Source organism: Pseudoxanthomonas sp. SGNA-20, from assembly GCF_003931635.1.
In the GTDB taxonomy this organism is placed as follows: domain Bacteria; phylum Pseudomonadota; class Gammaproteobacteria; order Xanthomonadales; family Xanthomonadaceae; genus Pseudoxanthomonas.
In genome coordinates, this window is sequence record NZ_RRYK01000001.1 from 451,015 (window position 1) to 508,488 (window position 57,474).

43 protein-coding genes and 4 pseudogenes (2 of these 47 cut by a window edge) are annotated in these 57,474 nt (G+C 71.2%); 17 read left to right on the forward strand and 30 right to left on the reverse strand.

Annotated elements, in window-relative coordinates:
- Together ettA and EIM48_RS02020 are read left to right on the forward strand one after the other, a co-directional pair.
- A protein-coding gene (gene ettA / locus EIM48_RS02015) for an energy-dependent translational throttle protein EttA (protein WP_019398294.1) crosses the window boundary here: on the forward strand, window positions 1–270 show its end. 1,395 nt of this gene lie to the left of the window's left edge; the window shows 270 of its 1,665 coding nt (coding positions 1,396–1,665); its start codon lies beyond the left edge, outside the window; it ends in the stop codon at window positions 268–270.
- 64 nt (window positions 271–334) lie between these two features.
- Window positions 335–1,651, forward strand: coding sequence for an NCS2 family permease (locus EIM48_RS02020; RefSeq protein ID WP_019398293.1), 1,317 nt, complete (start codon window positions 335–337; stop codon window positions 1,649–1,651).
- A gap of 86 nt (window positions 1,652–1,737) precedes the next feature.
- Here EIM48_RS02020 and EIM48_RS15500 read toward each other — a convergent pair.
- From EIM48_RS15500 to EIM48_RS02060, 9 genes and pseudogenes are all read right to left on the reverse strand, one after another.
- Window positions 1,738–1,910 (reverse strand): annotated as a pseudogene (locus tag EIM48_RS15500) (SapC family protein); the annotation flags it as partial.
- A 50-nt stretch (window positions 1,911–1,960) separates the two neighbouring features.
- Window positions 1,961–2,704, reverse strand: a pseudogene (locus tag EIM48_RS02025) (SapC family protein).
- Window positions 2,705–2,828: 124 nt separating this feature from the next.
- A pseudogene (locus EIM48_RS02030) lies at window positions 2,829–5,972 on the reverse strand (TonB-dependent receptor).
- Between the two features lie 796 nt (window positions 5,973–6,768).
- The gene (locus tag EIM48_RS02035) at window positions 6,769–7,464 is read right to left on the reverse strand and encodes a DUF6445 family protein (RefSeq protein WP_028915960.1); all 696 of its coding nucleotides are present in this window, start codon (window positions 7,462–7,464) and stop codon (window positions 6,769–6,771) included.
- A gap of 8 nt (window positions 7,465–7,472) precedes the next feature.
- Window positions 7,473–9,056: a tryptophan halogenase family protein gene (locus tag EIM48_RS02040; RefSeq protein ID WP_125110982.1), complete on the reverse strand. Its 1,584-nt coding sequence runs from the start codon at window positions 9,054–9,056 to the stop codon at window positions 7,473–7,475.
- A gap of 92 nt (window positions 9,057–9,148) precedes the next feature.
- Window positions 9,149–10,171 (reverse strand): cupin-like domain-containing protein, encoded by a 1,023-nt coding sequence (locus tag EIM48_RS02045; RefSeq protein WP_019398287.1) that lies wholly within the window; start codon window positions 10,169–10,171, stop codon window positions 9,149–9,151.
- Between the two features lie 2 nt (window positions 10,172–10,173).
- Window positions 10,174–10,920 (reverse strand): SapC family protein, encoded by a 747-nt coding sequence (locus EIM48_RS02050; RefSeq protein ID WP_125110983.1) that lies wholly within the window; start codon window positions 10,918–10,920, stop codon window positions 10,174–10,176.
- A 194-nt stretch (window positions 10,921–11,114) separates the two neighbouring features.
- Window positions 11,115–14,291 carry a TonB-dependent receptor gene (locus EIM48_RS02055; RefSeq protein WP_125110984.1) on the reverse strand — a complete coding sequence of 1,059 codons (3,177 nt, stop codon included), beginning with the start codon at window positions 14,289–14,291 and terminating at the stop codon, window positions 11,115–11,117.
- 741 nt (window positions 14,292–15,032) lie between these two features.
- Window positions 15,033–15,752: a hypothetical protein gene (locus EIM48_RS02060; protein WP_019398284.1), complete on the reverse strand. Its 720-nt coding sequence runs from the start codon at window positions 15,750–15,752 to the stop codon at window positions 15,033–15,035.
- Window positions 15,753–15,964: 212 nt separating this feature from the next.
- Here EIM48_RS02060 and EIM48_RS02065 point away from each other — a divergent pair, with 212 nt between their 5' ends.
- Window positions 15,965–17,110 carry a Gfo/Idh/MocA family oxidoreductase gene (locus tag EIM48_RS02065; RefSeq protein ID WP_028915964.1) on the forward strand — a complete coding sequence of 382 codons (1,146 nt, stop codon included), beginning with the start codon at window positions 15,965–15,967 and terminating at the stop codon, window positions 17,108–17,110.
- 68 nt (window positions 17,111–17,178) lie between these two features.
- Window positions 17,179–17,553, forward strand: coding sequence for a hypothetical protein (locus tag EIM48_RS02070; RefSeq protein ID WP_019398282.1), 375 nt, complete (start codon window positions 17,179–17,181; stop codon window positions 17,551–17,553).
- 1 nt (window position 17,554) lies between these two features.
- On the opposite strand, the gene EIM48_RS02075 is transcribed toward EIM48_RS02070, so the two are convergent.
- A complete protein-coding gene (locus tag EIM48_RS02075; protein WP_019398281.1) occupies window positions 17,555–18,730 on the reverse strand; it encodes a UbiH/UbiF family hydroxylase in 1,176 nt (391 codons plus the stop codon).
- Entirely contained in the window at window positions 18,727–19,926 is a 1,200-nt protein-coding gene (ubiH, locus tag EIM48_RS02080; RefSeq protein ID WP_125110985.1) for a 2-octaprenyl-6-methoxyphenyl hydroxylase, read from the reverse strand. Before ubiH ends, EIM48_RS02075 begins: the two co-directional genes overlap by 4 nt.
- Window positions 19,927–20,029: 103 nt before the next feature.
- Here ubiH and EIM48_RS02085 point away from each other — a divergent pair, with 103 nt between their 5' ends.
- The 6 genes from EIM48_RS02085 (at window position 20,030) to pdxA (ending at window position 26,898) form a co-directional block, all read left to right on the forward strand.
- Window positions 20,030–20,623 (forward strand): hypothetical protein, encoded by a 594-nt coding sequence (locus EIM48_RS02085; RefSeq protein WP_019398279.1) that lies wholly within the window; start codon window positions 20,030–20,032, stop codon window positions 20,621–20,623.
- A 6-nt stretch (window positions 20,624–20,629) separates the two neighbouring features.
- Complete coding sequence (locus EIM48_RS02090) at window positions 20,630–21,193, forward strand: cob(I)yrinic acid a,c-diamide adenosyltransferase (RefSeq protein WP_019398278.1); 564 nt, start codon at window positions 20,630–20,632, stop codon at window positions 21,191–21,193.
- Window positions 21,194–21,245: 52 nt separating this feature from the next.
- The gene (locus tag EIM48_RS02095; protein ID WP_028915967.1) at window positions 21,246–22,157 is read left to right on the forward strand and encodes a histone deacetylase family protein; all 912 of its coding nucleotides are present in this window, start codon (window positions 21,246–21,248) and stop codon (window positions 22,155–22,157) included.
- 105 nt (window positions 22,158–22,262) lie between these two features.
- Window positions 22,263–24,575 (forward strand): LPS assembly protein LptD, encoded by a 2,313-nt coding sequence (gene lptD / locus EIM48_RS02100; RefSeq protein WP_083852408.1) that lies wholly within the window; start codon window positions 22,263–22,265, stop codon window positions 24,573–24,575.
- Between the two features lie 4 nt (window positions 24,576–24,579).
- Window positions 24,580–25,911 (forward strand): peptidylprolyl isomerase, encoded by a 1,332-nt coding sequence (locus EIM48_RS02105; protein WP_028915968.1) that lies wholly within the window; start codon window positions 24,580–24,582, stop codon window positions 25,909–25,911.
- Window positions 25,912–25,914: 3 nt separating this feature from the next.
- Complete coding sequence (gene pdxA / locus EIM48_RS02110) at window positions 25,915–26,898, forward strand: 4-hydroxythreonine-4-phosphate dehydrogenase PdxA (RefSeq protein ID WP_125108458.1); 984 nt, start codon at window positions 25,915–25,917, stop codon at window positions 26,896–26,898.
- 185 nt (window positions 26,899–27,083) lie between these two features.
- On the opposite strand, the gene ruvB is transcribed toward pdxA, so the two are convergent.
- The 7 genes from ruvB to EIM48_RS02145 all read right to left on the reverse strand — a co-directional run bounded on the left by ruvB (window position 27,084) and on the right by EIM48_RS02145 (window position 33,763).
- Entirely contained in the window at window positions 27,084–28,109 is a 1,026-nt protein-coding gene (ruvB, locus tag EIM48_RS02115) for a Holliday junction branch migration DNA helicase RuvB (protein ID WP_019398273.1), read from the reverse strand.
- Between the two features lie 66 nt (window positions 28,110–28,175).
- The gene (locus EIM48_RS02120; protein WP_233581611.1) at window positions 28,176–30,095 is read right to left on the reverse strand and encodes a potassium transporter Kup; all 1,920 of its coding nucleotides are present in this window, start codon (window positions 30,093–30,095) and stop codon (window positions 28,176–28,178) included.
- Window positions 30,096–30,145: 50 nt separating this feature from the next.
- A complete protein-coding gene (gene ruvA / locus EIM48_RS02125) occupies window positions 30,146–30,736 on the reverse strand; it encodes a Holliday junction branch migration protein RuvA (protein ID WP_026010450.1) in 591 nt (196 codons plus the stop codon).
- A 156-nt stretch (window positions 30,737–30,892) separates the two neighbouring features.
- A complete protein-coding gene (gene ruvC, locus EIM48_RS02130; protein ID WP_125110986.1) occupies window positions 30,893–31,438 on the reverse strand; it encodes a crossover junction endodeoxyribonuclease RuvC in 546 nt (181 codons plus the stop codon).
- A gap of 58 nt (window positions 31,439–31,496) precedes the next feature.
- Window positions 31,497–32,219 carry a YebC/PmpR family DNA-binding transcriptional regulator gene (locus EIM48_RS02135; RefSeq protein WP_019398269.1) on the reverse strand — a complete coding sequence of 241 codons (723 nt, stop codon included), beginning with the start codon at window positions 32,217–32,219 and terminating at the stop codon, window positions 31,497–31,499.
- Between the two features lie 33 nt (window positions 32,220–32,252).
- Window positions 32,253–32,933 carry an alpha/beta hydrolase gene (locus EIM48_RS02140; RefSeq protein WP_125075944.1) on the reverse strand — a complete coding sequence of 227 codons (681 nt, stop codon included), beginning with the start codon at window positions 32,931–32,933 and terminating at the stop codon, window positions 32,253–32,255.
- On the reverse strand, window positions 32,933–33,763 hold the full coding sequence (locus EIM48_RS02145; RefSeq protein WP_019398267.1) for an AraC family transcriptional regulator: 831 nt from the start codon (window positions 33,761–33,763) through the stop codon (window positions 32,933–32,935). Before EIM48_RS02145 ends, EIM48_RS02140 begins: the two co-directional genes overlap by 1 nt.
- Before the next feature lie 113 nt (window positions 33,764–33,876).
- Between EIM48_RS02145 and EIM48_RS02150 the strand changes: the two genes are divergently transcribed.
- Window positions 33,877–34,824 carry an alpha/beta hydrolase gene (locus tag EIM48_RS02150; protein ID WP_125110987.1) on the forward strand — a complete coding sequence of 316 codons (948 nt, stop codon included), beginning with the start codon at window positions 33,877–33,879 and terminating at the stop codon, window positions 34,822–34,824.
- A gap of 118 nt (window positions 34,825–34,942) precedes the next feature.
- On the opposite strand, the gene EIM48_RS02155 is transcribed toward EIM48_RS02150, so the two are convergent.
- From EIM48_RS02155 to aspS, 3 genes are all read right to left on the reverse strand, one after another.
- The gene (locus tag EIM48_RS02155) at window positions 34,943–35,458 is read right to left on the reverse strand and encodes a GNAT family N-acetyltransferase (protein WP_026010188.1); all 516 of its coding nucleotides are present in this window, start codon (window positions 35,456–35,458) and stop codon (window positions 34,943–34,945) included.
- Window positions 35,455–35,739, reverse strand: a complete 285-nt coding sequence (locus EIM48_RS02160; protein WP_028914639.1) for a hypothetical protein — start codon at window positions 35,737–35,739, stop codon at window positions 35,455–35,457. Before EIM48_RS02160 ends, EIM48_RS02155 begins: the two co-directional genes overlap by 4 nt.
- Before the next feature lie 99 nt (window positions 35,740–35,838).
- Window positions 35,839–37,596 carry an aspartate--tRNA ligase gene (aspS, locus tag EIM48_RS02165; protein WP_125110988.1) on the reverse strand — a complete coding sequence of 586 codons (1,758 nt, stop codon included), beginning with the start codon at window positions 37,594–37,596 and terminating at the stop codon, window positions 35,839–35,841.
- A gap of 250 nt (window positions 37,597–37,846) precedes the next feature.
- Between aspS and EIM48_RS02170 the strand changes: the two genes are divergently transcribed.
- Entirely contained in the window at window positions 37,847–39,961 is a 2,115-nt protein-coding gene (locus tag EIM48_RS02170; RefSeq protein ID WP_125108461.1) for a phosphoglycerol transferase I, read from the forward strand.
- Window positions 39,962–40,038: 77 nt separating this feature from the next.
- A pseudogene (locus EIM48_RS15400) lies at window positions 40,039–40,952 on the forward strand (DUF3011 domain-containing protein).
- A gap of 84 nt (window positions 40,953–41,036) precedes the next feature.
- Here the strand turns inward: EIM48_RS15400 and EIM48_RS02180 are convergent.
- The 3 genes from EIM48_RS02180 to bla form a co-directional block, all read right to left on the reverse strand.
- A complete protein-coding gene (locus EIM48_RS02180) occupies window positions 41,037–41,309 on the reverse strand; it encodes a hypothetical protein (RefSeq protein WP_019397110.1) in 273 nt (90 codons plus the stop codon).
- Between the two features lie 189 nt (window positions 41,310–41,498).
- The gene (locus tag EIM48_RS02185; protein WP_019397109.1) at window positions 41,499–41,783 is read right to left on the reverse strand and encodes a zinc ribbon domain-containing protein; all 285 of its coding nucleotides are present in this window, start codon (window positions 41,781–41,783) and stop codon (window positions 41,499–41,501) included.
- Window positions 41,784–42,084: 301 nt separating this feature from the next.
- Window positions 42,085–43,011, reverse strand: coding sequence for a class A beta-lactamase (bla, locus tag EIM48_RS02190; RefSeq protein WP_125110989.1), 927 nt, complete (start codon window positions 43,009–43,011; stop codon window positions 42,085–42,087).
- A 236-nt stretch (window positions 43,012–43,247) separates the two neighbouring features.
- Here bla and EIM48_RS02195 point away from each other — a divergent pair, with 236 nt between their 5' ends.
- Complete coding sequence (locus EIM48_RS02195) at window positions 43,248–44,123, forward strand: LysR substrate-binding domain-containing protein (RefSeq protein WP_125110990.1); 876 nt, start codon at window positions 43,248–43,250, stop codon at window positions 44,121–44,123.
- Between the two features lie 37 nt (window positions 44,124–44,160).
- Here EIM48_RS02195 and EIM48_RS02200 read toward each other — a convergent pair whose 3' ends face one another.
- Window positions 44,161–46,047 (reverse strand): ABC-F family ATP-binding cassette domain-containing protein, encoded by a 1,887-nt coding sequence (locus EIM48_RS02200; protein WP_019397106.1) that lies wholly within the window; start codon window positions 46,045–46,047, stop codon window positions 44,161–44,163.
- A gap of 160 nt (window positions 46,048–46,207) precedes the next feature.
- Here EIM48_RS02200 and EIM48_RS02205 point away from each other — a divergent pair, with 160 nt between their 5' ends.
- Window positions 46,208–48,607, forward strand: coding sequence for a TonB-dependent receptor (locus tag EIM48_RS02205; protein WP_125110991.1), 2,400 nt, complete (start codon window positions 46,208–46,210; stop codon window positions 48,605–48,607).
- Between the two features lie 387 nt (window positions 48,608–48,994).
- Window positions 48,995–50,701, forward strand: coding sequence for a YbaL family putative K(+) efflux transporter (gene ybaL, locus EIM48_RS02210; RefSeq protein WP_125110992.1), 1,707 nt, complete (start codon window positions 48,995–48,997; stop codon window positions 50,699–50,701).
- Window positions 50,702–50,788: 87 nt separating this feature from the next.
- On the opposite strand, the gene EIM48_RS02215 is transcribed toward ybaL, so the two are convergent.
- Both EIM48_RS02215 and clpB read right to left on the reverse strand, forming a co-directional pair.
- The gene (locus EIM48_RS02215; RefSeq protein WP_019397103.1) at window positions 50,789–52,075 is read right to left on the reverse strand and encodes an O-acetylhomoserine aminocarboxypropyltransferase/cysteine synthase family protein; all 1,287 of its coding nucleotides are present in this window, start codon (window positions 52,073–52,075) and stop codon (window positions 50,789–50,791) included.
- 185 nt (window positions 52,076–52,260) lie between these two features.
- On the reverse strand, window positions 52,261–54,846 hold the full coding sequence (clpB, locus tag EIM48_RS02220; protein WP_125110993.1) for an ATP-dependent chaperone ClpB: 2,586 nt from the start codon (window positions 54,844–54,846) through the stop codon (window positions 52,261–52,263).
- Between the two features lie 119 nt (window positions 54,847–54,965).
- Between clpB and EIM48_RS02225 the strand changes: the two genes are divergently transcribed.
- Window positions 54,966–55,247, forward strand: coding sequence for a GIY-YIG nuclease family protein (locus EIM48_RS02225; RefSeq protein WP_028914630.1), 282 nt, complete (start codon window positions 54,966–54,968; stop codon window positions 55,245–55,247).
- Between the two features lie 10 nt (window positions 55,248–55,257).
- Here EIM48_RS02225 and EIM48_RS02230 read toward each other — a convergent pair whose 3' ends face one another.
- From EIM48_RS02230 to EIM48_RS02240, 3 genes are all read right to left on the reverse strand, one after another.
- Complete coding sequence (locus EIM48_RS02230; protein ID WP_051403626.1) at window positions 55,258–55,845, reverse strand: DUF4166 domain-containing protein; 588 nt, start codon at window positions 55,843–55,845, stop codon at window positions 55,258–55,260.
- A 59-nt stretch (window positions 55,846–55,904) separates the two neighbouring features.
- On the reverse strand, window positions 55,905–56,732 hold the full coding sequence (locus EIM48_RS02235) for a DUF3014 domain-containing protein (RefSeq protein WP_028914628.1): 828 nt from the start codon (window positions 56,730–56,732) through the stop codon (window positions 55,905–55,907).
- Window positions 56,733–56,804: 72 nt separating this feature from the next.
- On the reverse strand, window positions 56,805–57,474 hold the final stretch of the coding sequence (locus EIM48_RS02240; protein WP_125110994.1) for a hypothetical protein. It continues 944 nt past the right edge of the window; only the last 670 of its 1,614 coding nucleotides appear in the window; the start codon falls outside the window, past its right edge — the gene reads right to left on this strand; its stop codon occupies window positions 56,805–56,807.

The window sequence follows — 57,474 nt, forward strand, 5'->3', positions numbered from 1 at the left end:
GTGCTGCTGCTGGACGAGCCGTCCAACGACCTGGACATCGAGACCCTGCGTGCGCTGGAAGACGCGCTGCTTGAGTTCCCGGGCAACGCCTTCGTGATCTCCCACGACCGCTGGTTCCTGGACCGCATCGCCACCCACATCCTCGCCTTCGAGGGCGACTCGCACGTGGAGTTCTTCCAGGGCAACTACCGCGAGTACGAGGAGGACAAGAAGCGCCGCCTCGGCGACGATGCCGGCCCCAAGCGCCTGCGCTTCAAGGCCCTGAAGTAAGCTTCCACCGGCCGCCCCGCGCGGCCGGTGCCTTTTCCAGCCCCCGCCAGGCCGGAGCCTGCCCATGTCCCTGCCCGAACGCCTGTTCAAGCTGAGCGAGCACGGCACCAGCACGCGCACCGAGGTGCTGGCCGGCCTGACCACCTTCCTGACGATGTCCTACATCGTCTTCGTCAACCCGGCGATCCTGGCCACCACGGGCATGGACCCGGGCGCGGTGTTCGTGGCCACCTGCCTGGCCGCGGCGCTGGGTTCGGCGGTGATGGCGCTGGCGGCCAATTTCCCGGTGGGCATGGCCCCGGGCATGGGCCTGAACGCGTTCTTCGCCTTCACCGTGGTCGGCGCCGCCGGCCTGCCCTGGGAGCAGGCGCTGGCGGCGGTGCTGCTGTCGGGCATCGTGTTCCTGCTGCTGACCGTGACCGGGGTGCGCCGCTGGCTGGTGGACGGCATCCCGGTGTCGCTGCGCAGCGCGATCGTGGCCGGCATCGGCCTGTTCCTGGCGATCATCGCCTTGCAGAAGTCCGACGTGGTGATCGGCGACGCCGACACCCTGGTGCGGCTGGGGCCGATGACCGAGCCGGAACCGCTGCTGGCACTCGGCGGCTTCCTGCTGATCGCCGTCCTCGAGGCACGTCGGGTCCGCGGCGCCATCCTCATCGGCATCCTCGCCGTCACCGCCACCGCATGGGCCATGGGCCTGGTGCAATGGAACGGCCTAGTCTCGCTGCCCCCGAGCCTGGAGCCGACCTTCCTCAAGCTCGACCTGCCCGGCCTGCTGCACTGGGAGGAAGGCGCCGGCTGGTCGGTGCTGCTGCAGGTGGTGCTGGTGTTCGTGCTGGTGGAGGTGTTCGACGCCACCGGCACCCTGTACGGCGTGACCAGCCGCGCCGGCCTGCTGAAGCTGGCGGACGGGCAGAAGCGCTTCGGCCGCGCACTGCTGGCCGACAGCACCGCGATCCTGGCCGGTTCGCTGCTGGGCACCAGTTCCACCACCGCCTACGCCGAGAGCGCCTCCGGCGTGCAGGTCGGCGGCCGCACCGGCCTGGTCGCCCTGGTGGTGGCGGCGCTGTTCCTGGCGGCACTGCTGTTCTCGCCGCTGGCGGCGATGGTGCCCCCCTACGCCACCGCGCCGGCGCTGCTGTACGTGGCCGGGCTGATGCTGCGCGAGCTGGTGGAGATCGAGTGGAGCGAGCTGACCGAGGCGGTGCCGGCGGCGCTGTGCGCGCTGGCCATGCCCTTCACCTACTCCATCGCCAACGGCCTGGCCTTCGGCTTCATCGCCTACGCGGTGCTGAAGGCCGGTACCGGCCGCTGGCGCGAGGTGCATCCGGCGGTGTGGCTGGTGGCCGGCTTGTTCGCGCTGCGCTACGCGCTGGCCTGAGCCGGGGCCCGTGCGCGGGATGGCCGGGGCTCCTTCGCGCCGGAGTCCGGTGCGCGCGCTTGCGCACCAGGCATCCCGCCCCGCCGTCACGCCTGTGCCGCCAGCCGTGCCCGCTTGCGCGCCACCAGGCGGCCGACGTTGTGCAGCGAGGCCAGCATCAGATAGGCGCCCTCCAGCCAGCCGCTGCGGTGCAGCGACGCCACCTCTGCGTCGGCAGCGTCGCCAGCCGCGCGCGGTCGATCGCGTGGAAGCCGGTCAGCCGCCCGGACGTGGTGGCGTCGAACTGCAGTTCCAGCTCCACCGGCTGGATCAGTCCGAGCACGCCTGTGCCGCCAGCCGTGCCCGCTTGCGCGCCACCAGGCGGCCGACGTTGTGCAGCGAGGCCAGCATCAGATAGGCGCCCTCCAGCCAGCCGCTGCGGTGCAGCGACGCCACCTCTGCGTCGGCAGCGTCGCCAGCCGCGCGCGGTCGAGCGCGTGGAAGCCGGTCAGCCGCCCGGACGTGGTGGCGTCGAACTGCAGGTCCAGCTCCACCGGCTGGATCAGTCCGAGCCGGTCGAACTCGGCGTACATCCGCCACGCCGCCTGCACCCCGTCGTGGATCCCGCGCAGCACCCGGATGACGTACTCCAGGTACGGGCTCTACCCGCCCTGCGGCAGGAACACGGGCACGCCATCCGGCGCGCCCACCCGCGGGTGGTCCAGGTCGACGTGGACCACCGGCTCGAGGATTTCCCGGCCGTGCTCGACCCGCGGCTGGAACCCGATCAGGAACGGGCCCTTGGCGACGTAACCGGGCAGGTAGGCCGCTTCCCAGCATCCATCCTGCAGCAACAGGTTCTCGTCCCGGTCGAATCCGAGCAGGGCGAACGCCTCCCACCCGGAGTCGTCGGCATTGCGCTTGAGCAGGATCGGGTAATCCCGCAGCAGTTCGGAGAACTCTGTGGGGAACGCCGGGACCGCGCCCACCGCATCACCGAACTGCGGGCCGTGCCCCAGCGCCACCCTGAGGTCGCGGTGGGCCTCGTTTGTCCAGCAGCTCGTAACGCGCCATTCCCCCTCCTGCCCTTCGTCCACGCCGGAACCGGCACGGGCGCCCCGCCCTCCGGTCCGCGCCCGTGCAGGGGGCCGCTGCCCGCGCAGCGGCCCCGCGCCAAACCGGCGCTCACCCGCCAGGATCAGAACTTGTAGCGCACGCCCAGCATGTAGCGCGGTGCCTGGTCGACCAGGCGCACGATCTGGCTGCCAGTACGGCCGTGCCAGCGCACGTCCTCGCCGGTCAGGTTGATCGCCTCCAGGCTGAAGGCCCACTGGTCGTCGAGCTGGTAGGTGACGCTCAGGTCGATCTGGTCGTACTCCTCCACGTAGTACGGGTTGTGCGAGGCGTCGTCCTGGTTGCTGAGGATCAGGTACTCGTCGCGCCAGTTCCACGCCAGGCGGGCCGACCACCCGTACTTCTCGTACATCAGCATCAGGTTGGCGGTGTCGCTGAGGCCCAGCAGGGCGAACTGCTCGGCGACGGACGCGTTGTTGAAGCCGACGTCGCCGTTGACGATGGTGTAGTTGGCGTAGATGCCGAAGCCGGTGTCGCCGAAGAAGTACTGGCCGGCCAGTTCCCAGCCGTTGAGCTTGGCGGTGTGCTGGTTGACCGGCCGGCTGATGTTGAACTCGTACAGCGGGTCGGTCGGCAGGCCCTCGATGTCGTAGCGGCTTTCCATCTCCAGCGCCTGGCTGCCGTTGTAGGCCGCCAGCCCCCCGGTCTCGGTGGCGTTGCGCAGCATGGCCAGGGCGGTGAACAGGTTGGTGTCGCTGGCCGCGCAGGCGCTGTCGGGATTGCCGCCGGCCGCCTGCACCTGGGCCACGCAGTCCGCGCTGTCCAGGAACGCCAGCGCCGCCAGCGCATCCGGGCCCGAGGTCGGGTCGGTCAGGTCGTACATCGTGCCCCTCTCGACCGCGGTACCCAGGAAGTTGTTGACCGACTTGTTCCAGTAGGTCGCGCTCAGGTAGCTGGCATCGGCGAAGTACCACTCCAGGGCCAGGTCGACGTTGTTGGACTCCAGCGGCCGCAGCTTGGTGTTCTGTGCGTCGGCCGAGCCACGGCTGGATTCGTTCAGCAGCACCGAGCCATTCGGGCGGTTCACGTTGCCGGGGCCGGCGGCCAGGCTGGTGAACGGCGCGCGGGCGATGGTGCGGCCGAAGGAGGCGCGGCCCTTCAGGGTATCGGTGAAGTCGATCGAGAAATCCAGGTTCGGCAGGATGTAGCTGTAGCTGTTCGTGTCCCTGTACACCGTCGCGTCGCCCGGAGCGCCGTCCTTGATCTGGAAGTCGTTGTTGGACTGCCAGTTGATGGCCGCGCGGTTGGCCACCACGTTGACCGCCTCCACGTCGGTGGTCTCGTAGCGCAGGCCGAGCCGGGTGTTCACCGGCCGGCCGGCAAGCTGGCCCTCCAGGTCCACCTGGAAATACGCCGCGTGGGTCTTCTCCTCAACCATGCTGTTGGTGTTGAGGATCGGGTTGAGCCCGATGTCCGAGCCGTAGACGTCCCGCGCCCACTCCGCCAGCGCGCCGGCATTCCCGCGGAAGCCGCTGCGGAACGCGCCCGGGGCGCTGAAGTCGTCGAACATGCCGACCACGTCGTACGGGGTCAGCAGGCCCATCAGCCCGTTCTGCACGTCGCTGGCGACGTTGTCCACGCTCCAGTTGCCGAGCGTGTTGAAGTTCTCGGAATTGTTCTGCTGGCGCAGGGTGACCGTGGAGCTGTCCACGCCGAACTGGAAGCGGCCGTCGTCGAACACCCATTCGCCGTCGATGCGGCCCTGCTTGATCTCCGACTCCTGGCGCTGGGCGTTGATGCGCAGGACCTGGGAGCCGACCTGGCCCTCCTGCCAGGGCGGGTTGACCTGGCCGTTGGTGCCGGCCTGGGCGTCGGCCAGGGTCGGGTACCAGGTACGCGTGCCGATCGGCAGGCCGTTGTTGAACCGCAACTCCTGGGCATAGTGGCCGCCGCAGTTGGGTGCACCGGTGCCGACGCAGTTGTTGGTGCCGGCCACGCTGACGTACAGCGCGCCGCCGCCGGTCAGCGGGTCGTTCGGCTTGCTCTCGGTCTTGGAGTTGTGGGCGTCGAAGCTCAGGCGCAGGCTGTCGTTGACCCGCCAGTCGACGTTGAGGCCGATCTGGTTGAACTCGTACTTCTGCGCGTTGCGCTGCTGCTCCATGCCGAAGTCCTTGAACGGCGAGGAGCCGGCGGTGGAGATCTCGCGGATGTAGACCGGGGTGGCGATCGCGCCGCTGCGGTCGAACTCGACGTGCGTGTAGGCGTCGTTCTGCAGCCACATGCCCATCTCGCCGCGCTTTTCGGTGATCTCGTTGGTCGAGTGGGTGTAGTCCAGGGTGAACACGACGTCGTCGTTGGGCGCGAACTACAGCACGGCCTGCGCGTTGACGCGCTCGCGCTGGAAGTCCGAGAACGCGTAGCGGATGTCGTTCGGCCGCGCGTACAGCTCACCCACCTCCGGGGCGTTGACCACGGCGGGGTTGCCGGGCATCGAGCCGGTCCATTCCTGCACGTTCCATGCGTTCTCGGTGGCTTGGGTCGAGCCGGCGCGGCGCTTCTGCTGGCTGGCGCTCAGGCTGATGCCCCAGGTCCTGTCCGGATTGGCGTAGCTGAAGATGCCGGACACTTCCGGGGTGATGTCGGTGCCGAACGGCTGCGACTTGTCGTAGACGCCCTTGACGCCGGCGCTGGCGACCACCTCGCCGCCGCGGTTGTTGAACGGACGCGCGGTGAGGATGTTGATGGTGGCGCCGATGCCGCCGGAGGGAACATGCGCCTGGCCGGTCTTGTAGACCTCCAGGCCGCTGACCGCCTCCGACGCCAGCTGCGCGAAGTTGAACGCGCGGGTACCACCGTCCACGCCGCCCACTGCCACCTGCCCGGGCGATCCGAACGCGTCCGCGCCGGGGACCTGGCGGCCGTTGAGGGTGACCATGTTGAACTGCGGGCCGAAGCCGCGCGCGGTGACCTGGGCGCCTTCGCCGTCGCGGCGCTCGATCGAGATGCCGGTGATGCGTTGCAGGGACTCTGCAAGGTTGGTGTCGGGGAACTTGCCGATGTCCTCGGCGCTGACCGCGTCCACGATGCCCGCGGAATCTCGCTTGATGTTCATCGCCTGGTCGAGGCTGCTGCGCAGGCCGGTGACCTGCACGGCGTCGAGCTGGGTTGCATCCTGCGCGTCCTGCGCGAACGCCGGGTTGACCACGATCATGCCGCCGACGACGGTGAACATCGCCCGCGAGCGGAACTTCTTCAGCTTATGGTTCATTGGGGGGAGTCCTTGGCACTGGGGGTTGGCGGCTATCCGGCGTGCGCTGGCGCGTGCGGACCGGGGGTGGCCGCCGTTACGCCGATAGACAGCGCTGGACATCGGGAACGCATGTACATCCTGGTACCTCCATCTCTCGGGCTTGCGAACGGGTGGCGTCCTTCGACCTCCGGCTCCGGTCCGGACGGCGCGTGCCGGCCGTGCTGGCTCGCCAGCTGCGGGACGGACTGCCTGGTCGGCGATCGGGATGGGCGCATTCTTCCGCGCGCCACTGCGCTGACAGGTGCCTTTCGATCGACCTGCGCGGCGGGCGCCTGTCAACGCGGGGCGAAGGGATAACAGCTGTCCTGCAGTGTGTCCAAGCACGGCGCGGCGTTATTGACGCTTGCTATCGCGGCATCCGCACGGAAGCACGAGCCTGCGGTTCGGCGCTGCAAGCGATGCTTGCGAGCGCCCGCCATGCGGCCGCTTGCTGCCGGCGCCGCGGCATTTCAAAACGACATGGCAATCAGCGCATTTGCGGAATACGCATGTGTATGCACGCCGCTGCTGCCGCGCGTCATCATTGCTTGCAGTGCCACGCACGCGGATTTCCCGATCGATCCGTGACTCGGCGAACGCGATGCCGCTCGTTGTGCGCCGCAGCACGACTCTCCGCGGGTGGCGTCGCGGCGCAGTGCCATGCGCGCCGCCGATGTGGCCGCAACGCAGGGCATCCGCGTCGCGGTGGCCACGCGCGCACGCGGCCACCCCACCCGCGAAGCAACGCGGGCGGGGGGCAAGTGCGCCGCGGGGACTACTGGATCACGTCGATGAAGGTATTGATCGACAGCCGCCCGTTGAGCGGATCGGGCGGCGGCACGTTGTGGTTGTCGATCGTGGCCGAATGCAGCGAATTGCGCCGGTACATCACCAGGCGGTTGAACACGCCCTCGACCTGGCCGATGCGCTCGAACATCGGCGTGTCCTCGCCGATGTAGCCCGGGCCGGGCGCGTCCGGCCCCTGGGCTTCTTCGTCCAGCTTGCGGTAATAGGCCTCGTGCCGGGTCTCGTCCACGTACTCGAAGCCGGTGGCGCGGTGGCGGTAGAACGCGGTGCCGCCCCAGTTGCCACGGAACAGGTAGTGCACCGCGGCCAGGCCCTGGCGCGAGACCGCGTCGATGTGCGGGATGCGCTGCAGGAACATCAGCTGCTCCGGCGCCCGGGTGATCAGCGAGTAGTGCGAGGTCGCGCGCAGCCGGCCCGGCCCGATCCCGAAGAACTCCTCCAGCAGCGGCTGCGCCAGGCGCTCCAGCAGCACTTCGTAGGACGCCGGCGCGCGCGCGCGGATGCCCGGGAAGAACGCGCCCTGCGGCGTGAAGTCCAGGCGCGCGGCCTTGCGCACCAGCCGCTCCGGATCGGCCACCAGCTGGTCCACGACCAGCAGCGGCGCGCCTTCGCGGCCGATGGAAAGGCGCTGGACGCGCAGCTGCGGGCTGAGGTCGATGATCATGCCTTGGCTCAGCCCACGGTCGAACGGCGCCGGTTGTGCCACACCGACGGATCGGCCGGGCAATAGCGCTTGAGGAACTCGTGGTGCTGCGGCATCGCCTGCACCGCGCGCTCGATCGGGCGGCGCACGCCCTGCAGCAGGGTCTGCATGTCCGCGTCGCTCAGGCCGCGGGTGAGCGGATGGTGGTCCTTGGGCACCACGCCCTGCCCCAGCATGCAGTGGGTCCACGAATCCAGGCGGAACAGCTCGTCCTCGCCCTGCCAGGCGTAGGCGGTGTCGCGGAACACCTGGATGCGCTCGGCCAGCTCCGGCGGCAGCTGCATCTCGCGGCACTGCTTCCACATCGGCTCGTCGCGCTGGTTGAGGTGGTAGTGCAGGATGATGAAGTTGCGGATGTGCTCCAGCTCGTCGCGGCTGACCTTGTTGTAACGGTCCACCACCGCCTGGCTGATGCCCTCGAACGGGAACAGCTGCACCAGCCGCGTCACCGCGCTGAGGGTCAGGTGGATGCTGGTGGATTCCAGCGGTTCGATGAAGCTGCTGGCCAGGCCCAGCGAGACCACGTTCTTGTTCCAGGCCTGGCGGCGGCGCCCGGTGCGGAACGGCACCACCCACGGCTCGCGCACCAGCCTGTCGTCGGGATAGGCGGCGCGCAGCCTGGCCGCGGCCTCGTCGTCGGACATGTGCTCGCTGGAGAACACCCAGCCGCAGCCGACCCGGTGCTGCAAGGCGATGTGCCAGCGCCAGCCGGCCTCGTGCGCGATCGCCCGGGTGTACGGCACCGGCGGCACGTCCGACTCCACCTGCATGGCCACCGCGCGGTTGCACGGCAGCCAGTTGTTCCAGTCCTCGTAGCCGGTCTTCAGCGTCTGCTCGATCAGCAGGCCGCGGAAGCCGGTGCAGTCGATGAACAGGTCGCCCTCGAGCACCTGGCCATCCTCCAGCACCAGCGCCTGCACGTAGCCGCTTCCGGGATCCTGCCGGACCTGGGCGATCTTGCCCTCGACCCGCTTCAGGCCGCGGCCTTCGCACTTGGCGCGCATGAACGCCGCGTACAGCGCCGCGTCGAAGTGGTAGGCATAGCTGACGTCCGAGCGCTCAAGGCGGGTGGCGGCCTTGGTCCAGCGCATCGACCACTGCTGGGCGCTGTCGTTGGCGTCGAACAGCGCGAACCGGTCCAGGCGCGCGGCCGCCGTCTCCAGGCAGTAGTCGCCCAGGTCGGAGTGGATGCCGCGCCTGCGGCTCTCGAGCCAGAACTGGTGGAAATCGCACGACCAGGTGTTCACGCCGGTGGTGCCGAACGGGTGGAAGTAGCGTTCGCCAGGCCGCCTCCAGTTCTCGAAGGAGATGGCGAGCTTGAAGCTGCCGGCCACCGCCTTCATGAACTCGCGCTCGTCGATCTGCAGCAGGCGGTGGAAGGTGCGGATCGTGGGGATGGTGGACTCGCCCACGCCCACGGTGCCGATCTCCTCCGATTCGACCAGGGTGATCTCCAGCAGGTCGCGGAACTGGTGGGTCAGCGCGCAGGCCGCCACCCAGCCTGCGGTCCCGCCGCCAGCGATCACCACCTTGCGGATCCGGTTGTTGTCCAAGACAGTCCCCCTCCATTGCGATGGCCGCCCGGGCCGCGATGGGCGGATGCGTGCGCCATCCCGTGGCGCCCGGATCCGCCGACCCGCCGCGGTCAGCGGTTGAGTTTGTTGATCAGGGCCGCCCGCATGCGGCGGGCGGAGGTTTCGTCGAACGGCGCCAGCTCGCCCCGCGCCTGCTCGGGCAGGTGCTCGCCGGCGCGCCCGGCCGGGCCGAACACGTAGTACTCGAACAGCTCGCGCCAGGCGCGCTTTTCCTGCTCCGGGCGGTCGCGGATCGACCACATCGCCAGGTTGAGCGCGTGCATCGGCGTGGGGATCCAGGCCGGCATGCTGCTCCACCAGTAGTTGACCAGCACGGTGAATGGATCCAGGCCCTGCACGTGGTGCCACCACATGCTGGGGATGAAGATCGCGTCGCCCGGCTCCAGCACCACCGTCTGCCCGGCCTTGATCGCCTCGGCGAAGCGCGGGTAACGCTCCAGGTCCGGGGCCTCGAAGTCGACCACGCTCACCGCCTGCCCGCCCGGCGTGGGATGCAACGGGCCGGGATAGAGGTTGTGCACCTGCTCCGGCGGGAACAGGGTGAAGCGGCGCCGGCCCACCGCGCAGCAGGCGATGTTGTTGGGCGCGTCGTAGTGGCAGGACGCGGTCACCCGGTTGCCGATCCAGATGCTCGGCGGCGCGGACACGCCGTGCCGCTCCAGGCCAAGGTCGTTGTGCCCGCGCAGGCTGGGCAGGCAGTAGTCGACCAGCAGCGAGGCCACGTAGTAGGTCGGCGGCGCCGGGTCGTCCTCGCAGGCGGCCAGCTCGTCCAGCACCTGGTCCAGGGTGCCGCGCCGCACCTCGCAGTTGAGGCGGGTGAAATCCTCGTTGTAGAACGGCCGTCCCGCCGTCGACGGCTCGCCCCAGTTGTATTGCAGCGGGCGGCCGTTGTAGTGGCTGCGCAGCAGCTCGCGCGCGGCCTGCGACGATTCCAGCCCGGCCCTGACCAGGCTCCAGTCGCGCGCCAGCCCCGGCAGCACGGTGGGCGTGGCCTCGGCGAGCAGCCGTTCCAGCGGCAGCGTCTCCGGCGTGCAGCCCTCGAGCACGCGCACTTTCGCGAGCCGGTCGAACATGCTCAGGCCGCCTTCCCCTCGGCTTCCTCGCGCAGGCGCCGCTGCTTCTCGGCGATCAGGCGCGACACGTTGTTCAGCGAGGCCAGGATCAGGTACACGCCCTCCAGCCAGCCCTCGCGGTGCAGCGCATGCAGCTGTTCGGCGTCCAGCGCCGCCAGGCGCTCGCGGTCGATCCCGTACAGCCCGGTCAGGTTGAACTGGTGCCCTTCGTCGACCCTGACGTCCAGGGTCACCGGCTGGATCAGGCCCAGCCGGTCCAGCTCCGGATACATCCGGCGCGCGCCCTCGACGCCGACGTGGATCCCGTGCAGCACCCGGATCACCTTCTCCAGGTACGGGCTGTTGCCGCCGTGCGGCGCGAACACCGGGTGGCCGTGGCCGTCGCGCAGGCGCGGGTGGTCAAGGTCCACGTGGATCACCGGCTCGTTGCGCAGCTGGCCATCGACCATCTGCTCCTGGAAGCCGATCAGGAACGGGCCGCGCGCGATCACCGCCGGCAGGTAGTTGGCGTGCCAGGCGCCGTCGCGCAGGTACAGGTTCTCGCTCGGGCCGAAACCCAGCAGCGCCACCGCGTGCCAGGACCCGTCCGCGTCCCTGCGCAGGAAGATCGGGTATTCGCGCTGCATCTCGGCGAACTCGGTCGGGAACGCCTCGACCATGCCGACGGCATCGCCGTAGTCGGCACTGAAGCGCGCGGACACGCGCAGGTGGCTGTGCGCGACGTTGTTGAGCAGTTCGTAACGGGCCATCTTGGCTCCAGCAGGTTGGTGCGGACCGCAGGGGGTCCTTTCCCCGGAAGCTGCGCTTCCCCGATTGACCATATCGGCACCGCGCACGGCCCGCAAGCGGACTTTGGCGCGGCTGCAGGCCGCGAAAAAAAAGGGACCGTCGCCGGAGCGACGGTCCCTGTCCTTGCAGCGGTTACAGCTACGTCGTTCCCACGTCAGAAGGTGTAGCGCAGGCCCACCATGTAACGCGGGGACTGGTCGACCAGGCGCACGAACTGGCGGCTGGAACGGGCGTGCCAGCGCACGTCCTCGCCGGTGAGGTTGATGGCCTCGGCCGACACCGACAGGTTCTCGGTCAGCTTGTAGCTCACGCTCAGGTCGATCTGGTCGTACTCCTCGACGAAGTACGGGTTGCGGTTGTTGCCGTTCTGGTTGGCGGCCAGCAGGTACTCGTCGCGCCAGTTCCAGGCCAGGCGCGCCGACCAGCCGTACTTCTCGTACATCAGCACGAGGTTGGCGGTGTCGGACAGGCCGGTCAGGGCGAACACGTCGGTGCTCGGGTCGGCCGCGCGGTCCACGCCCACGTCGCCTTCGACGATGGTGTAGTTCGCCAGGACGCCGAAGCCGGTGTCGCCGAAGAAGTACTGGCCACCGATCTCCCAGCCATGCAGCGTGGCCCCGCGCTGGTTCACCGGGCGGTTGACGTCGAACTCGTACAGCGGGTCGCCGCGGCTGGCGTCGCCGATCACGTCGTACAGGGCCTCCAGCTCCAGCACCTGGGCGTTGGAACCGTTGTACGCGGACAGGCCGCCGGTCTGGTCGGCGTAGCGCAGCAGCGCGGTGGCGGCGAACAGGGTGGTGTAGTCCTGCTTGCAGCCCTCGGACGGGTCGTTGCCGGCCGCGGTCACCTGGGCAATACACTGCGAGCTGCCCAGGAAGGCGTTGGCTGCCTGCGCGTCCGGGCCCGAGGTCGGGTCGGCCAGGCCGTACAGGTTCTCGCGGACCACGGTGTTGCCGATGAAGTTCTTGACCCGCTTGTTCCAGTAGGTCACGCCGATGAAGCTGGACGGGGCGAAGTACCACTCCAGGCCGATGTCGACGTTGTCCGACTCAAGCGGCAGCAGGCTCGGGGTCTGCGCGTTGCCGGTGGCGCGGTACTGCTCGCCGTACAGGATCGAGCCGCTCGGGATTCCCGGGTTCGGGCCGGCGTACAGGTTGCCGTACGGGGCGCGGGCGATGGTCTTGCTGAACGAGGCGCGGCCCTTCAGGTCGGCGGTGAAGTCGATGCTGAAGTCCAGGTTCGGCAGCACGTAGCTGTAGCTGGCCGTCTCGGAGAACGGCATCGCCTCGGGCGAGTTGCGGATCTGGAAGTCGTTGTTCGACAGCCAGGCCATGCCCGACGGGACCTGGATGACCGAGGTCGACTTCACGTCGGTCTTCTCGTAGCGGACGCCGGCGACCATGTAGGTCGGGAAGTCGCCCAGCATGCCGTCCTGCTCCCACTGGATGTAGATCGACTTGGTCTTCTCCTGGACCAGGTTGTCGGCGTCGTACGCCGGGTACACGCTCGCCTTGATCTCGTCGCAGCGGTTCTGCGCGTTCCAGGCGGCCGGCGCGTTGCCCGCGGCGCACACGCTCTCGGCCCACTGCGCCAGGCCGGTGGCGTTGCCGATCCACACGTTGGAGTCGGCGCCGTTGGTGTTGAAGTCCTCGAACAGCCTGGTGATGCTGAACTTGCGCAGGTGGTTGGCGATGTCCGCGATCTGGCCGCGGTCGGTCGAGGTCCAGTCGCCCAGGGTCATCAGGTGGGCATGGCCGTCGACGTTCAGGCGGCGCATCTTGCTGTCGCTGGAGTTGACGCCGAACAGGAAGCGGCCGTTGTCGAAGGAGAACTCGCCGTCGATGCGGCCTTCCTTGACCTCGCTGTCCTGGCGGGTCGACCAGATGCGCATGATCTGGCTGCCCAGGTTCTCCGGCGCGAAGTCGGAGTTGACCACGCCGTTGGTGTTGGCCAGGGCGTCGGCGGTGGTCGGGTACAGCGTGCGCCACATCACCGGCAGGCCGTTGCTGAAGTGGTACTCCTGGGTCCAGTTGTTGGTGCTCGGGTCGGGCGCGAAGCCGCCGAAGCTGAACGCGGTCGAGCTGCCGCCGGTGACCGGGTCGTTCGGGCGGCTGTTGACCTTGGTGTTGTGGGCGTCGAAGGTCAGGCTCAGGCGGTCGTTGACGTCCCACTTCACGTTCAGGCCGATCGAGTCGAGCTCGTACTTCTGCTCGTCGCGCTGCTGCTCGAAGCCGAAGTCCTTGCCGCCGCCGGCCAGGTCGCGGATGTAGACCGGGGTCGCAACCTTCTTGTCACCGTCGAAGGTGACGTGGGTCAGGTTGTTCTGCAGCCACATGGTCTGCTCGCCACGGTCCTGCGCGATCTCGTTGGTCGAGTAGGTGTAGTCGAGGGTGAAGGTCAGCGCGTCGGTCGGGGCGAACTGCAGCACGCCCTGGGCGTTGGTGCGCTCGCGCTCGAAGTTCTGGTACGCGTAGCGCACGTCGTTCGGCATGGAGTACAGCTGGCCGATCTCCGGCGCGTTCTCGATCACCGCGTCGGAACGGAACTTGCTGTCGGTGCCGGTCCAGCGGGCCACGTTCCAGCCGTTCTCGGTGGCCTGGGCCGAACCGCCGTGGCGCTTCTGGTAGCTGGCGTTCAGGCTCACGCCCCAGGTCTTGTCCGGGTTGGCGTAGCTGAAGATGCCCGAGATCTCGGGGGTGATGTCGCTGCCGATGGTCTGCGACTCGTCCTTCACCGCCTTGACGCCGGCGCTGGCGACCACTTCACCGCCACGGTTGTTGAACGGGCGCGCGGTCAGGATGTCGATGGTGGCGCCGATGCCGCCGGACGGCTGCGAGGCGCGGCCGGTCTTGTACACGGTCACGCCGTTGATCGCCTCGGAGGCGAGCTGGGCGAAGTTGAAGCCGCGGGTACCGGAGCCGATGCCGCCGACCTCCAGGCCGCCGCCGCCGAAGCCGTCGGCGCCCGGGATCTGGCGGCCGTTGAGGGTGACCAGGTTGTAGCCGGGGCCGAAGCCGCGCGCGGTGACCTGGGCGCCTTCGCCGTCGCGGCGCTCGATCGAGATGCCGGTGATGCGCTGCAGCGACTCGGCCAGGTTGGTGTCCGGGAACTTGCCGATGTCCTCGGCGCTGATCGCGTCGACCACGCCGGGCGTGTCGCGCTTGATGTTCATCGCGTGGTCGAGGGAGCTGCGCAGGCCGGTCACCGTCACGGTGTCCAGCTGGGTCGCCTCCCGCGAGTCCTGCGCGAACGCGGGATTGATGACGATCATGCCGCCGACGATGGTGAACATCGCCCGCGAGCGGAGCTTCTTCAGCTTCTTGTGGTTCATCAGTAGGTCCTCAGCACTGGGAATTGACAGCCGTCGGCGTGCGCTGGCGCGTGCCCGACCGGAACCCGGCCGCAGTCACGCCGATAGACAGCGCTGGACATCGGAGACACGTGTACATCCTGTTAAACCTCCCCTCTCTCTGGTTCGAAATGGTGGTTCCTTCCGCCTTTTAGTCGCAGGCGTTACCTGCTTTTCCCCCGGATCGCATTGCCCGGGTGTGTGCCGGCTCGAACGCCTCACCGGCGAATCTGGAAGAAAGGCGCGTTCCACGCCTCCCACGCGCTGGCCGCAAACTGTGAACTCCAGGTGCAGCAGTTAGCGGTACCAGTTAACGCGGGGCGAATGGATAACAGCTGTTTTCCAGGGTGTCCACAGTGCAGCGCAACAGTTTTTTTACTGTTTCGGCGGGAACATTCACGCGCACTAAACAACTGGAACATGACACCGCGGGCCAATATTCCTGGCACGTTCGGCCGATTCCGCCTTAATACGCGACCGCACTTTTGAAAGTGCCATACCAATCAAGGCATTGCGGGATGGAAACGTGTACACGGAATTTCCGTCCGCGCAGGTACGGAAATGCAAGCATTACTTGCATACCGGTCGGACGTAAGCGTCCGGCGCGAACGACAGCGACGGACATACTGCTGCGTCGCAACACAAATCTCCGCAAAGCCGGGCTGCCACTCCGCAACTCAAGCATTGCGCGTGGCGCCAGCCCCGCCCCCGGGGCGGCACGGCTCAGGGCAGGAACGGGAAAACCAGCTTAAGCACGCCGCGCAGGGCACCCTCGGCGCTGGCGGCCACGGCCCTGGCACCGAGGCTGTTGATCGCATTGCGCACGTCCTGCCAGCGCAGGCTGGACACGTCCTTGCGCAGCAGCTCGGCCAGCTCCTGGGAGGCGGGCGCCAGCGCGCGCAGGCGCGCCACCACCACTTCGGTATCCGGCTGCAGGAAGCCGCTGCGCTCGGCCAGGGCCACCAGGGTGTCGAAGCGCACGGCCAGCACCTCGCGGTTGCGCTCGTAGACCGGCAGGCCGCCGGCATCGAGGATGGCCTGCTCGAACTGCTGGCGGTCGTCCGGGTGCTCGATGCGCACCGCGAGGAAACCCTCATTGCGGCTGCGCTCGCTGACGTGGCTGGCGCCGGCGCGCAGGTTGGCCTCGCCCAGGACGTGGCCGAGGATGCGGCGCAGGGCTTCGTCCGCCGGCTCGGCCACCAGCTGCCGCCAGCGCGCGTAGCCGTCGCGGCGCAGCGCGCGCAGCTTGGCCGGGGTCACCCGCAGCTGCGCCGCGGCGGCGTGGTTGCTGGCGTTGCGGTCGATCGCGCCGTCGCGCTCCAGCAGCACGAACACCAGCAGTTCCAGGTCGCGCTTGCTGAGCGCGCCGAAGCCCTGCAGCTGCGTCTGGCGCAGGAATTCGGAGGCGAACGCCGCCGGGTCTTTGAGTTCGAGCTGCTGCATGGGATTGGCCTCCTCCGGTGCCGCAGTATCGCCGGCGCCGGTCGCAGGGGCTGGGATGCGCTTGCAACCTCCGTCCCCCTTCGCGCCGGCAGGCGCAAGGATGGCACGGCGGCATACGCCGGCGTCGCGGCGTCCGCCCGGCCTGTGGCATCGTGTGCCGTCCGCCAGCCGGCGACCATCCGCACGACGCACACCATCTATATGGAGGGACCATGCTCGACACCGGACTGACCCGCCGCCACCTGCTGGCCGCCATGGCCGGCGCCGGCATCGGCGCCGCCCTGCCCGCCTCGGCCGCGCCGCGCCCGGTCGCCGGCGCGGCCCGCGGCACCCACGCCGGCCGCCGCCCGGATTCGATCGGCGTGGCCCTGGTCGGGCTGGGCTACTACGCCACCAACCTGCTTGCCCCAGGGCTGCAGCTGACCCGCAACTGCCACCTCGCCGGCATCGTCACCGGCTCGCCGGACAAGATCCCGGAATGGCAGCGCAAGTACGGCATTCCCGACCGCAACGTCTACAGCTACGACGACTTCGACCGCATCGCCGGCAACCCGGACATCCAGGCGGTCTACATCGTCACTCCCAACGACCTGCACAAGCCGCTGGCCCTGCGCGCGGCCGCCGCCGGCAAGCACGTGTGGTGCGAGAAGCCGATGGCGATGGACGCCGCCGAGGCCCAGGAGATGATCGATGCCTGCCGCGCCGCCGGCGTGCAGCTGGCCATCGGCTACCGCCTGCAGCACCAGCCCAGCACCCTGCGCCTGCGCGCGATGGCGAAGGAGAAGCCGTACGGGCGCATCCTCAAGGTGCGCGCCGACGCCGGCTTCCACGCCTACGACGACGTCGACCCGGCCAACAAGCCGTGGCGCCTGCTGCCGCAGCACGGCGGCGGCGCGATGTACGACATGGGCGTGTACTCGCTGCAGGGCGCGCGCTACATCACCGGCCAGGAGCCGGTGGCGGTGAGCGCGCGCAGCGGGACCACGCGCCCGCACCTGTTCGAGGGCGTGGACGAGACCACGCATTTCACCCTGGAGTTCGCCGATGGCCTGGTGGCGGAGTGCTCGACCAGCTTCGGCCGCAACATGAACCTCCTGCGCGCCGACTGCGAGCGCGGCTGGTACCAGCTGGAGCCGTTCCAGACCTACAACGGCCTGGCCGGCCGCACCAGCGACGGCCAGCTGTTCGATGACGGCGGCGTGCCGCACCAGCAGGCGCTGCAGATGGACAACGACGCGCTGGCGATCCTCGAGGGCCGGCCGCCGCTGGTTCCGGGCGAGGAAGGCCTGCGCGACATGCGCGTGGTCGACGCGGTCTACGCCTCCGCGCGCGAGGGCGGCCGCCGCATCGTGCTGTAGCCGGTTAATCCGCGCTTCACCGTGCTGCTTCCAGGCTCAGGCCCCCGCACCGGACCCAGGAGCCAAGCATGAGCCGGACCCCTGCCCACCTCGCCGCCGCGCTGCTGTTGGCCGCCGCCAGCGGCGGCGCGCTGGCCCAGGCCGCCACCCTGCCCCTGCCGCCCGATCCGCCGCCGCCGGCGGCCGCGCCCATGCAGCGGCAGAGCGGCATGGTGGTGATCGAGCGCGGCAACGACGAGCGCGTCGTCGTCCGTTCCTACGAACCGGACAGCGTGGTCGGCGAGTACCGCATCGACTTCGATGCCATGGACGCCAACGGCGACGGCGTCATCGACCGCCGCGAGGCCGCGGCCAATCCCACCCTGGAAGCGGAGTTCCGCGCGGTCGACGAGAACGGCGACGGCCACCTGGACCGGGCGGAACTGTCCGGCTGGATCCGCTGAGCTAGAGCCCGGCGGCGTGCCGCCACAGCGCGCGCTTGAGCGGCGGCAGGCGACCGGCCAGGCCCAGCAGGTGCCCGCGCAGCAGGGTGGGCACCGGGTGGGCGTTGGAGAACACGGTATTGATCGCCTCGAACGCGTGCGCGGAGACCGTGTTGTCGCTCAGGCGCCGCCGCTCCCAGCGCTGCAGCCGGTGTGGCGCGGTCCAGTCGGCGCCGCGGCGCAGCGCCGCGGCCACTTCGTCCTGCAGCGCCGCCACGTCGCGCAGGCCCAGGTTCACGCCCTGCCCGGCCAGCGGATGCACCACGTGCGCCGCGTCGCCCAGCACCAGCACGCGCCCGGCAACCTGTTGCCGCACCAGCTGGCGGCGCAGCGGGAAGGCGGCGCGCTTCGACGCCAGTTCCACCTTGCCCAGGCGAGCGGCCGAGGCATCACCCAGCTCGATCGCGAACCGCTCTTCGTCCAGTTCCAGCACGCGCGCCGCCTCGGCATCCGGCAGGCTCCACACGATCGACGCCAAGCCATCGGTGAACGGCAGCAGCGCCAGCGGGCCGGTGGGCAGGAAGCGCTGCCAGGCGGTGGCCTGGTGCGACTGCTCCGTCCTGATGTAGGCGACCACGCCGCGCTGGCCGTAGTCGTGGGCGTCGACCTCCAGCCCGGCCAGGCGCCGCAGCGCCGACGCGGCGCCATCGGCGGCCACCGCCAGGCGCGACTCCAGCCGGGTGCCGTCGTCCAGGCGCAGGCGCACGCCGGCCGGGTCCTGCTCCATCGCCTCCACCCGCGCCGGGGTGTGGCAACGCACGCCGGCAATGGCCAGGGCCGCCCACAGGCGGTCGGCCAGCAGGTCGTTTTCCACGATCCAGCCCAGCTCCGGGCGGCCCATCGAGGCGGCATCGAACACCAGCTCGTCGCCGCCGGCCGCGTCCCATACCCGCATGCGGCGGTAGGGCTGGGCACGCGCGTCCAGCACCTGCGGCCACACGCCCAGGCGCTGCAGCAGCGCGGCGTTGTCCGGCGCCAGTGCGTACACGCGCAGGTCCGGCTGTTCGCGCGACCAGCGCGGCGCCGGGCGCGGCTCGACCAGGGCCACCTCCAGCCCGGCACGCGCCAGGGCCAGGGCGCAGGCCGCACCGACCACGCCGCCGCCGGCGACCACCACGTCCAGGCGCACGCGGCTCATCGGCACAGCTCCGGCACGTCGCCGCGGAAGCCCATGGCCCCGCCGACCAGCCAGGCCTGCAGCCAGGCGGCGCGGTCGGCGGCCAGCAGGCCCAGGCTACGCAGCGGGCGCAGCAGCGGCGAGGGGTTGGAGGTCAGCCGCGCCAGCCCGTCGGAGAACGCCAGGGTGCGTTCGCGGTCCTCGCGTCGGCGTTCGGCATGGCGCGCCAGCAGCGCCTCGGCGCCCGGATCGGCCGGCGCAGCACGCAGCAGCTCGGCCAGGGTCAGGGCATCGCGCAGGCCCAGGTTGAAGCCCTGCGCACCCACCGGGTGGATGGTCTGGGCGGCATTGCCCAGCAGCACCGCGCGCGGCGCCACCAGGCTGGCGGCCAGCACCTGCGCGATCGGGTAGGCGCTGCGCTCGCCGGCGGCGAGGAAGCGGCCGGCGCGCCAGCCGAACGCGGACTGGATCCGCGCCAGCCAGCCGGCCTCGTCCAGCGCGGCCACTTCCGCGGCCTGCGCGGAGGGCACGCCGTGGACCAAGCCGAAGGCGCGGTCGCCGCGCGGCAACAGCGCGGTGGGACCGCTGTCGGTGAAACGCTCCCAGGCGGTGCCGTCGGTCGGGCGCTCGCCGCGCACGCGCGCCACGAACAGGGTCTGGCCATAGTCGTGGCGGCGCACGCCGATCCCCAGCGCCGCGCGCACCGCGCTGCCGGTGCCGTCGGCCGCCACCAGCAGGCGGGTGCGCAGTGACAGCGGGCCTTCGCCGGTTTCCAGGCGCAGGCCGCGGACGCCGTCGCCGGCCTCCTCCAGACCGGCGAAGCGCGCCGGGCGGTAGCGCACCAGGCCCTGGACCCGGGACAGCCGTGCCTCCAGCGCCTGGCCGAAGTCGCGCGCCACCACCACCTGGCCGAAGGCCTCGCGTCCGTAGTCGGCCGCGTCCAGCTGCACCCGGCCGAAGTCGCCGGCGCGGCTGACGTGGATGCGGCGGATCGGGCCGGCCGGCGCCTGCAGGCTGGACAGCACGCCCAGCGCCTGCAGTGCGTTGACCGAGGCCTGGGCCAGGCTCAGGTTGCGCTGGTCGAAGACAGCCGGCAGTTCGCCGGCCGGGGTGGCCTCGACCAGGGCCACGTCCAGCGCCAGCCCGTCCAGGGCGATCGCCAGGCTGGCGCCGACCAGGCCGCCACCGACGATCACGACATCATGCGTTCGGATCATCGGCACATGATACGCGGCGCCGTGCATGCGCCGCGGCGGCGGCCGACGCGGCGCCACGCCCTCGGCTAGAATGCCGGCCACGTTATCCACCAGGCCCCGTGCAATGACCGCCACCAGCCAACGCCTCTTCGTCCTGTCCGTCCTGGCCCTGCTGATGGCCGCCTCGCGCGCCCACGTGTTCGACCACTTCTCGCCGCCGGACGCCAGCTGGGCGGTGTTCTTCGTGGCCGGCTTCGCCCTGCGCGGCTGGGGACGCTGGGTCTTCCCGGTGCTGATGGCGCTGGCCATGGGCGTGGACTGGATGGTGATCTCGCGCCAGGCCGCCTCGTTCTGGGACCACTACTGCGTCTCGGCCGCCTACTGGGGCCTGATCCCGGCCTACGGCGCGCTGTGGGCCGGCGGCAGCTGGCTGCGCCGCCGCTACGACGGGGCCAGCCTGGCCCAGGCCGGGCGCCTGCTCGGCGCCTTCCTGGTCGCCGTGGTCGCCTGCCAGCTGGTCGCCCAGGGCACCTTCTACTGGTACAGCGGCGTGGTCGCCGAGCCGACCGTGGCCGGCTGGTGGAAGAACTTCATGGACTGGCTGCCCGGTTACGTGGGCACCGCCGCCACCTACACCGCCATCGCCGCCGCGCTGCAGGTGGCGGCCGAGCGCATCGCCCCGGCGCTGCGCCTGGACCGCAGCCAGGCCGCCGGCTGAGGCGCCATGGGCAACCGGCTGTCGAAGATCTACACCCGTACCGGCGACGACGGCAGCACCGGGCTGGGTGACGGCAGCCGCACCGGCAAGGACTCGCTGCGGGTCGCCGCCTACGGCACCGTGGACGAGGCCAATTCCGCGATTGGCGTGGTCCTGGCCGCGCCGGACGTGCCGGACGACGTGCGCCAGCTGCTGACCACGGTCCAGCACCAGCTGTTCGACCTCGGCGGCGAGCTGTGCATCCCCGGCCACGCCGCCATCGCCGAGTCCGACGTGGCCGGCCTGGAGCAGGCCCTGGACCGCTACAACGAGGCCCTGCCGCCGCTGAAGGACTTCATCCTCCCGGCCGGCGGCGAGGCCGCGGCGCGCTGCCACCTGGCCCGCACCATCGTCCGCCGCGCCGAGCGCGAGGCGGTCGCCCTGTCCCGCGCCGAGGCGGTCCGCGGCGAGGCCCTGCGCTACCTCAACCGCCTGTCAGACCTGCTGTTCGTGCTGGCCCGGGTGCTGGCGCGCGCCGCCGGCGAGGGCGAGGTGCTGTGGCGCCATGAGCGGCGCCATCCCGGGGCCTGACCCCTCCACAGGTTCTATGGCGCCGGCCCGCGGCGCGCGGTAGCGTGGGCCCATGCTCGCCTGGACCCATCCCGCCTGCCTGGCCCACGACACCGGCCCGGACCATCCGGAACAGCCCGCCCGCCTGCAGGTGGTGATCGAGGCCCTGCAGCACCACTGCCCTGGCCTGGACTGGCGCGAGGCCCCGGCCGCGGCGCGCGGCGACCTATGCCGGGTGCATGCGGCGGAGATGGTCGACCAGGTGCTGGCGCCGGTGGTGTCCGGGATCCAGCACATCGATGCCGAGACCGTGGTCTCGCCCGGCTCGGCGCGCGCGGCCGTGCACGCCGCCGGCGCCGGGATCGCCGCGGTGGACGCGGCGATGGCCGGCCCGGAGCGGGTCGCGTTCTGCGCGGTGCGCCCGCCCGGCCACCATGCCACCGCCGACACCCCGATGGGCTTCTGCCTGCTCAACAACATCGCCGTGGCCGCGGCCTACGCCCGCGACCGCCACGGCCTGGAGCGGATCGCCATCGTCGATTTCGACGTGCACCACGGCAATGGCACCCAGGCGATCTTCCGCGAGGACCCGGCGGTGGCCTACTTCAGCACCCACCAGTCCGGGCTGTACCCGCACACCGGCCACAACCGCGAGCGCGGGGTGGGCAACCTGCACAACGTGCTGCTGCCGCCCGGCAGCGGCGGCTTCCGCTTCCGCAACACCTGGGCCGACCACCTGCTGCCGATGCTGGACGACTTCCGCCCGCAGCTGCTGCTGGTTTCCGCCGGCTTCGACGCGCACCTGGCCGACCCGCTGGCGGACCTGATGCTGGACGCGGACGACTTCGCCTGGCTGAGCACCGAACTGCTGGGCATCGCCCTGCGCCATGCCCAGGGCCGGCTGGTGTCGATGCTGGAGGGCGGCTACAACCTCGACGCCCTGGCCGAGTGCTGCGTGGCCCATGTCAAGGCCCTCGGCGGCTGAACCCGGGCCGGCCGCGGGACGGCCGTTCATTGCCCGCATGCACCCGCATCCGGCAAGCTACCGCCGATTTCCGGCCCGGATGCCCCTTCCCTCGTGCGACGCCCCCTGCGAACCTCCCTGCGCCTGCTGCCGTTGGCCCTGGGCATAGCCCTGGCCCTGCCCGCCATGGCCGACGAGAAGCCGCTCAACTGGGGCCTGTGCCCGGTCGGCGACGTGCTGCCGCCGTTCAGCGAGGCGCCGCCGCCGGACCCGGCCGCGGCGCAGACCCGCAACGAGCAGCCGACCGACATCGAGGGCGACGAACTCAGCGGCACCGAGACCACTCCGAAGTACCAGGGCAACGTCGCCCTGGTCCGCGGCGACCAGTTCCTGGGCACCGACCAGCTGAGCTTCGACACCGAGACCGGGCGCTACGTGGCCGAGGGCAACGTGCGCTACCAGGACTCCGGCATCCGCATCGTGGCCGACCGCGCCGAGGGCAACCAGGACGAGGACAGCCACGTCATCACCAACATCCGCTACCAGCTGGTGGACCGGCGCGGCAACGGCGGCGCCGACTCGATCGCCATGCGCGGCCCGGTGGGGCAGATGTACCACTCCACCTACAGCACCTGCGACCCGGACCAGCGCGCCTGGGAGCTGCGCGCGCAGCGGATCGACGTGGACAACGACGAGGGCTTCGGCGTGGCCCGCAACGCGGTGCTGCGCATGGGCCGCTTCCCGGTGCTGTACGTGCCGTGGATCAAGTTCCCGGTGGACGACCGCCGCCGCACCGGCCTGCTGTACCCGTCGGTCAGCAATTCCGGCCGCGACGGCTTCGACTACAGCCAGCCGATCTACCTCAACCTGGCGCCGAACTACGACGCGACCCTGTCGCCGCGCATCATGACCAAGCGCGGCCTGATGCTGGACGCGGAGTTCCGCTACCTCTACGAAGGCGGCCGCGGCATCCTCGAGGGCGGCTTCCTGCCCGACGACGACCTGCGCGACCGCGACCGCGGCCGCTTCCGCTTCAGCGGCTACCACAACATCGACCGCCACTGGCAGGCGCGCGCCAACCTCGCCTGGGTCAGCGACGACCGCTTCGTCGAGGACTTCTCCAGCCGCCTGGCCGGCGTCTCCGCGTCCTACCTGCAGAGCACCGCCGGCGTGTTCGGCACCGCCGAGCACTGGAACGCCGGCGCCATGGTCGAGCACTTCCAGCGCACCGACTACACCCTGCGCGACGCCGACCTGCCCTTCAGCCGCCTGCCGCGCATCTACGGCACCTGGCAGCAGCCGCTGGGCCGCTGGATCGACGCGGGCATGTACGCCGAGGCGGTGCACTTCGCGCACCCGGACTCGCGGATCAGCGGCGGCGAGCGCCTGGACCTGAAGCCGTTCGTGTCCGCGCGCCTGGGCGGTCCGGCCTGGTACGCGACCCCGACCCTGGCCTGGCGCTACACCTCCTACCGCCTGGAGGAAGGCGTGCTGCTGGACCCCGACCAGGGCCTCCGCGGCGCGGAGGACCCCACCCGCAGCCTGCCCATCGCCAGCTTCGACGCCGGCATGTACTTCGACCGCGAGACCAGCTGGGACGGCGAGCGCTTCCTGCACACCCTGGAGCCGCGCCTGTTCTACCTGTACGCGCCGTACCGCGACCAGGACGACCTGCCGGTGTTCGACACCCGGCCGTTCACCTTCAGCTGGGGCCAGCTGTTCCGCGACAACCGCTATTCCGGCGCCGACCGCCAGACCGACGCCAACCAGCTGACCATCGCCCTCAGTTCGCGCCTGATCCGCCAGTCCGACGGCCGCGAGAAGCTGTCGCTGAGCCTCGGCCAGATCCGCTACTTCCAGGACTCGCGGGTGGTGCTCAGGAACGAGACCCCGGTGGCGCAGGGCAAGTCGGCCTGGGTGGCCGACGCCAACTACATGATCAACGACCGCTGGAACCTCGGCGCCTCCTACCAGTGGGACCCGAAGTTCCGCCGCGAGGACCTGGCCAGCGTCCGCGCCCGCTACCTGTGGCCGGACGACGGCGTGGTCAACCTCGGCTACCGCTACCGCCGCGGGCTGCTGGAGCAGGCCGACTTCTCGTTCCTGTACCCGATCAACCCGACCTGGAGCCTGGTCGGCCGCTACTACCACTCCATCTCCAGCGACAAGCTGCTGGAGGCGATCGCCGGCGTGCAGTGGGACAGCTGCTGCTTCGCGGTGCGCGCCATCGCCCGCCGCTACGTGCGCAACCGCGAGGGCGAGCTGGACAACGCGCTGCAGGTGGAATTCGTGCTCAAGGGCCTGGGCTCGGCCGGCCAGGACACGGAGCGCACCCTGCGCCGTGCTATTCTCGGCTACCACCGCGACGACCTGTACCTGGTCCCGCCCAGCAACACCACGCCCGATCCGGACGACTACGATCCGAACCTCATCCCGTGAGTCCATGAGCCGACGCCTTTCCGCGATTCTCCTGGCGGCTTCCGCCATGCTGTCCCTCCCCGTCGCCGGCGTGGCCCAGGAGGCCCAGCAGCAGCTGCAGCCGGTGGAGCGCATCGCCGCGATCGTGGACGAGGACGTGATCCTGCAGAGCGAGCTGGACCTGGCGGTGCGCAACATCCTGGCGCAGTACGCCGGCCGCGAGAACCAGCTGCCGCCGCGCCCGGTGCTCGAGCGCCAGGTGCTGGAGCGGCTGGTGCTGAACAAGCTGCAGGTCGCCCGCGCGCGCCAGCAGGGTGTGCGCGTCAGCGAGCAGGAGCTGAACCAGACCGTCGCCGCGATCGCCCAGCAGAACGGCCTGACCCTGGACGGCCTGCGCCAGCGCCTGGCCGCCGACGGCCTGTCCTTCGAGGAGTTCCGCCGCTCGCTGGCCGAGGAAATCACCATCCAGCGCCTGCGCCAGAACTTCATCTCGCGCATCAACGTCAGCGAGGCCGAGGTCGACGCCGCGCTGGAGCGCGAGGCGAGCAACAGCCGCCAGTACCGCCTGGCGCACATCCTGGTCGCCCTGCCCGACGGCGCCACCCCGGAGCAGATCGCCACCGGCCAGCGCAAGATCGAGGGCATCCTCAACGTCATCAACAAGGGCGAGATGGACTTCGCCGCCGCCGCCGTGCGCTATTCGGACAGCCCCAACGCGCTGGAAGGCGGCGACCTGGGCTGGCGCTCGCTGGACGAGATCCCCACGGCCTTCGCCCAGCAGATCGTGAACCTGCAGCCGGGCCAGATCCTCGGCCCGATCCGCGGCCCCAGCGGCTTCCAGCTGCTGCGCCTGTCGGAGGTGCGCGACAGCAGCGAGGCGCCGGCGCAGACCGTCACCGAGTACCACGTGCGCCACATCCTGGTGCGGGTCAACGACCGCCAGGACGAGGCCACCGCGCGCGCCAAGATCGACACCCTGCGCGCGCGCATCGCCGGCGGCGCCGACTTCCAGGAAGTGGCGCGCGAGGCCTCCGAGGACAACAACACCCGCGGCCAGGGCGGCGACCTGGGCTGGTTCCCGGCCGATGCCTACGGCCCGGAATTCGGCAGCCAGGTGACCGCGCTGGAGGATGGCCAGGTTTCGCAGCCGTTCCGCACCGATGCCGGCTGGCACATCATCGAGCGCCTGGCCCAGCGCGAGACCGACGTGACCGACGAGAACCGCCGCGCCCGGGTCCGCGACACCATCGGCCGCCGCAAGCTGGAAGAGGAATACGAGCGCTACCTGCAGGAGCTGCGGGGCGAGGCGTACGTCGTGTTCCGCGCCGGCGACCGCGCCGAGCCCGTCGCCAACTGAGCCATGGCACTGCCCCGGCTGGCGCTGGTTCCCGGCGAACCGGCCGGGGTTGGCCCGGAACTGTGCGTGCGCGTGGCCCAGGCCCCGCGCCGCGACTGCAGCCTGGTCGCCCTCGCCGATCCTGGGCTTCTGCAGGCCGCCGCGGCGGCGCTGGGCCTGCCGCTGAACCTCCTGCCCGCCGACGCCGTCGCCCGCCGCCCGGGCGACCTGCCGCTGCACCCGGTCCGCAATGCGGTTGCCGTGCAGTTCGGCCACCCGGATCCGCGCAATGCCCGCGCCGTCGTCGACGCCCTGCTGGGCGCCGCCGAAGGCTGCGTGCGCGGCGGCTTCCACGGCATGGTCACCGGGCCGGTGCAGAAGGCGACCATCAACGAGGGCGGCATCCCCTACACCGGCACCACCGAGCTGCTGGCCGGCCATGCCGGCCGCGAGGTGGTGATGATGCTGGCCAACGACATCGTGCGGGTGGCACTGGCCACCACCCACCTGCCGCTGCGCGAGGTCGCCAACGCGATCGACGCCGGCCTGCTGCGGCGGGTGCTCGGCATCCTGCACCGGGCCCTGCGCGAGGACTTCGGCATCGCCGAGCCGGTGATCGCGGTGCTGGGACTCAACCCCCACGCCGGCGAGGACGGCCACCTCGGGCGCGAGGAGATCGAGGTCATCACCCCGGTGCTGGAGTCGCTGCGCGCCGCGGGCATGCGCCTGGCCGGCCCGCTGCCGGCCGATACCGCGTTCCTGCCCGGCAAGCTGCGCGGCTTCGACGCGGTACTGGCCATGTACCACGACCAGGGCCTGCCGGTGCTCAAGTACAGCGGCTTCGAGCGCGCGGTGAACCTGACCCTGGGCCTGCCCTACCCGCGCGTGGCCGTCGACCACGGCACCGCCCTGGACCTGGCCGGCAAGGGCCTGGCCGATCCCTCCAGCCTGGAAGCCGCGGTCGCCACCTGCGCGCGGATGGCGGCGCAGCGGATGCAGCAAAGCTGAGGTCCCCCTTTCCCGGGGAGAGTCCGTAGCCAGGGTAGGCAAGGCGCGCCGCACTGCGGCAGTGCCCGGGCGCTGGCGGGCCCGGCGCATTGCCACGCGCTGCGGATCCACCGCCGGACCGCGTCACGCGCCCGTCCCGGAAGCGGCCTGCGCCCGTGTCCGGGCGACGGGCTTGCGCCGCAGCGTCAGAACAGCTCGCCGGTATCCCGCGCAGGCACCGTCAGCCCGAGGTGGCGGTAGGCCTTGGGCGTGGCCATGCGCCCGCGCGCGGTGCGCACCAGGAAGCCCTGCTGGATCAGGTAGGGCTCGATCACGTCCTCCAGGGTGCCGCGCTCCTCCGACAGCGAGGCGGCCAGCGATTCCACGCCCACCGGGCCGCCGTCGAAGTGGCCGATGATGGTGTTGAGCAGGCGCCGGTCCAGCTCGTCGAAGCCTTCCGGATCGACCTTGAGCATGGCCATCGCCGCCTGCGCCACTTCCTTGTCGATGCGTCCGCCGGCCTTGACCTGGGCATAGTCGCGCACGCGGCGCAGCAGGCGGTTGGCGATGCGCGGGGTGCCGCGGGCGCGGCGCGCGATCTCGCCGGCGCCCTCCGGCTCGCAGTCGATGCCCAGGATCCGCGCCGAGCGGCGCACGATCTTCGTCAGCTCCTCGGGCGTATAGAACTCCAGGCGCTGGACGATGCCGAAGCGGTCGCGCAGCGGCGCGGTCAGCAGGCCGGCGCGGGTGGTGGCGCCGATCAGGGTGAACGGCGGCAGGTCCAGCTTGATCGAGCGCGCGGCCGGGCCCTCGCCGATCATGATGTCGATCTGGAAGTCCTCCATCGCCGGATAGAGCACTTCCTCGACCACTGGCGACATGCGGTGGATCTCGTCGATGAACAGCACGTCGTGCGGCTGCAGGTTGGTCAGCAGCGCGGCCAGGTCGCCGGCCTTCTCGATCACCGGGCCGGAGGTCACCCGCAGGTTCACCCCCAGCTCGTTGGCGATGACGTGGCTGAGCGTGGTCTTGCCCAGGCCCGGCGGGCCGAAGATCAGGACGTGGTCCAGGGCCTCGCCGCGGGCGCGGGCGGCCTCGATGTAGATGCCCAGCTGCTCGCGGACCGGCTGCTGGCCGAGGTATTCGTCCAGTCGCTGCGGCCGGATCGAGGCTTCCAGGGCCTCGTCCTCGCGGGTGGCGCCGGCGCCGAGGATGCTGCGGTGTTCGCTCATGCGGGGATTATGGCCGGTGCCGGTCGCGCGTGCCGAGACCCGGGCGGTCCGCGCTGGCGCGCCGGCTCAGATCTCCACCTGCGCGCCCAGCTCCACCAGGCGGTTGCCGGGGATGCGGAAGAAGCCGGTGGCCGGGGCGGCGTTGCGGTGCATGAAGGCGAACAGCTTGTCGCGCCAGGTCGGCATGCCGCGGCGGGCGCCGGCGACCACGTTCTCGCGGCTGGCGAAGTAGGTGGTGTCCATCGGGTCCATGGACAGGCCGTCGCGGTCGCAGGCGCGCATCAGCGCCAGCGGCACGTCCGGGGTCTCCATGAAGCCGAAGCGGACCAGCACCCGGTAGAAGTCGTCGCCGATCGCGTCGACCCGGATCCGCTTCTCCACCGGCGCATACGGCACCGGCAGGGTCTCCACGGTCAGGAACACGTTGCGCTCGTGCAGCACCTTGTTGTGCTTGAGGTTGTGCAGGAGCGCGTGCGGCACCAGGCCGGGATCGGCGGTGAGGAAGATCGCCGTGCCGGGCACCCGCACCGGCGGCGCCAGCATCAGGCCGGGCAGGAAGGTGTCCACCCGGATGCCGTCCTTGCGGATCTCCTCGCGCAGCAGCGCGCGGCCGCGGCGCCAGGTGCGCATCAGGGTGAACAGCACCAGGCCCAGCACCACCGGGAACCAGGCGCCCTGCAGCAGCTTGGCGCCGTTGGCGACCACGAAGGCCACGTCGATGAAGAAGAACGCCACGCACAGGGCCAGGATCCAGCGCCGCCCGGCCGGCCACAGCGCGCGCGCCACCAGCGCCAGCAGCAGGGTGTCGATCAGCATCGTGGCCGAGACCGAGATGCCGTAGGCCACGGCCAGGTTGGAGGAACTGCGGAACACCAGCACCAGGCCGATCACCATCACCATCAGCATCCAGTTGATGCCGGGCACGTAGATCTGGCCGATCGCCTCGCTGGAGGTGTGCTTGATGCGCATGCGCGGGATGTAGCCCAGCTGCATGGCCTGGCGGCCGATCGAGAACGCGCCGGTGATCACCGCCTGCGAGGCGATCACCGCGGCCATCGTCGCCAGCACGATCATCGGGTACAGGGCCCAGCCCGGCACCGACTCGTAGAACGGGTTGCGCACCAGTTCCGGGTGCTCCAGCACCAGCGCGCCCTGCCCCAGGTAGTTGAGCACCAGGCACGGCAGCACGAAGAAGTACCAGCCGTGGCGGATCGGGCGCGCGCCGAAGTGGCCCATGTCCGCGTACAGCGCCTCGCCGCCGGTCACCGCCAGCACCACCGCGCCGAGGATGAACACGCCGTGCCAGCCGTGGTCGGCGAAGAACAGCACCGCCCACCACGGGTTGAACGCCTTGAGCACCTCGGGGGCCTTGATGATGTTCCAGGCGCCGATCGCGGCGATGGCCACGAACCAGAGCATGGTCACCGGGCCGAACACCTTGCCGACCTTGGCGGTGCCGAAGCGCTGGCTGGCGAACAGCACCACCAGCACCACGATGGTCAGCGGGACGATGAAGTTGTGCAGCCCCGGCGCGGCCACTTCCAGGCCCTCCATCGCGCCGAGCACGGAGATGGCCGGGGTGATCACGCCATCGCCGAAGAACAGCGAGGCGCCGAAGATGCCGAGGATGCCGACCACGTAGGCCGAGCGCGAACCGTTGCGCAGGGTGCGCTGGGCCAGGGCCATCAGCGCCATGATGCCGCCCTCGCCGTCGTTGTCGGCGCGCATGATGATGGTCACGTACTTCAGCGTGACCACCACCATCAGCGACCAGAACGCCAGCGACAGCACGCCCAGCACGGTGTCGTGGTCGCTGGACAGGCCGTAGTGCGGCGAGAACGCTTCCTTGAGCGTGTACAGCGGGCTGGTGCCGATGTCGCCGAAGACCACGCCGATGGCGCCCAGCACCAGGGCCAGGTGCGAGCCGCCGGGCCCGTGGGCGGCGGGCCCGTGGCCGGCGTGGGAAGGCGATGACGCTGCGGACATGGCGGGCGAACCTTAGCGCGGACGGGCGTGAGCGGGGCGCGAGCGCGCGCTCAGCGCAGGGCCGACTGCAGGGCCTTGCGGATGATGGCCGCGGCGTCCTCGCCGGGCGCGGCGGCGTCGCGGGCCATGCGCTGCGCATCGGCCGGCTTGTAGCCCAGCTGCTGCAGGGCGGTGGCGGCGTCGGCCAGCGGATCGCCCGGGACCGCCGTCATCCCGGCCACGGCGCCGCCGCCGGCCAGGTCGGCGGCGCGGTCGCGCAGCTCGACCACCATGCGCTCGGCGGTCTTCTTGCCGATCCCCGGGATCCGGGTCAGCGCGGTGATGTCGCCGGCCTGCACCAGCCGCGCGAACTCCTCCACGCTCACCCCCGAAAGCACCGCCAGCGCGATCTTGGCGCCGATGCCACTGACCTTCTGCACGTCGCGGAACAGCCGCCGCTCCGACTCGCGCAGGAAGCCGTACAGCGCCACGCTGTCCTCCTTCTGCGCGTAATGGGTGAACAGCGAGACTTCCCGGCCCAGCTCGGGCAGGTCGTAGAAGGTGCTCATCGGCGCCTCCAGCTCGTAGCCGACGCCATTGACGTCGACCACCAGCCACGGCGGCTGCTTCAGCACCAGGGTTCCACGCAGTCTTCCAATCATTGGGGGCTCCTACGGAGCGTGATTCGGGATTGGTGATTGGTGATTCGAGAAAGCAAAGGCGAAAGCGCCGGCACGGCCGGAAGATGCCCGCGCTTTCCACGAATCACGGCTTTCAACGGACGCACGTCCGGTAATGACGAATCACCAATCACGGCTCTATTTCCTCCAGGCCAGCTTGGTGCTGACGCCCAGCCTCTGTGCGGTGGCCCGTACATGCGCGTGGGTCAGGGCGATGGCCAGGGCGTCGGCGGCGTCGGCCTGCAGCTTGCCGGGCAGGCCGAGCATGGCCGCGACCATGTGCTGGACTTGGGCCTTGTCGGCGGCGCCGGTGCCGACCACGGCCAGCTTCACCTCGCGCGCGGCGTACTCGCTTACCGGCAGGTCGCGCAGGACCACGGCGCTGATCGCCGCGCCGCGGGCCTGGCCCAGCTTGAGCGCCGATTCGGCGCTGCGGCCCACGAACACCTGCTCGATCGCCACTTCCTGCGGGTGGTATTCGTCGATCAGCGCGGCCAGGCCGTCCAGCAGCCGGCGCAGGCGCTCGGCGAAGCCGCCCTCGCCCAGCAGCACCAGCGGCTGGTGGTGGACGTGGCGCACGCAGCCGCCGCCGTCCACGTCGATGATGCCCACGCCGGTACGCTGCGAACCCGGATCGATGCCGAGGATGCGCACCGGGGCGGCGGTCGCGCGCGCGGCGTTCATGCGCCCACCGCGCACGCCTTCCGGCCCGCCGCCTGTTCGCCCCGGGCCGGACGCATGCTCAGCCGGCTTCGCCCAGGTCGGCGTTGGAATAGACGTTCTGCACGTCGTCCAGGTCCTCGAGCATGTGCAGCAGCTTCTGCACCTGCTGCGCGGTCTCCCCGGACACGGCGATGTCGTTGTCGGCGCGGAACGTCACCTCGGCGTAGCCCGGGGCCAGGCCGGCGGCCTCCATCGCCTGCTTCACCGCCTCGAAGTTCTCCGGCGCGGTGATCACGTCGATCGCGCCGTCCTCCGGGTACACGACCACGTCGTCGGCACCGGCCTCGATCGCCGCCTCGGTCACCTTCTCCTCGTCGGCGCCCTCATAGCTGAGCACGCCCAGGCGCTTGAACATGAAGGCCACCGAGCCCTCGGTGCCCATGTTGCCGCCGCACTTGGAGAAGGCGTGGCGCACGTCGGCCACGGTGCGCACGCGGTTGTCGGTCAGGCAGTCGACGATCACCGCCACGCCGCCGGGGGCGTAGCCCTCGTAGCGCACTTCCTCGTACTCGACGCCTTCCAGCTCGCCGGTGGCCTTCTTGATCGCGCGCTCGATCACGTCCTTGGACATGTTCGACGACAGCGCCTTGTCGATCGCCGCGCGCAGGCGCGGGTTGTTGGCCGGCTCGCCTCCGCCGGCGCGGGCGGCGACGCTGATCTCGCGGATCAGCTTGGTGAAGATCTTGCCGCGCTTGGCATCGCTGGCGTTCTTGCGCGCTTCGATCGAGGGACCACGACCCATGGGCGTACCGTACTGCGTTTGCGAAGCGGTGGATTATAGCGGCCCGCCGCCCTCCCCTGCGCCGCCGCCGGCGCGCGCCGGCGGCAGGAACGCGCCAGCGCGCAGGAACGCCGCCACCTGCCGCGCGGCCTCGGCCGAGAACACCAGCCCGGTATGGCTGGCGCGCACCCGGCAGTAGGCGCTGGCGCCGGGCAGGCGGGTCTCGGCCAGGGCCACGGTGCCGTCCGAATCAGTCCCCACCGCGGCCAGCAGGCGCCCCACCCCGCGCGGCACCTCGCCGGCGATCACCCCCAGTTCGGCCCGCCCGGACCAGGGCTGGCAGCCGCACAGCAGCAGCGGCGCGCTGCGTCCCAGCAGCCAGGCCAGGCGCCGGTGCGCGGCAAGCAGGCGTGCGGTGGCGCTGCCGCACAGCGGCGAGCCCAGGCAGACCACGCGCCGCACCGGCAGGTCCGGTGCCCGGCGCAGGGCCTCCAGCGCGACCAGCCCACCGAGGCTGTGCCCGGCCAGATGGCAAGGCGGCCCGGCGCGCAGGCGTTCGACCAGGTTGGCGATCGCCGGCTCCGGCCCGCCGACGATGCTGGGATAGCCGAAGCCCTCCACCTCGAAGCCGAGCCGGCGCAGGCGCAGTGCCAGCGGCAACAGCCACCACGGCGAGTTCCAGAGGCCGTGCACCAGCAGCACCCGCTCGCGGGGCCCGGTCGCGGCCGGCGGCATCAGGCCGCGACCTCCTGCTGCCGCTTCCACGCCCGGGGCGAGACCCCGGCGTGCGACTTGAACGCGCGCGACAGCGCCGCCTCGCTGGCGTAGCCGACCTCCGAGGCGACCACCTTCAGCGGCCGCCCGCGGCGCAGCGCCTGCTGTGCCAGGCGCACGCGCCAGCCCTGCAGGTACTGCCCCGGGGTCAGCCCCACCGTTTCGCGGAAGGTCTCGGCGAACACGCTGCGCGACATGCCGGCCACCGCGGCCAGTTCCTCCAGGGTCCATTCCCGCGCCGGCGCCTCGTGCATCGCCACCAGGGCATGGCGCAGGCGCGCGTGCGCCAGGCCGGCCAGCAGCCCGCCGCGCACCTCGCCCTGCTCCATCAGGTGCCGCAACAGCTGGATCATCACCACCTCGAACAGGCGGTCGACCATGGCCTGGCGGCCGCAGCGCTGGTCGAACGCCTCCTCGAACAGCAGGTCCAGCACCGGACCCGCGCCCGGCAGCGACTGCAGCGGCAGGCACACGAAGGACGGCAGCGCCGCCACCAGCGGATTGCCGGCGCCGCCCTCGAAGCGCAGGTTGGCGCAGGCCATGTCGGCGCCGCGCTGGGGATCGCTGGAAAAGCGGTGCGGCAGCGGCCGCGGGTACAGCAGCAGGCTCGGCTCGCTGACCTGCACGGTGCTGCCGCCATGGCTGACGTCCAGCGGACCGCGCCGGATCAGGTGCAGCTGGCCCATGCCGTCAATGGCGTCGAGGGTGTTGATGCCGCACAGCGCGCCGGCGTGGAAGACCTGTGCGCTTACCGGGAAGCGCTCCAGCAGGACGGCGAGTCGGTCGCCCATCTCGTACTCCCAGTCAACTTTTCCGGACTTTACGCGGCCGATCGTAGCAGCCGCGGATCCACATTACTCCCAGCGGTACCCCCCCCCCATCCCCCGAAGAGGAGAGAACGATCATGAATGCCATTACCCGCCCGATTGCCGCCGGCCTGCTGGCCCTGGCCGTCCACGCCGCGCTCCCGGCCCAGGCCGCCACCCCCGCCACGGTGCCCGCGCCCCAGGCGACCGTGGAGGGCAGCCACGTCGTCACCGCCGACGGCGTGCGCCTTTACTACAAGGACTGGGGCCCGAAGGACGGCCCGGTGGTCGCCTTCAGCCACGGCTGGCCGCTGAGTTCGGACAGCTGGGAAGCGCAGATGCTGTTCCTGGCCGACCACGGCTTCCGCGTCGTCGCCCACGACCGCCGCGGCCACGGCCGTTCCAGCCAGCCGTGGGACGGCAACGACATGGACCACTACGCCGACGACCTGGCCGCGGTGATCGAGGCCCTGGACCTGCGCGACGTCACCCTGGTCGGCTTCTCCACCGGCGGTGGCGAGGTCGCGCGCTACATCGGCCGCCACGGCACCTCGCGGGTGAAGAAGGTCGCGCTGGTGGGCGCGGTGACCCCGTTCATGCTGAAGACCGCGGACAACCCGGAAGGCATCCCGCAGGACGTGTTCGACGGCTTCCGCGCCGCGGCCCGGGCCAACCGCTCGCAGCAGTACCTGGATATCGCCTCCGGCCCGTTCTTCGGCTTCAACCGCCCGGGTGCCAAGCCCAACCAGGGCCTGATCCAGTCGTTCTGGGCGCAGGGCATGCAGGGCGGCCACAAGAACACCTACGACTCGATCGCCGCGTTCTCGGCCACCGACTTCCGCGATGACCTCAAGAAGTTCGACGTGCCGACCCTGGTGATCCATGGCGAGGACGACCAGGTCGTGCCGGTGGAGATCTCCGCCAAGGCGGTGCCGAAGTACGTGAAGCACGCCCGGGTGAAGCTGTACCCCGGCGGCCCGCACGGCATCACCGATACGCACAAGGACCAGCTCAACCAGGACCTGCTGGACTTCCTGCGCGAGTGAGGCCGGATGCAGTCGCCTGCCCCCTCCCGCGGGAGGGGGCTGCCGGGAGGGTCGGCATGCCAGCGTCCGCTGCGCGCCGGCCCTCACCCTTCCCCATGGCGCGGGGAAACACCCGCCTTCACGCCGGGCGGCGCAGGATGAATTCGAGGTCGCGCACCCGGCCGACCGGGAATTCGTAGGTGCCGACGCGTTCGAAGCCGCGGCGGGCATAGAAGCGCTGCGCGCCGTGGTTCTCCGACCACACCCCGATCCACAGGGTGCGCGGGCCGTCGCGCAGCAGCCAGCGCTCGGCCTCGGCGAACAGGCGCCCGCCCCAGCCGGCGTCCTGGTACGGGGCAAGCACGTAGAGCCGCTTCAGCTCGCCATCGCCGGGGGCAACTTCCGGGTGCGGCAGGCCGCAGGGCCCGGCGGCGGCATGGCCGACCGCGACCCCGTCGTCCTCCAGCAGCCATACCGCATAGCCGGGCTGGGCCAGGATCGTGGCCTGCCGTTCCACGGCGTAGGCGTCGCGCAGGAAGGCGTCCAGGTCCTCCGGCGGGTAGAGATGGCCGAAGGTCTCGGTGAAGGTGCGCGCGCACAGCGACGACAGGGTCGCCGCGTCAGCCACCGTCGCGCGCCGGATCGACAGGCTCACTCGTCCTCGTCTTCCTCTTCCTCGTCGAGGTCCTCGTCGTCGAGGTCGTCCTCGTCCTCTTCTTCCTCGTCCTCGTCGTATTCGTAGTCGTCCTCGCCGAAGTCCTCGCCGTCCCAGCGGCCCTCAGGGTCGGGGACGAAGGCCAGGGCCATGGCCGCCGGCGAGGTGCCGCTGCGCACCAGCCAGCCGCCGAACACGCGGGCGCGCTCGGTCACCAGGGCAGGGTCGGAACCCTCGTTGCCCAGGCGTTCCCACTCAAGCGAAAAAGCGAACTCGGTCATCTCCAGACTCCTCGGGGAGGGCACTTCGGTAGGCGGCGCGGCCCGCGGCCGCGCCGATGGACGGGGATGGCCGCGCGCCACACGGCGCGCGGCCGCGGGTCACTTCGACAGCGACTCCTCCCGGACCTTCACGTGCACCTCGGCCAGCTGCTCGGCCGGGATCGGCGACGGCGCGCCGGTCATCAGGCACTGCGCGGTGGTGGTCTTGGGGAACGGGATCACGTCGCGGATCGACTCGGTACCGGCCATCAGCGCGGCGATGCGGTCGATGCCGAAGGCGATGCCGCCGTGCGGCGGGGCGCCGTACTTCAGCGCGTCCAGCAGGAAGCCGAACTTGGCCTCGGCCTCCTCGGCGCCGATGCCCAGCAGCTCGAACACCGCGCTCTGTATCTCCGGGCGGTGGATGCGGATCGAGCCGCCGCCGATCTCGTTGCCGTTGAGCACCATGTCGTAGCCGCGCGAGACCGCGGTCCTGGCGTGCGCGCGCAGCTCGGCGATGTCGTCCACGGCCGGGGCGGTGAACGGGTGGTGCAGGGCCACGTAGCGCTGCTCCTCCTCGTCCCACTCGAACATCGGGAAGTCGGTGACCCACAGCGGGCGCCAGCCCTCGGCGACCAGGCCGAAGTCCTTGCCGGCCTTCAGGCGCAGCGCGCCCATGAAGTCGGAGACCTTGTTGTAGGCGCCGGCGCCGAAGAACACGATGTCGCCGTTGCCGGCGCCAACATGCCTGGTAAGCGCGGCGAATGCGTCCTCGCTGAAGAACTTCTGGATCGGCGAGGAGATCGCGCCGGCCTCGTCGATCTTGATGTAGGCCAGGCCCTTGGCGCCGAACTTGGCGGCGTGGGCGGCGTACTCGTCGATCTGCTTGCGGCTCAGCTTCGCGCCGCCGGGGATGCGCAGCGCGGCCACGCGGCCATCCGGGTCATTGGCCGGGCCGGTGAATACCGCGAACTGGCTGTCGCGGACCAGTTCGGCCACGTCCACCAGCTCCAGGTCGATGCGCAGGTCCGGCTTGTCCGAGCCGTAGCGGCGCATGGCCTCGGCCCAGGTCATGCGCGGGAACGGGTCGGCCAGGTCCACCCCGGCCACTTCCTTGAACACCGCGCGGATCATGCCCTCGACGAAGTCCTGCACGTCGCGCTCGCGCACGAAGGCGAACTCCATGTCCAGCTGGGTGAACTCCAGCTGGCGGTCGGCGCGCAGGGCCTCGTCGCGGAAGCAGCGCGCGATCTGGTAGTAGCGGTCGAAGCCCGCGATCATCAGGATCTGCTTGAACAGCTGCGGGCTCTGCGGCAGGGCGTAGAACTCGCCCGGGTGCATGCGCGCCGGCACCAGGAAGTCGCGCGCGCCCTCCGGGGTGGCCTTGGTCAGGATCGGGGTCTCGATGTCCTGGAAGCCGCGTTCGTCCAGGTAGCGGCGCAGGGCCTGCACCAGGCGGATGCGGGTGCGCTGCATGCGCTGCATCTCCGGACGGCGCAGGTCCAGGTAGCGGTAGCGCAGGCGCACTTCCTCGGAGGGGTTCTCGTGCGCGTGGAACGGCAGCGGCGCGGCCTTGTTGAGGATGGTGATGCGGGTGGCGATCACCTCGACCTTGCCGGTGCGGATCTTGTCGTTGACCGCGTGGCGGGCGCGCACGACGCCCTCGACCTGGATCACGTCCTCGTAGCCGAGCGAGGCGGCCACGGCGAAGACCTCGGCATTGTCGGGCTCGACCGTGACCTGGACGATGCCTTCGTGGTCGCGCAGGTCGATGAAGCACACGCCGCCGAGGTTGCGGGCGACGTCGGTCCAGCCGGCGAGGGTGATGGTCTGGCCGATCAGCGATTCGTCGACCAGGCCGCAGTAATGGGTACGCATGCAGGCTCCGCGTGTGGGGCAACCGCCCGGAAGAGGCGGAAAGCGGCGATTTTACCCTCTCGCCCCGCCCCCGCGGCACGCCGGCCGGGAAGGCCGCCCCATGGCCGGGTGGTGCGGGCGCCGAAACATTCTGTTCAGGAATGTGCGGGCAGGTTCGGCGTCGAGTCACGACACGAGGTGCCCCGATGAGCATGACACCCCTGCATGACACGCCGAAGACGGCTCCGGCCGGGCAAACGGGCGCTGGCGCATGACGGGGGTGCTGCTGGTCGCGGCACTGGCGGCACTGGCCGCGCTGGTGGTGGCCTCGCCACGGCTGGCGCGGACCAAGGCCGCGCTGCTGGCCGCCCTGCTGGTCGCGCTGAGCCTGTGGTGGCTGGTGGACCAGCTCAGCGGCGACGGCGTGGACGCGGCGACCCTGTACCACCTCTCCAGCGGCATCGAGGGCGCCGGGGTAGCCGATTTCAGCGGCCCGCTGGCCATTGCCGCGGTGCTGGTGCTGCTGTCACTGCTGCTGCCGGCCTGGCTGGCGCGGCATGCCCGCCGGCGCCCGGTCCCGCCGCGCCCGCCGGTGGTGTTCCCGGTTTTCGCCGCCACCTTCCTGGTCGCGGCCCTGGCCAGCCCGCTGGCCCGCGACGCCTGGCGCCTGTACCAGCACAGCCGGCCGGTGGACGCGGCCCAGGTCGCGGCCGAGTACGTGGTCCCGGACCGCCCGCTGCGACAGCGCCGCAACATCGTCTGGATCTACGCCGAGAGCCTCGAGCGCACCTATTTCGACGAGACCGTGTTCCCCGGCCTGGTGCCCAACCTCCGCCGGCTGGCGGGCGAGGCCCTGGACTTCCGCGACGTGGCCTCACCGCCCGGCACCGGCTGGACCATCGCCGGGATGGTGGCCTCGCTGTGCGGGGTGCCGCTGACCGCCGCGCGCGGCGACGAGAACAGCATGGGCCGGATGGAGCAGTTCCTGCCTGGCGCGCACTGCCTCAGCGACTACCTCGCCCAGCAGGGCTACGCCCTGCACTTCAGCGGCGGCGCCGACTCGGCCTTCGCCGCCAAGGACCGGTTCCTGGCCAGCCACGGCTTCGCCACGGTCAAGGACCAGGCCTGGTTCCGCCAGCGCGGGGTGGCGAAGAAGCACTTCTCCAGCTGGGGCGTGCACGACGACGTGCTGCTGGACAGCGTGTACGAGGACTTCCAGCGCCTGTCCCGGGCCGGCACGCCGTTCATGCTCACCGCCCTGACCATGGACACCCACCACCCGGCCGGGCACCTGCCGCGCTCCTGCAGCGACGTGCGCTACGACAGCCCGCACGGCGACATCGGCCTGCTGCGCGCGATCGCCTGCAGCGACCGCCTGATCGGGCGCCTGGTCGAGCGCATCCGCAGCAGTCCCTGGGCGGACGACACCCTGGTGGTGATCGCCTCCGACCACCTGGCCATGCCCAACGACCTGTCCGACGTGCTGGCCGGAATGAAGCGCGAGAACCTGCTGCTGTTCCTCGGCAGCGGCCATGAACCGCGCCAGGTCGCCACCGCCGGCACCACCCTGGACACCGGCGCCACCCTGCTGCAGCTGCTGGACCCGGAGCTGGGCGCGCTGGGCTTCGGCCGCTCGCTGCTGGGCGATCCGGCGCTACCGGGCGCCAGCGTGGCCGCGCGCCGCGACCCGGAGCGCTACCCCCTGTACCTGGGCTTCGCCCGCCAGCTGTGGACCGGCAGCGAGACCCGCACCCTGCGGGTGGAGGACGACCGCGTGGTGGCCGGGGTGCAGCGCATCCGCCCGCCGGTGATGCTGGAGTACGACCAGGGCTGGAACATCGCCTCGATCGTGCTGGAGGATGCGCCGCGGCAGTTCGCCCAGCGCGATCCGGACAACATCCTGGCCTACGTCGACCGCTGCACCGCCTTCCTCGACGAGCCCGGCAAGGGCGAGTGGTGCGCGCTGGTGGTGGACCGCAACAACGCCCTGACCCTCTATTCGGAAGCCGAGCTGCAACAGGGCATCCAGGTCGACGCACCGCTGCAGGAAGCCGCCGACGCCCGCCCGCGGCCACGCCGCGCGCTGACCGTGGCGCGCCAGGAGCGGCCGATGCAGCCCGGCCAGTACCAGTTGCGGATGCAGGCGCGCAACCTGCCCTCGCATTCGTTCTGGCTGGAGGCGGTGTCCGACGACGGCACCGTGGTCCGCGCGCGCGAGTGGGTGCAGGTCGACCCCGGCCGCCCCGGGCAGCAGATCCGCCTGCCGCTGTGGCTGGACTCGAGGGTGGACCAGCTGGTGATCCGCGCCTGGCTGGACTACACCGAGGAGATGGAGGTGGAACGCGTGGCGGTGGTGCCGGCCCGCAGCGGCCGCGGCCGCGGCTGAAGCGCAGGTCGGGCGGCGTTAAGCACCTGCCCGGCAAATTCCCGCCACTTCCCGGATGCTGCATGCAAGGAGTTGCAATGAGCCGAGTCCCCGCCTTCGCCCTGGCGCTATGCCTGGGCCTGGCCTCCAGCCTGCCCGCCGCAGCGCGCGGTCCGGTCGAGGACCTGCGTACGCTGCCGCCGGCGCAGCGGGTCGAGCTGATCGAGCGCGAGTACGCCGCGCAGTCGCGCGGGCGCGCCATCCCGGACGACCAGCTGGCCTTCTACCTGGAGCAGGTCGAGCGCGGCTGGGGCATGGGCCAGGTGCGCGCGGACATCTCCGGCTCCCTGCGCGGCCAGGGCAACCGCCGCTGGAACGGCTCCAGCTGGGCCGGCGCCACCGTGGTCTGCTCCAGCAACGAGCGTCGCCGGCGCGAATGCCGCACCCCGTTCAACGGCCGCCCGGTGCTGGTGGAGAACATCTCCGGCACGCGCTGCATCGAAGGCCGCAATTTCGGCGGCGGCGGCGGCACCATGTGGGTCGACGATGGCTGTCGTGGACGCTTCGCCGAAGGCCGCGGCGGCTGGAACGGCGGCGGCACCGGCGAACTGGTGCGCTGCGAGAGCCAGGACAACAAGCGCCGGACCTGCGCCATCAACGGCCGCGCGGTGCTGGTGCGGCAGCTGTCGAAGACCGCCTGCGTGGAAGGCCGCACCTGGGGCCAGCGCGGCAACAGCCTGTGGGTGGACGACGGCTGCCGCGCCGAATTCTCCGTCGCCCGCGCCCGGCGCCGGGCCATCGCCCGGGTCCGCCCGGCACCAGCGATTACAGCGTGACCTGCAGCAGCGAGAACAAGCGCCGCCGCACCTGCGACTGGGATCGCCGCCGCGGACGCCCGGTGCTGGTGCAGCAGCTGTCCAGCACCCGCTGCGAGGAAGGCCGCACCTGGGGCTGGACCGGCAATTCGGTCTGGGTGGATGGCGGGTGCCGGGCGAGGTTTGGGGCGCGCTGACTGGAGCGGGATTGGCGATCCGTTATTCGTGATTGGTGGTTGGTGATTGGGAACTGTCGCCAATCACCCATCCGGAATCACCGCTCACGTGCCAAACAGCTGCCCGATCCCCAGGGTCACCACCGCGGCGACCAGCCAGACGGCAACCCGGCGGATGAGGGCGGGATCGGCGCTGTTGGCGGGGCGGGCACGGCCGAAGCCGACCACGAACACGTGCAGCGGCAGGGCGATCACCAGCACGAAGGCCAGTACCCAGTAAAGGCTGTCGTCGCCCAGGCGCGGCCACAGTACGGCCATCACCAGGGCCGAGACGATCCCGGCCACGGCGGCGGTGACCGGCGACGGCGTGATCTGCATGCTTCCCCTCCCCTTCGTGGTCCTGGCGCCGATCATGACCGCCGCGCCGCCGTGGCGCGAGCCAGACCATCGACGCATGGCCGACCGGACCGGGTGGGGACTGCGGGATGCAAGGACGGGCCTGGCGCGTACCAGGCCCGGGAACCGATCCTCCGGGGGCCGGCGGCGCGGCGCCCCGGGACGCCGCGCTCAGCTGGTCGCGGTAGCGTTGGAGGAGCTGCTGGCGGACGAGCCCGAGGAGCCGGAGCCGCCGTCGCCCTTGTCGGCGAGGTTGCGCTTCTTGTCGCCGTCCTTCTTGAAGTCGGTCTCGTACCAGCCGCCGCCGGCAAGGCGGAACGACGGCGCGGTCACCTGGCGGCGGACCTGGCCCGGCGCGTTGCAGGAGGGGCAGACCTCCGGATCGGCATCGGACAGCTTCTGCAGGCGGTCGAAGGCATGACCGCAGGCAGCGCACTGGAAGGCGTAGATGGGCATGGCACACACGCGATGGGAAAAACCAGGTCCGCTATGGGGATGCCTATTCACGTTTTCAAGGGCCGCCTGCCCCGGGCAGCGGTCCGCCCCCGGCCGGGGCGCAGCCCGGGTCGGCGCTTCCCCGCCCCCCCAACGCCTGCAAACCCACGGCCGGTGCCGGCCACGCGCGCTCGGGCCGCCTGGCCCCGGCCCGCGCCCCTGGCCGTCCCGGTCAGCAGGCGTAGCCCGGGCAAGCGTGGCGCACGCCCGTGACCGTCCGGCGCCGGATCCGCGGCACCGCTGCTCCGCCCCGTCCGTACGCTCAGGCCGCCGCGATCGACGCCACCGCCAGCTGCCCCGCCCGCGCCAGCACCGCGTCGCGGGCGGCACTGTCGACCCGGGAGCCCTCCAGATAGGCGGCCACCACCCAGGGGCTGCCGCCGGCCAGCGGCCACAGCACGGCCACGTCGTTGCGGATGTCGGTGCCGTTGCTGCCGGTCCTGTCGCCAACCCGCCACTCCGGGCCGATCCCGGCCCGCAGGCAGTCGTCGCCGGTGGTGTTGTCGATCAGCCAGTCGGCCAGCTGCAGGCGCGAGGCCGGGGCCAGCACCGCGCCGGCCACGCAGCGGCCCAGGCTGGTGGCCATCGCGCGCGGGCTGGTGGTATCGCGCGTGTCGCCGGGGGCGAAGCCATTCATTTCCGGCTCCAGGCGGTCGCTGCGGGTGACCGTGTCGCCCAGGCCGCGCAGGAACGCGGTCAGCGCCGCAGGCCCGCCGATCCGCGCGAACAGCAGGTTGGCCGCGGTGTTGTCGCTGATGGTCACGATGGCCCGGCACAGGTCGCGCACGCCCAGGTCCTTGCCCACGTGGCGGCGGGTGACCGGGGCATGCGGGACCAGGTCGGCCGCGCGCACCGGCAGGCGTTCGTCCAGGTCCAGCGCGCCGCGATCGGCCCGTGCCAGCACCGCCGCGGCCAGCAACGCCTTGAACGTGCTGCACATCGGGAAACGCTCGTCCGCGCGGTGCCCGGCCAGGTAGCGGCCATTGCCGGCCTCGAGCACCGCCACGCCCAGCCGGCCCTGGCTGGCCGCCTCCAGCGCGGCGAAGTCCGGTGCGGCGGCAATGCGTGCCCGCGTCCTGTCGCCGGCGGCCGCGCTCGCGGGGACGGCGGCGCGGGCCAGTGCCGGCATGGCCAGCATGGACGCGGCGGCCAGGCCGGCGGACTGCAGGAAACTGCGGCGGTCGGGCATGGATCGATCCTCCTCGGGGGTGGGAGCCGAGTATGGGCAGGGCCGGCGACGGGCCACCATCGCAAGTTTTCGGGAACAGCCATTAGCTGTCCTTGTGGCGCCGTGCAGGTTCCCGGCACTGCCGTGGTCGGCGCCCGCCTTGCAGACCTGCACGGATGCCGGGGCGGCTACCGGCCCGGGACACCGCGCCGGTCCAGCTGCGGTAGCCTCGGCCGTCCACTTCACTTCCGTCCGCGATGCCACGCCCGCCGCTCCCGCTCAACGCGCTGCGTGCCTTCGAGGCCGCCGCCCGCCACCAGAACCTGACCCGCGCCGCGCTGGAGCTGTGCGTGAGCCAGGCCGCGCTGAGCCACCAGATCCGTACCCTCGAGCAGCGCCTGGGCGTGGCCCTGTTCCACCGCCTGCCGCGCGGGGTGGCGCTGACCGAGGAGGGCGCGGCGCTGTACCCGGTGCTGCAGGATGCGTTCGACCGCATCGCCGGGGGCATGCAGCGCTTCCTCGGCGCGGAGGACCGCCAGGTGCTGACCGTGGGCGCGGTGGCGACCTTCGCCGCCGGCTGGCTGCTGCCGCGGCTGCCGGCGTTCGAGGCCGCGCACCCGGACATCGAACTGCGGGTGCAGACCCACAACAACCGCATCGACCTGGCCAGCGAGGGCCTGGACCTGGCGATCCGCTTCGGCGACGGCGACTGGCAGGGCCAGGCCTGCACTCCGGTGCTGGATACCCCGTTCGCGCCGCTGTGCGCGCCGCAGCTGGCCGAGCGCCTGCGCGGGCCCGGCGACCTGGCCGGCGTGCCGCTGCTGCGCTCCTACCGCGCCGACGAATGGCCGCGCTGGCTGGGCGCCGCCGGCGTTGCCGGCGTGGAGGCGCGGGGGCCGGTGTTCGATTCCTCGCTGGCGCTGGCCGCCGCGGCCGCCGCCGGTACCGGCGTGGCCCTGCTGCCGCTGCGCCTGTTCGCGCGCGAGCTGGGCGAGGGCCGGCTGCTGCAGCCGTTCGCGCAGACCGTGGACCTGGGCCGCTACTGGCTGACCCGGCTGCGCTCGCGCGCCGAGCGCGAGCCGGCGCGGCGGTTCCGGCTGTGGCTGGAGGAACAGGGCCGGGCCGCGGAGTAAGCGGCCGGAGGGCGGGCGCACGACCGCGCCCAGGGCTTCAATCCAGCATTTCCAGCCAGGCCTGCTCGGCCTGCTCCAGGCGCGCGGCCAGGGCCTCGCGGTCGCGGGCCAGGGCGGCCAGGCGCGCCGGGTCGGACATGTTGGCCGGATCGGCCAGCTGCGCGTCCACCTCGGCCAGCTGGGCCTCGAGCTCGGCGACCTTCTTCTCGGCGGCGGCCAGCTTGACCGGGTTGGCCGGCTTCTTCGCCGGCGCCGGCGGAGGCGCGGCCGCCGCCGGCGCGGGTGCCGGCGCCGCTTCCTGCTCCAGGCGCGCGCGGGTGCCCTGCGCCACCGGGCGGGTGCGCAGCCACGCCGCATAGTCGTCCAGGTCGCCGGCGAACGGCTCGACCACGCCGTCGGCCACGCGCCAGAAACTGTCGCAGACCAGGCCGATCAGGTGGCGGTCGTGGCTGACCATCACGATCGCGCCGTCGAAGTCGGCCAGCGCCTCGGCCAGCGCCTCGCGCATTTCCAGGTCCAGATGGTTGGTCGGCTCGTCCAGCAGCAGCACGTTGGGCTGCTGCCAGGCGATCAGGGCCAGGGCCAGGCGCGCGCGCTCGCCGCCGGAGAAGCCGTCCACCGGCTCGAAGGCGCGGTCGCCGGGGAAGTTCCACTTGCCGAGGAAGTCGCGGAAGGCCTGGGTCGGCGCGTCCGGCGAGAGTTCGCGGAAGTGGTCGATCGGCGACTGCCCCTCGCGCAGCGACTCCACCGTGTGCTGGGCGAAGTAGCCGATCCGCAGGTCCGGGTGCGCGTTGCGCTCGCCGGCCAGCGGCGGCAGTTCGCCGACCAGGGTGCGCACCAGGGTGGTCTTGCCGGCGCCGTTGGGGCCAAGCAGGCCAATGCGGTCGCCGGCCTCCAGGCCGAAGCCGACGTCCCTGAGGATCACCGCGGGCTGGCCGCCACTGCCCGGCTCGGGCGGATAGCCGCACTGCGCGTCCTGCAGCCGGATCAGCGAATGCGGCAGGCGGCTGGGCGAGGCGAATTCGATCGTGAACTCGCGCTCCACCCGCACCGCCTCGGTGCCGGCCAGCTTGGCCAGGCGCTTCATCCGGCTCTGCGCCTGGCGCGCCTTGGAGGCCTTGGCCTTGAAGCGGTCGATGAAGCTCTGCAGGTGGGCGCGCTCGGCCTGCTCCTTCTCGAATGCGATCTGCTGCTGGCGCAGCTGCTCGGCACGCTGGCGCTCGAAGTCGGTGTAGCCGCCCACGTACAGCTTCGCGTTGCCGCCGTGCAGGTGCAGGGTGTGGGTGGCGACGTTGTCCAGGAACTCGCGGTCGTGGGAGATCAGCAGCAAGGTACCGGGGTACTTCAGTAGCCACTGCTCCAGCCAGTAGACCGCGTCCAGGTCCAGGTGGTTGGTCGGCTCGTCCAGCAGCAGCAGGTCCGAGGGCATCATCAGCGCGCGCGCCAGGTTCAGGCGCACGCGCCAGCCGCCGGAGAACGAGGCCACCGGGCGGCGGTGGGTCTCAGCCGGGAAACCCAGGCCGTGCAGCAGGCGCCCGGCGCGGGCCTCGGCGTCGTAGCCGTTGAGCTCGGCCAGCTTCTGGTGCGCCGCGGCCACGGCCTCCCAGTCCTCGCGGGCGTTGGCCTCGGCCTCCTCGCGCAGTACCTTGGCGATGACCTCGTCGCCGGAAAGCACGAAATCCAGCGCCGGCTCCGGCAACGCCGGCGTCTCCTGCGCCACCGAGGCGATGCGCAGCCTGCCGGGCAGGTCGACGTCGCCCTTGTCGGGCTCCAGCTCGCCGCGGATGGCGGCGAACAGGCTGGACTTGCCGGTGCCGTTGCGTCCGACCACGCCCACCCGGTAGCCCGCGTGCAGGGCCAGGTCGACGTTCGACAGCAGCAGGCGCTCGCCGCGGCGCAGCGCGAAGTTGCGCAGGGAAATCATCGGACGGAGGACTTAGAACGAAAGGGAATGTGCAGATGGCCAGGCATCCTGCGACGTCCATTCTACGTTAACGAATACTTGACATCCCAGCGGGCCAGCATCCAGTCCTGGACCGCCAACAGTGCAGTGCATCCGTTCCACGCAGCAAGGAGTACCCCCCATGGCCCTCAAGCCGCATCTTCTCGCCGCCGCCGTGACCACCGCCCTGCTGGCCGCTCCGGCGGCGCATGCCCAGGACGCCGGCGACACCGGCAACCGTGCCCCCACCATGCTCGACACCCTGATCGTCACCGGCACCCGCATCGCCGACCGCACGGTGGCCGAATCGCAGTCGCCGATCGACATCATCACCCCGGAGGCGCTGTCGGCCACCGGCACCACCGAGCTGGCCACCGCCCTGGCCCGCGCCCTGCCCTCGCTGAACTTCCCGCGCCCGGCCATGGCCGACGGCACCAGCGGCGTGCGCCCGGCGCAGCTGCGCGGGCTGTCGCCGGACCAGGTGCTGGTGCTGGTCAACGGCAAGCGCCGCCACGTCTCGGCCCTGGTCAACGTCAACGGCACCATCGGCCGCGGCTCCTCGGCGGTGGACCTCAACGCCATCCCGGTGGCGGCGATCGAGCGGGTCGAGGTGCTGCGCGACGGCGCCTCGGCGCAGTACGGCTCGGACGCGATCGCCGGCGTGGTCAACATCGTGCTCAAGGGCGCCGGCGAAGGCGGCAGCCTGGTCGCCAGCGGCGGCGAGTATTCCGAGGGCGACGGCACCCAGTGGCAGCTGGCCGGCGACGCCGGGCTGAGCCTGGGCCGCGAAGGCGGCACCGTGCACCTGGCCGCCCAGGTCGGGCAGCAGGACCCGACCAACCGCTCCGGCCCCTACCAGGGCACCGCGCCGCACACCGACAACTTCCCCGGCGTGGGCGAGCGCGCCTTCCGCTTCGGCGAGGCCGACGTGGACCAGTTCGCGGTCTCGGCCAACGCCGCGTTCAACGTCGGCGAGCGCTCCCAGGTCTACCTCACCGCGATCGCCAGCAACCGCGACATCACCTCGTTCGCGTTCTACCGCTCGCGCAACCACAGGAACCAGGGCGCGCTGCTGGCCCAGGTCTACCCGGACGGCTACGTGCCGCAGATCGACCAGGATTCCAAGGACCGCAGCGCGGTGCTGGGCTACAAGGGCAGCACCGCCAGCGGCTGGACCTGGGACCTGAGCTACAGCTTCGGCAGCAACGACCTCGACTTCCACACCCGCAACACCATCAACTACGCGCTGGGCGTGGACAGCCCGCGCAGCTTCTACGCCGGCAACCTGCACTACGCCCAGGACGTGTTCAACGCCGACTTCGCCAAGACCCTGGACATCGGCCTGGCCTACCCGGCCACCGTTTCCTTCGGCGCCGAGTACCGCGACGAGGAATGGCGCCAGGGACCGGGCGAGCCGGATTCCTACTTCGGCTCCGGCGCCCAGGGCTTCGGCGGCTTCACCCCGCGCAACGCCGGCAGCTACCAGCGCGACAGCCATGCGGTCTACGCCGGGCTGGAGGCGGACCTGAGCGAGCGGCTGTCGGCCGGCATCACCGCCCGCTACGAGGACTACTCGGACTTCGGCAGCGAGACCTCGGGCAAGCTCTCGGCGCGCTACGCCTTCAGCGACGCGGTCGCCCTGCGCGCCACCGTGGCCAGCGGCTTCCGCGCCCCGGCCCTGGCGCAGCAGAACTACCAGGCGGTCACCACCAACATCAACAACAGCGTGGTCACCGAAACCGGCACCTTCCCGGCCACCGGCGCCGTCGCCCAGGCCCTGGGCGCCGAGCCGCTGAAGGCCGAGACCTCGCTGTCCTACAGCCTGGGCCTGGTGCTGCAGCCGGCCGAGCGGGTGTACCTGACCATCGATGCCTACCAGATCGAGGTCGACGACCGCATCGTGCTGTCGTCCAACCTCAACCTCACCGGCAACCAGGCGGCGCAGGACCTGCTGGCCGGGCTCGGCTTCCCCGGGGTGACCGCGGCGCGCTACTTCAACAACGCCGTCGACACCCGCACCCGCGGCGTGGACGTGGTCGGCACCTGGTCGGTGCCGCTGGCCGCATCAAACCTGGACCTGACCGCCAGCTACAACCACAACAAGACCGAGGTCACCCGGATCGCCCCCAACCCGGCGGCGCTGGCTTCGCTGGGCGCCAACCTGGAGCGCATCGGCCGCGACGAGCGCGGGCGCATCGAGGAAGGCGCGCCGCGCGACAAGTTCGCCCTGGGCGCGATCTGGAAGCTGGCGCAGTGGGACTTCAGCGCCAACGCGGTGCGCTATGGCGAGTTCACCAGCCGCCACGCCACCAACCCGGACCAGGACCAGACCTATGCGGCGAAGTGGACCCTGGATACCGCGGTGAGCTTCCGCCCCAGCGCGAACTGGACCTTCACCCTGGGCGCGGACAACGTGCTGGACGAGTACCCGGAGAAGACCATCTTCGTGAACTCCACCTCCGGCATGATCCCGTACAGCCTGTACTCGCCGTTCGGCTTCAACGGCCGCTACGTCTACGGCCGGATCGGCTACGCCTGGTAAGGCGGGCGCGGTTGCGCTCCCGGCAGGCCCCGGCGTACGCCGGGGCCTTTCTTTTTCCGGCGCGGCCGGGACGGCGACGGCAGCGCCGCCCCGGCGGAGATGGCAACCGGCACGCCGCCGGCCGGCACCGGGCAGGTTCGCTTCCGCAGCCTGCGGGCCGGAGGACAGGGCTGCAGGGCCGGCCAGCACTGGGCGTCGCTTCGGCCGGGACCACCGGATCGCGGCCCGGACCACCCGGGCCGCCACTGGCGGGGTGGCCCCGCACCGGCAGGGCCGGGTGCGACATGAGGCGCCCGGCACGATTCGTGCCAACGATTTATTTACGGCGGCCACCGGCATCAGCGAAACTCGGAACCCGCGCGGAGTCCCCGCACACGACCACCCCTGATGCACCACGACACCAGCCTGATCGACATCGTCGCGGTTGGCCTGGCCCTGGCTTTCGTGCTCGGCGCCATCGCCAACCGGTTGCGCCTGTCCCCGCTCGTCGGCTACCTGGTGGCCGGCATCTTCGTGGGGCCGTTCACCCCCGGGTTCGTCGCCGACCAGGAAATCGCCAACCAGCTGGCCGAGATCGGCGTGATGCTGCTGATGTTCGGCGTCGGCCTGCACTTCTCGCTGCAGGACCTGCTGGAAGTGAAATGGATCGCCATCCCCGGCGCGGTGGCGCAGATCGCGGTGGCCACCCTGCTCGGCTGGGGCGTGGCCTGGCTGATGGGCTGGTCGCACCTGCACGGCATGATCTTCGGCTTCTCCCTGGCCACCGCCTCGACCGTGGTGCTGCTGCGGGCGATGGAGGAACGCCGCCTGCTGGAGACCATGCGCGGCAAGATTGCTGTCGGCTGGCTGATCGTGGAGGACCTGGCCTGCGTCCTGGCCCTGGTCATGATGCCGGTGATCGCCGGGCTGTTCGGGCCGGAGGCCGGCGGCGAACGCCACAGCTTCGGCAGCGTGCTGTCCTCGATCGGCTGGACCTTCGTCCAGCTGGGCCTGTTCGTGGCGGTGATGCTGCTGGTCGGGCGCCGGGTCATCCCCTGGGTGCTGGAGCGGATCGCCGGCACCGGTTCGCGCGAACTGTTCACCCTGTCGGTGCTGGCCATCGCCCTGGGCGTGGCGTTCGGCGCCGCGGCCCTGTTCGGCGTCTCCTTCGCCCTGGGCGCGTTCTTCGCCGGCATGATGCTCAACGAGTCCGAGCTCAGCCACAAGGCGGCCAACGACTCGCTGCCGCTGCGCGACGCGTTCGCGGTGCTGTTCTTCGTTTCCGTCGGCATGCTGTTCGACCCGAAGATCCTGCTCGAGCACCCCTGGCAGGTGCTGGGCACCGCGGCGATCATCATGTTCGGCAAGTCGGCGGCGGCGTTCGTGATCGTGCGCGCCTTCGGCCACCCCAAGGCCACCGCGCTGACCATCTCCGCCTCGCTGGCGCAGATCGGCGAGTTCGCCTTCATCATCGCCGGCCTGGGCGTGAGCCTGCAGATCCTGCCGCCCACCGGCCAGGCCCTGGTGCTGGCCGGCGCGCTGATCTCGATCATGCTCAACCCGATGATCTTCATGCTGCTGGACCGCTGGGAGGCGCGCCACCGCGAGGAGGTCCAGGTGCAGCCGGAGCCGGAGGTGCAGCCAGGGCCGCCGCTGCAGGCCGGCAACCACGCCATCGTGATCGGCTACGGCCGGGTCGGCAGCGAACTGGCCAACGTGCTGCGCGACCGCGGCGTGCCGGTGGTGATCATCGACGACAACAGCCTGCACGTGGACCGCGCCCACGCCGCCGGCATTCCCGGCATCCGCGGCCATGCCGCCTCGGACAAGGTCCTGGCCGAGGCGCATCCGGAATCGGCCAGCATCGCCATCCTCGCCATCCCGCAGCCGCTGGAAGCCGGCGAAGCGATCGCCAAGCTGCGCGCGCTCAACCCCGCCTTGCCGGTGCTGGCGCGCGCGCACAGCGACGCCGAGGTCAAGCACCTGCTGGCCCACGGCGCCGACGGCGCGGTCATGGCCGAGCGCGAGCTGGCCTACTCGCTGGCGGAGATGGTCATGTCGACCCCGGCCTACCGCTACGCCAACCGCGGCGACGTGGCGGTGCCGCCGGTCTGACCGCCCTGCCGGCCGGATCCGCCCGGCCGGCACCCCGCCTCTGCGACGGGCGGCCGTCGCGGCATCCGCCGGCGACGGCCGCCTGCCTCAGGCCGCCGCCAGCGCCTGCTCCAGGTCGGCGACCAGGTCGTCGATGTGCTCGATGCCCACGCACAGGCGCACGGTGTCCTCGCTGACCCCGGCCTTCTCCAGCTCCTCCGGCGACAGCTGGCGGTGGGTGGTCGAGGCCGGATGGGTGGCCAGCGACTTGGCGTCGCCGATGTTCACCAGGCGGGTGAACAGCTGCAGCGCATCGAGGAAGCGCGCACCGGCCTCGCGCCCGCCGGGCAGGCCGAAGGTCAGCAGGCCGGAGGCGCCCTTCGGCAGGTACCTCTGCACCAAGGCATGCTCCGGGTGGTCTTCCAGCCCGGCGTAGTTCACCCAGGCCACCTTGGGGTGCTGCTTCAGGTAGCGGGCCACAGCCAGGGTGTTCTGGTTGATCCGGTCCATGCGCAGGGCCAGGGTCTCGATGCCCTGCAGGATCAGGAACGCGTTGAACGGCGAGATCGCCGCGCCCATGTTGCGCAGCGGCACCACCCGCGCGCGCCCGATGTAGGCCGCCGGCCCCAGCGCCTCGGTGTAGACCACGCCGTGGTAGCTGACGTCCGGCTCGTTCAGGCGCGGGAAGCGCTGCTTGTGCTCGGCCCAGGGGAAGCGCCCGGAATCGACGATCGCGCCGCCGACGCTGTTGCCATGGCCGCCCAGGTACTTGGTCAGCGAGTGGACCACGATGTCGGCACCATGGTCGAACGGCCGCAGCAGGTAGGGCGTGGCCACGGTGTTGTCCACGATCAGCGGCACCCCGTGCTCGTGCGCGACCTTCGCCACCGCCTCGATGTCGGTGACGTTGCCGCGCGGGTTGCCGATCGACTCGACGAACACCGCCTTGGTGCGCCCGTCGATCAGCCTGGCGAACGCGTCCGGGTCGCGGTAGTCGGCCAGCCGCGCCTCTATCCCGAACTGCGGCAGGGTGTGGGCGAACAGGTTGTAGGTGCCGCCGTACAGCGCGCTGGAGGAAACGATGTTGTCGCCGGCCTCGGCGATGGTCTGGATCGCATAGGTGATCGCGGCCTGCCCCGAGGCCAGGGCCAGCGCGCCGATGCCGCCCTCGAGCGCGGCCAGGCGCTGCTCGAGCACGTCCTGGGTCGGGTTCATGATCCGGGTGTAGATGTTGCCCGGGACCTTGAGGTCGAACAGGTCGGCGCCGTGCTGGGTGTTGTCGAAGGCGTAGGCCACCGTCTGGTAGATCGGCACCGCCACCGCGCGGGTGGTCGGGTCCGGGCTGTAGCCGGCATGGACGGCCAGGGTCTCGGGCTTCCAGTTCGGTGCACTCATCGATGCGCTCGCGGTTGCGGTGGACAGGAGCGCCGAAGATAGCCGAGCAAAGGCGCGACGGATCGCACGGTTTCAGCGCCAACCATCGCCACGCGGAATGTCCTCATTCCACAAAAGGCAGGCGGCGGCCCCCGGCCGCCGCCGCCCAATCACCAATCACCAATCACCAATCACCAATCACCAATTCACGTCCGCGCGAACACCAGATGGCCGCCTTCGGCGTCGACCCTGATGGTGTCGCCGCTGGCGAACTCGCCGGACAGGATCTTCTGCGCCAGCGGGTTCTCGACCTGGGCCTGGATCGCGCGCTTGAGCGGACGCGCGCCGTACACCGGGTCGAAACCGACGTTGCCCAGCAGCTCCAGCGCCGCGTCCGACAGCTCCAGCTTCAGGCCGCGCTCGTGCAGGCGCTTCTCCAGGCCGTGCAGCTGGATCCGGGCGATGGACTTGATCTGCGCCTTGTCCAGCGGGTGGAACACCACGATCTCGTCCAGCCGGTTGATGAACTCCGGGCGGAAGTGCGCCTGCACCACGCCCATCACCGCCGCCTTCATCTGCACGTAGGCCTCCGGCGAACCGTCGCCGGACAGTTCCTGGATCTGGTGCGAGCCGAGGTTGGAGGTCATCACGATGACCGTGTTGCGGAAGTCCACCGTGCGGCCCTGGCCGTCGGTCAGGCGGCCGTCGTCCAGCACCTGCAGCAGGATGTTGAACACGTCCGGATGCGCCTTCTCCACCTCGTCCAGCAGGATCAGCGAGTACGGCCGGCGGCGCACGGCCTCGGTCAGGTAGCCGCCCTCCTCGTAGCCGACGTAACCCGGGGGCGCGCCGATCAGGCGGGCCACCGAGTGCTTCTCCATGAACTCGCTCATGTCGATGCGGACCATGGCCTCGGGGCTGTCGAACAGGAACTCGGCCAGGCCCTTGCACAGCTCGGTCTTGCCCACGCCGGTCGGGCCCAGGAACAGGAACGAGCCGATCGGGCGGTTCGGATCGGACAGGCCGGCACGCGAGCGACGCACCGCGTCGGACACCGCGCGGATCGCCTCGTCCTGGCCGACCACGCGCTTGTGCAGCTCCTCCTCCATGCGCAGCAGCTTGTCGCGCTCGCCCTCCAGCATCTTGCTGACCGGGATGCCGGTCCAGCGGCTGACCACCTCGGCGATCTCCTCCTCGGTGACCTTGTCCTGGACCAGCTTGAAGTCCTTCTTCTCGGCCTCGGCGGCGGCGGCCAGCTGCTTCTCCAGCGCCGGGATGCGGCCGTACTGGATCTCGCTCATGCGCGCGTAGTCCTGGGCGCGCTGCGCGGCTTCCAGCTCGATCCGGGCCTGCTCCAGCTGCTCCTTGACCCTGGTCGCGCCCTGCAGCGCGGCCTTCTCCGACTTCCATACCTCGTTGAGGTCGGAGAACTCGCGCTCGAGCTTTTCGATGTCGGCCTCGAGATCAGCCAGGCGCTGCTTCGAAGCGTCGTCCTTCTCCTTCTTCAGCATCTCGCGCTGGATCTTGAGCTGGATCAGGCGGCGCTCGAGGCGGTCCAGCTCCTCGGGCTTGGAGTCGATCTCCATGCGGATGCGCGAGGCGGCCTCGTCCATCAGGTCGATGGCCTTGTCCGGCAGCTGGCGGTCGGCGATGTAGCGGTTGGACAGGGTGGCCGCGGCGACGATCGCCGGGTCGGTGATCTCCACCCCGTGGTGCACCGCGTAGCGCTCCTTGAGGCCGCGCAGGATGGCGATGGTGTCCTCGACGCTGGGCTCGCCCACGAACACCTTCTGGAAGCGGCGCTCCAGCGCGGCGTCCTTCTCCACGTACTGGCGGTACTCGTCCAGGGTGGTGGCGCCGATGCAGTGCAGCTCGCCGCGGGCCAGCGCCGGCTTGAGCATGTTGCCGGCGTCCATGGCGCCCTCGGCCTTGCCGGCGCCGACCATGGTGTGCAGCTCGTCGATGAACAGGATGATCTGGCCTTCGTTCTTGGCCAGGTCGTTTAGCACGGCCTTCAGCCGTTCCTCGAACTCGCCGCGGAACTTGGCGCCGGCGATCAGCGCGCCCATGTCCAGGCTCAGCACGCGCTTGCCCTTGAGCTGCTCGGGCACCTCGCCCTTGACGATGCGCTGGGCCAGGCCTTCCACGATCGCGGTCTTGCCCACGCCCGGCTCGCCGATCAGCACCGGGTTGTTCTTGGTGCGGCGCTGCAGGACCTGGATGGTGCGGCGGATTTCCTCGTCGCGGCCGATCACCGGGTCCAGCTTGCCGGACTCGGCGCGCGCGGTGAGGTCGATGGTGTACTTCTCCAGCGCCTGGCGCTGGTCCTCGGCGTTCTCCGACTGCACGGTCTCGCCGCCACGCACCTTGTCGATCGCCGCCTGCAGGCGCGCCTTGTCAGCGCCGGCGGCCTTGAGCGCCTGGCCGACGGCGCCGGTGTCCTCCAGCGCGGCCAGCACGAACCACTCGCTGGCGATGAACTGGTCGCCCTTCTGCTGGGCCAGCTTGTCGGTCAGGTTGAGCAGCCGGCCCAGGTCGTTGCCGACCGACAGGCTGCCGGCCTGGCCGGCGACCTTCGGCAGCTTCTCCAGGGCCTCGCCCAGGCGCTCGCGCAGCAGCGGCACGTTGACCCCGGCCTGGGCCAGCAGTGGCCGGGTGCTGCCGCCGGCCTGGTCCAGCAGGGCAACCATCACGTGCACCGGCTCGAGCAGGTTGTGGTCGCGGCCCACGGCCAGCGACTGCGCGTCCGCCAGCGCCTGCTGGAAACGCGAGGTGAGCTTGTCCATCCGCATCGGATATTCCTCGAAGAGGGGGCCGGCGAGGCCGGCGATGTCCACCAGATGCGGCTGGCCTGGCCGGTTTCAAGCCCCGGCGATACGCAGGGCCGGCCTCCGTTCGGGATAATCCGGCCATGCCCGCCCCGGCCCGCCCCTGGTTCCTGTACCTGATCGAATGCCGCAACGGCGCCTGGTACGCCGGCATCAGCCCGGACGTGGAGGCGCGCTACCAGGCCCATCTGGCCGGCAAGGGCGCGCGCTATACCCGGGCCAACCCGCCGCTGCGCCTGCTTGGTAGCCGCCCGTTCCCGGACCGCGCCAGTGCCTCGCGCGCCGAGTGGCAGATCAAGCGCCTGCCGCGTGAACGCAAGCTGGCCTTCCTGCTGCAGACCGGCCCGGCCGACCTGCCCGCCTGAGCGCGCCGCCTCAGCCGGCTTCGTCCGCAGCCGGTTCCAGCCAGCCGTGGTAGGCGATCACCGGCCCGGCCAGCGGCAGGGCGGCCTCCACGTGGAAGTGGTAGCGCCCGTCCTGCTCCCATTCGCGGCAGCGCACGCGCTGGAACAGCCGCGCCGGCAGCGGCAGCACCCCCAGCAGGCGCACGCGGGCCACGTTCCAGTAGATCGTGCCCTCGGCCGCGTGCACCGCGAAACGGAACTGCAGCGGGCCCAGGCGCTCGGCCAGCAGGCCCTTGCGGCAGCGCAGGCGGGTGGCCAGGCGGTGGCTGCCGAACTGGCGGCGCCAGGTCTCGGACCGCGGATCGGCGCTGAACTCCACCCGCAGCGGCGCCGCCTGCATCGCCGGAGGCATGCCCGCCAGGCGGCCGCACAGGCGCGCCAGCAGGCCGCGGCCGCGCTCGATGTCCACTTCGCCGGCGAACGCATCCTGGCCGCGGATCGAATGCAGGCGGCGCAGGCTCGGCGGGAGGTTGAAGAACGGCGCGCCCAGCAGCTGCTGGAACACGGTGGGCTCGGCGGCCGTGGACAGGGAGAACGGGCGTGGGGCGGCGCCGGACATCGGGGCGAAACGGCACGGGCGGGCGGGCAGGATACTCCCGCGCCGCCCGCCCGTGGCCCTCAGGGCCGCGCCAGTGCCCGGCGCAGCGCGCGCAGCTGGGCCTTGACCTCGGCCTGTTGCGCGGCGGAAAGCCGCATCAGCGCCTTGTGCCCGACCGAGGCCGATTCCAGCGCCGGGTCGGCGTAGCGCCAGCGCCCGCGTTCATCGCGCACCAGCTCCGCGCCGGCCGGCGGCACCGGCGCCTGCAGCAGGTGGTCGATCACCTGCACCAGGCGGTCGTTGAAGTACGCGTCCGGGCCGGCGATCTCGGCATAGGCCTGCTGGAACAGCGGATAGAAGCGGCGGTACAGCGCGGCCATGCGCTGCGCGTCGGCCGCGGCGAAGGCGGCCACGTAAGGCGCATAGCGCGCGGCATTGGCCTCGCCATCGGCCACCGTGCCGCCCTCGCCTTCCACCACCGCGTAGCCGCCGGGCACCTGGCGCAAGGCCAGCGCCGTGGCCGGCACATGCGGCTGGGTGAGGTTGTCGACCATCACCACCAGGCGCTGCACCACGTGCTCGCGCACCAGGATCGACAGGAGCGGGGCGTCGCCGGCCAGTGCCTCCAGTTCCTGCAGCACCACCGCATCGCTGTCGGCCAGGGCGGGGATGGCCGCGTCGGCGGCCTCGGCGGGCGGCTCCACCGGATGCTGGATGCCAGGCGGCCCGTCCTCGCCGGCCATGGGCGGCGGCGGCAGTTCGTCGCCGGTCGCCGGTGCGGAGGCCGCCGCCGGTGCCTGCGGTTGCGCCGGCGGCGCGGGCCGCAACAGCCACCAGGCGGCCGCGGCCACCGCGATGGCCACCAGCAGCCAGGGCCAACGGGCCGGCCGCGTGCGTGCTTGCTGCATGTCGTCTCCTTCTGTTGCGGACATGCAGGTGTGACCGGCGCCGGCGCGCGGGGTTCCCGCCGCCGGTCGGATTCAGTGCGCGCCGGGCGCCTGCGCCGGGCGCGGCGCCTGCAACGACAGCAGGCCCAGCAGCAGCGCCAGCACCGCGTAGGCCGCGGCGAACTGCCAGGCGATGGTGGCGCGCACGCCCTGCAGCGACCACGGCAGATAGATCCCGCCGCGCGGATCCACCGAGTGGATCACCCCGACCAGGGTCAGCAGCGCGGCCAGCAGCAGCACCGCTGCGGCACGGCGCGGCTGCTGCTCCACCAGCGCCACCAGCGCCGTGCCCCACAGCATCGCGGTGATGATGAAGCCGTTGCCCAGGGTCACGATTGCGGCCAGGTCGGCCAGGCCGTGGCCGTCGCCGCCCTCGTACAGCGCGGCGAAGGTCGCCGTCGGGATCCAGGCCGGATTGCCCAGCTTGATCACCAGCAGGTAGGCGATCGCCGGGAGGAACGCCAGCGCCACCGCCGGCGCGTGCCGGCGCGGGCTTTCGTGGAAGGCCTGCAGGGTGATGTCCAGGCCGACGTAGACGATGATCGGCGCCAGCACCGCCACCGGCAGCCACTGCACCAGCATCGACACGTAGCCGAACACGCCGCCCAGGCCGATGAACAGGCCGGTCAGCAGGGTGTAGCCGTGGCGCGCGCCCATGTGCTTGTACGCCGGCTGGCCGATGTAGGGCGTGGTCTGGGCCACG

Coding starts and splice junctions, on each gene's coding strand:
- EIM48_RS02180 (WP_019397110.1), bottom strand. CDS start 41,309: ATGCAGATCACGCCGTCGCCGGTCACCGCCGCCGTGGCCGGGATCGTC.
- EIM48_RS02145 (WP_019398267.1), bottom strand. CDS start 33,763: ATGGGCGACCGACTCGCCGTCCTGCTGGAGCGCTTCCCGGTAAGCGCA.
- EIM48_RS02225 (WP_028914630.1), top strand. CDS start 54,966: ATGCCCGCCCCGGCCCGCCCCTGGTTCCTGTACCTGATCGAATGCCGC.
- EIM48_RS02135 (WP_019398269.1), bottom strand. CDS start 32,219: ATGGGTCGTGGTCCCTCGATCGAAGCGCGCAAGAACGCCAGCGATGCC.
- ubiH (WP_125110985.1), bottom strand. CDS start 19,926: ATGATCCGAACGCATGATGTCGTGATCGTCGGTGGCGGCCTGGTCGGC.
- EIM48_RS02070 (WP_019398282.1), top strand. CDS start 17,179: ATGAGCCGGACCCCTGCCCACCTCGCCGCCGCGCTGCTGTTGGCCGCC.
- EIM48_RS02020 (WP_019398293.1), top strand. CDS start 335: ATGTCCCTGCCCGAACGCCTGTTCAAGCTGAGCGAGCACGGCACCAGC.
- EIM48_RS02120 (WP_233581611.1), bottom strand. CDS start 30,095: ATGTCCGCAGCGTCATCGCCTTCCCACGCCGGCCACGGGCCCGCCGCC.
- ruvC (WP_125110986.1), bottom strand. CDS start 31,438: ATGAACGCCGCGCGCGCGACCGCCGCCCCGGTGCGCATCCTCGGCATC.
- EIM48_RS02160 (WP_028914639.1), bottom strand. CDS start 35,739: ATGACCGAGTTCGCTTTTTCGCTTGAGTGGGAACGCCTGGGCAACGAG.
- clpB (WP_125110993.1), bottom strand. CDS start 54,846: ATGCGGATGGACAAGCTCACCTCGCGTTTCCAGCAGGCGCTGGCGGAC.
- EIM48_RS02035 (WP_028915960.1), bottom strand. CDS start 7,464: ATGATCATCGACCTCAGCCCGCAGCTGCGCGTCCAGCGCCTTTCCATC.
- EIM48_RS02200 (WP_019397106.1), bottom strand. CDS start 46,047: ATGATTTCCCTGCGCAACTTCGCGCTGCGCCGCGGCGAGCGCCTGCTG.
- EIM48_RS02235 (WP_028914628.1), bottom strand. CDS start 56,732: ATGCAGCAAGCACGCACGCGGCCGGCCCGTTGGCCCTGGCTGCTGGTG.
- EIM48_RS02095 (WP_028915967.1), top strand. CDS start 21,246: ATGCTCGCCTGGACCCATCCCGCCTGCCTGGCCCACGACACCGGCCCG.
- ybaL (WP_125110992.1), top strand. CDS start 48,995: ATGCACCACGACACCAGCCTGATCGACATCGTCGCGGTTGGCCTGGCC.
- EIM48_RS02065 (WP_028915964.1), top strand. CDS start 15,965: ATGCTCGACACCGGACTGACCCGCCGCCACCTGCTGGCCGCCATGGCC.
- EIM48_RS02205 (WP_125110991.1), top strand. CDS start 46,208: ATGGCCCTCAAGCCGCATCTTCTCGCCGCCGCCGTGACCACCGCCCTG.
- pdxA (WP_125108458.1), top strand. CDS start 25,915: ATGGCACTGCCCCGGCTGGCGCTGGTTCCCGGCGAACCGGCCGGGGTT.
- EIM48_RS02185 (WP_019397109.1), bottom strand. CDS start 41,783: ATGCCCATCTACGCCTTCCAGTGCGCTGCCTGCGGTCATGCCTTCGAC.
- EIM48_RS02215 (WP_019397103.1), bottom strand. CDS start 52,075: ATGAGTGCACCGAACTGGAAGCCCGAGACCCTGGCCGTCCATGCCGGC.
- EIM48_RS02045 (WP_019398287.1), bottom strand. CDS start 10,171: ATGTTCGACCGGCTCGCGAAAGTGCGCGTGCTCGAGGGCTGCACGCCG.
- bla (WP_125110989.1), bottom strand. CDS start 43,011: ATGCCCGACCGCCGCAGTTTCCTGCAGTCCGCCGGCCTGGCCGCCGCG.
- EIM48_RS02055 (WP_125110984.1), bottom strand. CDS start 14,291: ATGAACCACAAGAAGCTGAAGAAGCTCCGCTCGCGGGCGATGTTCACC.
- EIM48_RS02050 (WP_125110983.1), bottom strand. CDS start 10,920: ATGGCCCGTTACGAACTGCTCAACAACGTCGCGCACAGCCACCTGCGC.
- aspS (WP_125110988.1), bottom strand. CDS start 37,596: ATGCGTACCCATTACTGCGGCCTGGTCGACGAATCGCTGATCGGCCAG.
- EIM48_RS02170 (WP_125108461.1), top strand. CDS start 37,847: ATGACGGGGGTGCTGCTGGTCGCGGCACTGGCGGCACTGGCCGCGCTG.
- EIM48_RS02075 (WP_019398281.1), bottom strand. CDS start 18,730: ATGAGCCGCGTGCGCCTGGACGTGGTGGTCGCCGGCGGCGGCGTGGTC.
- EIM48_RS02090 (WP_019398278.1), top strand. CDS start 20,630: ATGGGCAACCGGCTGTCGAAGATCTACACCCGTACCGGCGACGACGGC.
- EIM48_RS02085 (WP_019398279.1), top strand. CDS start 20,030: ATGACCGCCACCAGCCAACGCCTCTTCGTCCTGTCCGTCCTGGCCCTG.
- EIM48_RS02195 (WP_125110990.1), top strand. CDS start 43,248: ATGCCACGCCCGCCGCTCCCGCTCAACGCGCTGCGTGCCTTCGAGGCC.
- EIM48_RS02150 (WP_125110987.1), top strand. CDS start 33,877: ATGAATGCCATTACCCGCCCGATTGCCGCCGGCCTGCTGGCCCTGGCC.
- EIM48_RS02140 (WP_125075944.1), bottom strand. CDS start 32,933: ATGCCGCCGGCCGCGACCGGGCCCCGCGAGCGGGTGCTGCTGGTGCAC.
- ruvB (WP_019398273.1), bottom strand. CDS start 28,109: ATGAGCGAACACCGCAGCATCCTCGGCGCCGGCGCCACCCGCGAGGAC.
- ruvA (WP_026010450.1), bottom strand. CDS start 30,736: ATGATTGGAAGACTGCGTGGAACCCTGGTGCTGAAGCAGCCGCCGTGG.
- EIM48_RS02060 (WP_019398284.1), bottom strand. CDS start 15,752: ATGCAGCAGCTCGAACTCAAAGACCCGGCGGCGTTCGCCTCCGAATTC.
- EIM48_RS02105 (WP_028915968.1), top strand. CDS start 24,580: ATGAGCCGACGCCTTTCCGCGATTCTCCTGGCGGCTTCCGCCATGCTG.
- EIM48_RS02230 (WP_051403626.1), bottom strand. CDS start 55,845: ATGTCCGGCGCCGCCCCACGCCCGTTCTCCCTGTCCACGGCCGCCGAG.